Here is a 55,934-nt window from a genome sequence, read left to right on the forward strand (position 1 = left end):
CCCTTCACGGAGTGCACGGTCGACAGCACGAGCCAGTCGTCGTCGAGCAGCGGCGGCCCGGCCAGGTCCTGCGCCGACGACGGCGGGTCGAGCATCAACCCGGACACGAACGTCGTCCGGTCCGCCGCCCCGCCGGCCGCGCCCGTGGCACCCGCGCCGGCGCTGCTGACCGCGCCGCCCGCCGCACCGACCGCGCCGCTCACGACCGCCCCTGCCGTGCTCGTCGCCCCGCTCACGACCTGACCCGCGGCCGCGCCCGTGTTCGTCACGGCCTGGCCGGTCTGCGGTGCGCCGGCGCCGGAGACGGCCGTGCCCGCCGCGCCCGTGACGCCGGAGACCACGCCGCCCACCGTCTGCCCGGCGCCCGAGACGATGCCGCCGGCGGCCGCGCCCGTGTTCGAGACGACGCCGCCGACGGCCTGCCCGGCCCCTGTCACCGCGCCGCCAACGATGCCCCCTCCGGACGGCGCGGGCAGGAGCGAGCCCCCTCGTGGAGGTTGTTCCGCGGGCGCGGAGGATGGCGCGGCCCAAGCGATGAGCCCTGCGCCAGCCGCGATGCACGCCCCCGCTGCTGCGGCTGCCCGACGCATGGTGCGCAGTTCCTCCCCGCGATGCACGTGGCGTATGCAACGAATTTCGCGGGTGCGAGGAATCCGGCGATCACGGGTAAGTGCGCTCCCGAGTCGAAGGCGTGGGAGGCCTGAAGATGGATGCTGCGGGTAGGGGTGAGCCGGCCGTGGACTGGTCGGCGGTCGAACGCATGCCGGAGTTCCGGGAGCTGGTGGCCAGCCGTCGCCGGTTCACCTGGACGGCGGGAGCGATCGGGATCGGCATCGGCGTGCTCTACGTGGTGCTCGCCGGGGTCGCGCCGGACCTGATGGGCACGAAGCTGATCGGCTCGATGTCGTTCGGGTTCCTCGGCGGCGTCGGGCTGGTCGTCATGACGTGGCTGATCACGTGGATGTACATGCGCCGCTCGGACGCGGTGTGGGGGCCGCTCGAGGAGGAGGTGCGGCACAAGGCCACCGCGCCCGCGCCGGCCGCCGCCGAGCCCGCGCGGTTCACGCGCGAGGGCGCGTCGGCGCCCGCGCCCACGAAGGAAGCGCGGCGATGAGCACGATCCCCGCCATCGGCACCGGCCTCAACGAGCTGGCCCTCGCGGTCTTCGCGGTCGTCCTCGCCGTCACGCTCGCCATCACGTTCTGGGCGTCCAAGCGCACGAAGACCGCGACGGAGTTCTGGGCCGCCGGCCGCGGCATCTCCGGGCTGCAGAACGGGTTCGCGATGGCCGGCGACTACCTGTCGGCCTCGACGTTCCTCGGCTTCGCCGGCCTCATCTTCCTCTTCGGCGTCGACGGCTGGGTCGGCCTGGCGGCGGCAGGCGCGTCGTTCCTGCCCGTCGTCCTGCTCCTCGCCGAGCGGATGCGCAACGCCGGTCGCTTCACGATGGCCGACGTCCTCGCGTTCCGCCTCAAGGAGCGCCCGGCCCGCAGCGCGGCGGCGCTCGGCACGCTCGCGGTCTCGTTCGTCTACCTCGTCGCGCAGATGGTCGGCGCGGGCGTGCTGCTCCAGGCGCTCGCCGGCATCGACTTCACGCTCAGCGTCCTGCTGACCGGCACGTTCATGCTCGTCTACGTGATCTTCGGCGGCATGCTCGCCACGACGTGGGTGCAGATCATCAAGGCCGGGCTGCTGATGGTCGCCGGCGCCGTGCTGACCGTGCTCGTGCTCGCCAAGACGAGCTTCAACCCGGTCGAGCTGTTCGACCGCGCGACGGCCGAGCACCCGGACGGCCAGGCGTTCCTCAGCTCCGGCCTGCAGCACCCCGACTCGATCAACGCGATCTCGTTCGGCCTCGCGCTGCTGCTCGGCACCGCCGGCCTGCCGCACGTGCTGATGCGCTTCTTCACGGTCCCGGACGCGCGCGCGGCGCGCTCCTCGATCGGCTGGGCCGTCGCCCTGATCGGCGCGTTCTTCGTGATGACGATGATCGTCGGCGTCGGCGCGCGCGCGATCCTCGGCGAGGGGGCGGCGGAGGCCAGCGCGGGCGGCAACCTCGCCACGCCGCTGCTGGCGGAGGAGCTCGGCGGCGGCGCCGGCACGGTCGGCGGCGATCTCTTCCTGGCGATCATCAGCGCGGTCGCGTTCGCGACGATCCTCGCGGTGGTCGCGGGGCTCGTGATCGCGTCGTCCGGCGCGGTCGCGCACGACCTGTGGACGAGCGTCGTCAAGCGCGGCCAGGCGAGCGAGGAGGACGAGGTCCGCGTCGCGCGCATCACCGCGCTCGGACTCGGCCTCGTCGCGATCGTCGTGTCGATGCTCGCGGGGGAGGGGTTCAACGTCTCGATCCTCGTCGGCCTCGCGTTCGCGGTGGCGGCGAGCGCGAACCTCCCGGCGCTCCTGTGCGCGCTGTTCTGGCCGCGCTTCAACACGAGCGGCGCGGTCGCGGGCGTCCTCGGCGGCCTGCTCGTCTCGCTGACGATCATCGTCCTGAGCCCGCCGGTGTGGCCCGGCCCCGACAGCGAGGGCGCACCGATCGCGCTCACCAACCCGGCGATCATCTCGATCCCGGCGGGCCTGCTGTGCTGCATCCTCGGCACGCTGCTCAGCCGCGAGAAGGTCGACGAGCGCGCGTACCACGAGCTCCACGTGCGGGCGGAGACGGGGCTGGGCGCCGTGCGGTAGGGCGGCGGGGTTGCCGTCCGGACACACGGACGGCTAGGATCGGCGGCGATGCAGCGCAACATATGGGTGGGCGCGCTCGCCGCCGCCGCCCTCTGGCCCGCCCCGGCCAACGCCAACACGACGTGCGTCGGGCCGCCCGGGTCTGGCTGCGCGTTCACCACCGTCGCGGACGCCGTCGCGGACGCGAACCTGCCGACCGGTGACGCCGATCGCATCGAGCTGCGCGCGGGCACCCACGGCCTGTCGGCGACCGTGCGGCAGCACGTCGCCGGCGGCCCGCTGGAGATCGTCGGCGCGGGCCAGGAGGAGACCGTCGTCACCGGCGGCTGGTCGGTCAACGACCCCGCGTTCGACCTCGCGGAGGGCGCGCTGCTCTCCGACCTCACGCTCGAGCTGCCCGCGGGCGTCGACCGGGCGGGGATCCGGCTCAGCGAGGGCCGGATCGCGCGGGTGGAGATCGACGGCCGCGCGGCGGGCGCCGGCAGCGCCGGGATCGACCTTCAGGAGGGGGCGGACGCCGAGGAGCTCGCCGTGGCGTTCACGCGCGGAGCCGGCAACACCGTCGGGGTCGTCGTGCGGGACGACGGCGGCTCGCGGCTGCGCGACGTGGACGTGACCGCGGACTACGGCTTCGTCGCCGCGGGGACGGGTGGGGATGCCGGCGTCGTCCACGGCCTGCGCATCGCCGCACGTGAGGTCGGGTTGTGGGCCCACGGCGGCTCGGTCGACGTGGACGGGCTGCTCGCCGACGTCGAGGGGAGCCCGGCCGGTGTCGCCGTTCGCTCCGGGACCGCGGGCTCGAACGTCACGACGCTGCGTCACGCGACGCTGCGCGCGCCGGCGACCGGCGTGGGGATCGAGCTGGTGCCGCAGAGCCTCTTCGCGACCACCGTGATCGCGCGTGAGACCGTGGTCGTCGGCCCGGCGCGGCACGCGCGGCTGGCCAGCCCGTCCGACGGCGCCGCGACGCTCGATCTCGCGTGGTCGGCGGTCGACCTGGCGCGGATCGAGAAGGCCGGCGGCGGGGCGGAGGACGTGGTCGTCGGCGCCGGGCTGATCGCGCGTGTCGACCCGGGCGTCGCGCTCGCCGGGGACCCCGCGCCGGCGCGGACGTCGCCCCTGGTGGACGCGGGGCAGCCGGGCGGCGCGCTCGCGCCAGGGAACCCGTTCGACGTGCTCGGCGCGCCGCGGGTGCAGGACGGTGACGGCGACGGGACCGCGCGGCGGGACATCGGGGCGGTCGAGCTCCCACCGCCGCCGCCGGACGTGCCCGGCCCGCCGGGCCCGCCGGGGCCGCCGAGCGGGCCGACGCCGCCGGGGCCTTCCGGCACGCCGACGCCCCGGACGGACCAGCCGTTCGAGCCGCCCAGGCGCACCGGCGCCCTGCGCACGCGGCTCGCGGTGCCCAAGGGCGGCGTGCGGGCCGACCGCCGCGGACGCGTCGCGCTCCGCTTCACCTGCGGGAGCCGCGGTCCCTGCGCGGGCAAGCTCACGCTGCGCTCGCAGCGCAGGATCCGTCTCGGCGGGCGCGCTCCCGCGATCGCGACGCTCGCCACGGCGCGCTTCGCGTTGGACGAGGAAGAGACCCGCACGGTCACGCTCACGCTCTCGCGCGCGGCCCGCGCGTATCTCGCCCGGGCGCGCTCCATCGCGGCCACCGCGCGCCTGACCCCGCGCGGCGGAGACCCGCAGACCGCCCGGCTCACCCTGCACGCGCCAAGGAGCTGATCCGCCGCTTGCCTTCCCGACGCAGCTGCGGATAGCGTCGCGCCATGAGGCGCCGAACCTGGGTCGGTGCGCTTCTCGCCACCGCCCTCTGCCCCGCTGCGGCCGAAGGCGCGACGTACTGCGTCGCGCCGACCGGCTGCACGCACACGACCCTCGCCGCCGCCGTGGCGACGGCCAACGGCACGGCAGGCGTGGCGGACCGGATCGAGGTCCGCGCCGGCACGCACGAGATCTCGACGGCCATCACCCATACTTCGGCCGGCGGCGCGCTCGAGATCGTCGGCGCCGGCAAGGGCGCGACGGTGATGCGCGCCACCCCCTCGATCGGCGCGAGCTACGCGCTCACGATGGGCATCGGCGGGTCGATCACCGACCTGACGCTCGAGCTGCCAGCAGGCAACGATCGACTTGGGCTGCGGCTGACCCACGGATGGGCGCGGCGCGTCGACGTGCTCGGCCCCACGGCGACCGCCGGCAGCAGCGCGGTGACCCTCTCGTCCGGCGCGGACGCCGAGGACGTGCGCGCCGAGGTTGCCCGTGACAGCGGCACGCCCACCTACGGGGTCCAGGTGGACGATGACGACGACACCCGGCTCGTCCGCGTCACGGCCGCAGCGGATTACCCGCTCACGATCTCCGGCGTCGGCGGCGGCGCGACGACCGTGCTGCACGGCGTCCGGGTCACCGGCAAGTACGCGGGCGTGCGAGTCCGCAACGGTGCGAGCGTGGTCGCCGACGGCCTGCTCGCCGACATCGTCGACTACGCGGGCGAGGCCGTGGTCCTCAGCGGCACGGTGGACGGGCGGATCACGCAGGTGACCCTGCGCCACGCGACGCTGCGCGGCCCCGCGTCGTCGATCGGGATCTTGCTCGCGCCTGATATGAGCCTTGGTAGCGCGGCGTGGCTCACGGCGCGTGAGGTCGCGGTGATCGGCCCGGAGAAGCACGTCGAGCGCTGGGCGAACACGCCGGCCTCGACCCGTATGGACGTCGCCTGGTCGAGCATCGATCCCGCCCGGACGGTGCCCGTGCTCGGGTCGGGCACGCACGAGACGACCTTCGGGCCTGGCATGGTCACATCGTCCGAGCTCGGCATCGCCGCGACCGGCGACGCGACGCCGGCTGCCGGCTCGCCGCTGATCGACGCCGGGCAGCCGGGCGAGGCAGTGTTCTCCGCGAACGTCTTCGACGTGCTCGGCGCGCCGCGCGTGCAGGACGGCAACGGCGACGGGACCGCGCGGCGGGACATCGGCGCGGTCGAGGTCGCGGCCCCGGTGCTGCCGCCTCCGCCACCCGCACCGCCAGCCGGTGGGAGCGGCGCCGGCGGAGGACCGGGCATCACCCCGCCACCGCCGACCCTCGTCCAGCTGCCGACGCTGACCATCCCGAAGCGCGGCCTGCGCCTCGACGCCCGCCGCCGCGTCGCGCTCGCGCTCACCTGCCCGGCCGGCGGCCCGGTGTGCGCGGGGATCGTCACGCTCAAGTCGGCCAAGGCGATCGCCGCCATGCAGCGCGTGCGCAAGCGCGTCGTGACGCTCGGGGCGATCGACTACACGATCCCGGCCGGCACGAAGAAGACCGTCCGGGTGCGGGTGTCGCGCAAGATGGGCGCCTACCTGCGGCGCAAGGGGAAGCTCGCGGTCGCCGCGCACCTCGTCGCGTCGCGGACCACGAAGCGCGTGGTGCCGTTCACCCTGCGCTAGGCCGCGCGCTGATGGACACGTAGGCGTTTCGTAACTGCGCGCGCCTAGCGTCGCGCCATGAGACGACGACTCCTGCTCGCGACCGCCGCCGCCACCGCCGTGACGGCCGCCGCGTTGCCCGCTGCCGCCGCCCACGCCAACACGACCTGCGTCGGCGGGCCGGGGTGCTTCCCGACCCTCGCCGCCGCCGTCAACGACGCCAACGCGGTGAACGACGCGGACCGCATCGAGATCCACGCCGGCACCCACCAGGTCCCCGCCACGGTCCAGCAGACGGCTGCGGGCGGGCCGCTCGAGATCGACGGCGCCGGGCGCACCACCACGTTCCTCGAGTCGACGACGCCGCTGGCCAACCACGTGCTGAAGCTGCGGGCCGACGGGATCGTCTCCGACCTGACGGTGAACCTCGGCGCCGGCGACAGCCGGTTCGGCCTCGACGTCACCGGCGGGAAGGTCGCCCGCGTCAACGTCGCCGGGCCGAACGCGGGGCAGAGCAGCACGGGCGTGCACCTGCGTGCGGGGGCCGACGCGGACCAGCTCGAGGTCGGGCTCGCGCCGTCGCCGAACATCGCCAGCAGCGGCGTCAGCACCGACGACGACGGCGACACGAAGCTGAGCCGGATCAAGGTGACCGCCGACTACGGCCTCGTCGCGATCGGCCAGGGCGACGGCGGCACGACGACCCTCCACAGCGCGACGTTCCGCTCCAAGTACTGCGCCGTCAGCGTCCGCGGCATGAAGCTGGACGCCGACGGCGTCGCGGCCGACCTCGAGTACCCCGGCACGGTGGTCGGCGTCGGGATGCTCTGGCCGTACGCGAGCGAGGTCGCGCTCAAGCACGCGACGCTCCGCGGCCCGCGCGAGGCGATCGGGATCGACCTCAACCCCGGCGTCGCCAAGGCCACCTCGCTCGTCACCGCGCGCGAGGTCGCGATCTCCGGTCCCTCCACGCACGCGCGGCTGTACCCGGCCGCGGGCGCGTCCGCCACGCTCGACATGGCGTGGTCGGCGATCGAGCCCGCGACGATCACGCAGCCCGGCCAGGGCGCGAAGCAGATCGTCCAGGGGCAGGGGATGGTCACGGGCGTCGACCTGAAGCTCCCTGGCGTCGGCTTCGCCCCGATCCCGTCCTACGCGTCCCCGCTCGTCGACGCGGGCGAGCCCGGCCCGGCGCTGGCGCCCGCCAACCTGACCGACGTCCGCGGCTTCGCCCGAGTGCAGGACGGCAACGGCGACGGGACGAAGGTTCGCGACATCGGCGCGGTGGAGCTGGTGGCGCCGATCAAGATCCCGACCGACCCGCCGCCGACGCTCCCGTAGCACCGCAACCGCACCTCTCTGGACCGACGTTCGAACCCGGGCGCCGGACGTCCAGACCGTCGAGCTTCCGGGTCACGACCGACCCGGAAGCTCCCGACAGCGGACGGCATGAAGCTGAAGCCGTTCCTCCTGACTCCCGCCCTGGTCCTCGTCCCCGCCGCCCCCGCCGCCGCCGCGCCCCCGACGGTCACCGCCGAGACCAAGTACACGAGCAACCAGTACGTCATCCGCGACACCATCGAGTTCATCGCCAAGGCGACGGATCCGGACGGGACGCCGCTGACGTACGCGTGGACCATCACCGACGGCACGACCGCCGACACCGCGACGTTCACCCGGACGTACGACACGGTCGGCGACCGCACCGCGACCGTCACGGTGACCGACGCGGACGGCGAGACGGCGACGGCCTCCGTCACCGTCAAGCTGATCAGCTTCGACGACTACCGCATGCCGGTGGTGGTCGACAACGTCACCACGACGCAGAACATCGCCCCGCACCCGTACCCGACGATCCCGACCCGGCCGTCGGCGCCGGTGATCCCCCGGCTCTCAGCGGTGTTCGGCAAGGTCGCGGGCAAGCTGGCCAAGGACGGCGGCCTCCGCGTCCCGTTCACCTACGCGTCCGGTGAGGGCGACGCGAACGTCGAGGCCGTGGTTCGCACCGCCAAGCCGGTCAAGGCGAGCCCGAAGGCCAAGGCGAAGGTCCTCAAGCTCGGCTACCAGAAGACCCGCTTCCCGGTCGGCACCGGCAGCGCGCTGGTGCTCAAGCTCAAGCCGGCCGACCTCAAGCTCGTCAAGCGCCTCAAGCGCGTCCCGGTCGTCGTCGAGGCGCGTCTGACCGACGCCGCCGGCCAGACGACGTCGGTCACGCGCAAGGTCACGCTGACCGCCGCCAAGTAACCACCGGGACACCGCGCCGGGACACGCAAGCGTGTCTCGGTGCCCGATGGGTAGGGTCCGCCCCGATGAGCGACGGGTTGACTGCCAGCATCGAGAAGATGCGGCGCGAGGGCCTCGGCGATGCGGCCGTGGCGAGCTTCGAGCACTACTACGGACGGCTGCGCGACGGCGACGCGGGGACGCTGCCCGAAGCCGAGCTCGACCCGATCGCCGAGCTGCCCGACGCGGACGACCTCCCGGCGCCCGGCGACGACCTCGCGACGCTGCTGGACCAGGCCGTCGTCCTGAAGCTCAACGGCGGCCTGGGGACGAGCATGGGCATGACCCAGGCCAAGTCGCTGCTGCCGGTCAAGGGCGACAACAGCTTCCTCGACGTGATCGTCCAGCAGGTGCTGCGGCTGCGCGAGCGCCACGGGGCGCGGCTGCCGCTCGTCCTCATGAACTCGTTCGCGACCCGTGACGACTCGCTGGCCGCCCTGCGGGCCCACGACGGGGTCGAGGCCGACGTGCCGCTCGACTTCGTGCAGAACAAAGTCCCGAAGCTGCTGGCCGACGACCTGACGCCGGTCAGCTGGCCCGACGACCCAGGCAAGGAGTGGGCGCCGCCCGGCCACGGCGACCTCTACACCGCGCTCGTCACCTCCGGGATGCTCGACGAGCTGCGGGCGAAGGGCTATCGCTACGCGTTCGTCTCCAACGCCGACAACCTCGGCGCCGTGCTGGAGCCGCGCATCCTCGCCTGGTTCGCGCGGGAGGAGCTGCCGTTCGTGCTCGAGGTCGCCGACCGCACCGAGGCGGACAAGAAGGGCGGCCACCTCGCGCGGCGCAAGGACGGCGGCGGGCTCGTGCTGCGCGAGATCGCCCAGACGCCCGACGACGACGTCGCCGCCTTCCAGGACACCGCGCGCCACCGCTTCTTCAACACGAACACGCTGTGGCTCGACCTCGACGCGCTGAAGGCCTGCCTCGACGCGCGGGGGGGCGTGCTCGGCCTGCCGATGATCGTCAACCGCAAGACGGTCGACCCGGCCGACGGGTCGTCGCCGAAGGTGATCCAGCTCGAGTCGGCGATGGGCGCCGCGATCGACGTGTTCGACGGCGCGCAGGCGATCCGCGTGCCCCGCGAGCGGTTCCTGCCGGTGAAGACGACGAACGACCTGCTCGTCGTGCGCTCCGACGCCTACACGCTCGACGAGGACTTCCGCCTGCGGCTGGCCGAGGAGCGCGACGGCGCGCCGCTCGTCGACCTGGACGCCGACCACTTCAAGCTCCTGCGCGACTTCGACGCGCACCTGCCGGCAGGCCCGCCGTCGCTCGTCGCCTGCGACCGGCTGCAGGTCCTCGGCGACGTCACGTTCGGCGCCGACGTCGTGTGCAAGGGGAGCGTCGTGGTCGAGTCGCCGGACCCGACCACCATCCCCGACGGCACCGTCCTCGAGGGCTAGGCGCCGCCCGGCTGCGGCGCGGCCGGGGCGGGTGCGGGGCGGTACTCGGCCACCCAGCCGCCCCACTCGCTGTCCCATGTCGCGACCGCGTCGACCTCGCGCCCCTCGGGGTCGCAGAGGCGCAGCCGCAGGCCCTCCTCGCAGCCGCCCTGCTTCTCCAGCTCCTCGCGCTGGGCCTTGGGCGTCAGGGGGACCTGGCCGGCGACGGTGGGGTCGAACTCCGCGTGCACGCGCGGGCGCGGGCGCGGGCGCGCGGCGGCGGGCCGCGCACGGCCGGCCTGCGGGTCCTCGTCGCCGTCGAGGCCGACGACGCGCATCGCCCGCCCGGCGGCGCGCTGACCGAAGCGCGCGATCCGCTGCTCCTCCTGCTCGGACTCGGTCAGCATCCGCACGAAGAGCCACCCGAACGCGGCGCCCATGACGATCATCTGCTCGAGCGCCATGATCGCGCCGCCGACGGCCTGGTCCTCGCTCGGGCTGAGGTCCCAGAAGCGCGGCTGCTCCTCGTAGAACGCGTAGAACGAGTCGGGCGCGAACGTCAGGAAGACGCCGAGCATGCCTACGAGGATCTTCGTGGAGATCATGTACGCCGCCGGGCCGAGGCCCATCAGCCGGTGGCGGGAGCGGATCGGCGAGAAGATGTGCCACCAGTACAGCCCGCCCGCGAACGCGAACGTCATGTGCTCGAGGACGTGGACGCCGGAGTGCTCCAGCGCGGCGTCGTACATCGCCGGGATGTGCCAGAACCACATCACCACGACGTAGAGCGTGATCGCGAAGACCGGCGTCGCGAAGAACCCGGCCTTGCGCTCGACGTCGAGCATCCGCCGCGTGATCGGCCGCAGGATCTTCCGCGTGAGGCCGAGGATGATCAGGATCGCGGCGATGTCCAGCAGCAGCAGGTGCTGGACCATGTGCATGAAGAACAGCTGCTCGCCGAGGATGTCGACCGGGCTCAGGAGCGCGATCGCGGTCACGAGGATGCCGCCGAGGAAGAGCAGGAGCCGCTTGGGGTCCTCGTCGACCGCGCGCCAGCGGTGCACGTACCAGCCGGTGACGATCAGCAGCAGCGCGATCGCGCCGGGCGAGAAGGACCACGAGGCCTCGGGAGACACGGTGCAAGTGTGACGCAGAGCTGGTGCAGTCCGTGCGTCCTTCGTCACGAGTCAGGGGGGAGAGTTCTCCGCGATGCCCCTCACCCTGCTCGACGTCCTCGCCCCACCGGCCTGCTCGGTGTGCCGCACGCCCTGCGACACGGGCGTGCTCTGCGGCGGCTGCCGCGCCGCGCTGCCCTGGCTGCACGACCCCTGTCCGCGCTGCGCCCTGCCGCGCCGCGCCGGCCGCTGCGCGCGATGTCCCGCCGCGGACGCGCCCTTCGTCCACGCGTACGCGCCGCTCGCGCACGCGGGCGTTGCGCGCGATCTCGTCCTCGCCTTGAAGCTCCGCGGCGTGCTCGCGGCGGCGGACCTGATGGCGGCGCAGATCATCGCGGGCGCTCCACCGGGGTACTTCGACGAGGATGGGGAGGGCACGCTGCTCGTCCCGATCCCGGGCGGCGGCCGGCGCCGGCGGCAGCGCGGGTTCGACCCCGCGGACGCCATCGCCGCTGCGCTCTCGCGCCGCACCGGCCACCCGGTCGCGCGCCTCCTGCGCCGCGGTGCGGAGGAGCGTCAGGTCGGGCGCGGCCGCCGAGAGCGGCTCCGCGCCACGGCGCGGGCGCCGATCGAGGCCGCGCCGTGTCCGCCGGAGGTCGCCTCCTGCGCGGTGGTCGTCGTCGATGACGTCCACACCACGGGCGCGACGTTGCGGTCCGGGGCGGCCGCCCTTCGTTCTGCAGGTTTTCCGCAGATTCGCGTGGTCAGCTACGTCAGGTCGTTGACACGGTCTTGACAACGCGTCGAGCGCAGCGGACCCTTGTGTCAACACCAGTCGTCGAGAGGGAGGTCCCTCCATGCAGATCGAGGTCAAGGCCCGCAACTGCCAGGTCACCGACGAGATCCGCGAGCGCATCGCGCGGCGGTTCGACAAGGTGAGCCGGCAGGTGTCCGACCTCGCCAGGCTGGAGGTGGAGCTGTCCGAGGAGCGCAACCCCGCGAACCCGGACCGCCACATCGCCGAGGTGACCCTGTACCTGAAGGGCGTCACGCTGCGCGCCAAGGAGGCGACCCGCGAGATGGACCACTCGATCAACCTCGTCTCCGAGGAGTTGGCCCGCCAGGTCAAGCGACACAGGGTGAAGCGGAGAAAGCGACGCGAGTCACGCGCCGCGAGCGCGTCGCAGGCCGGCATCCAGCCCGCCCTGTAAGCCGTCGGCACCGGGCCCGCGACACCCTCGCGGGCCCGTGTGCAACCGCCCTGCCGAGGGTGCCCGCCCACCGCTAACCTGCAAGGCATGTCCATCCTGCAGCGGGCGCTCCACCTCGGTGAGGGGAAGAAGTTCAAGACCTACGAGAAGCGCATCGCGCGGATCGCGGCCTTCGAGCCCGAGCTGGAGCTCGAGTCGGACGAGGAGCTCCGTGCCCGGATGGACGCGCTGCGCGAGCGCGGGCGCAACGGCGAGCCGCTCGACGACCTGCTCTACGAGTCCTTCGCGGTCACGCGCGAGGCCGGCAAGCGCACGATGGGCATGCGGCACTTCGACGTGCAGCTCATCGGCGGCATGGTCCTCCACGACGGCGCCATCGCCGAGATGCGCACCGGCGAGGGCAAGACGCTCACCGGCACGCTGGCGATCGTCCTCAACTCGCTCGCCGGCAAGGGCGTCCACGTCGTCACCGTCAACGACTACCTCGCCCGCCGCGACGCCGAGTGGATGAGCCCGATCTACGACCTGCTCGGGGTCACCTACGGCATCCTCCAGAACCAGCAGGCGTCCGACGAGAAGCACGCCGCCTACGCGGCCGACGTCACCTACGGCACGAACTCCGAGTTCGGGTTCGACTACCTGCGCGACAACATGGCGACGTCGCTGCAGGAGAAGTACCAGCGCGGCCACCCGTTCGCGATCGTGGACGAGGTCGACAACATCCTCATCGACGAGGCGCGCACGCCGCTCATCATCTCCGGCCAGCCCGAGCAGGCGGCCGACCTGTACCAGACGTTCGCGCGCCTGGCGAAGACGATGGAGCCGGGCAAGCGCCCCGAAGGGATGGATCCGCGGCTCAAGAAGGAGTTCGTCGCGGACTTCGACTACGAGTTCGACGAGAAGCACAAGAACGTCTCGGTCACCGAGCGCGGCGTGGCGAAGGCGGAGCGCTTCCTCGGCATCGACCACCTGTACCGCGCCGAGAACGGCCACCTCGTCAACCACCTCCAGCAGGCGCTGAAGGCCGAGTCGCTCTACAAGCGCGACAAGGACTACGCGGTGATCGACGGCGAGGTCAAGATCATCGACGAGTTCACCGGCCGCATCCTCGACGGCCGCCGCTGGTCGGAGGGCCTGCACCAGGCGGTCGAGGCGAAGGAGGGGGTGCGCGTCCAGGAGGAGAACCAGACGCTCGCCCAGATCACCCTCCAGAACTACTTCCGCATGTACGACAAGCTTGCGGGCATGACCGGCACCGCCCTCACCGAGGCGACCGAGTTCATGAAGATCTACAAGCTCGAGGTCGTCCAGGTCCCGACCAACCGGCCGATGGTCCGCAAGGACCAGAACGACCAGGTCTACAAGACCCGCGAGGGCAAGTGGCACGCGGTCACCGAGGAGATCGTCCGCCGCCACGCCGAGGGGCAGCCGGTGCTCGTCGGCACGATCTCGGTCGAGGTCTCCGAGCTGCTGTCCGACCGCCTGAAGAAGCGCGGGGTCCCGCACACCGTCCTGAACGCGAAGCCGGAGTACGCGCAGCGCGAGGGCGAGATCGTTGCGGAGGCCGGCCAGCCGGGTGCCGTCACGATCGCGACGAACATGGCGGGCCGCGGCGTCGACATCAAGCTCGGCGGCAACGCGGAGCACCTGACGGAGATGGAGCTCGCGAAGCTCGGCCTCAAGCCCGGCGACCCGGACTACGACGAGCGCTTCGCCGAGATCCTGCCTGCGATCGAGAAGCGCGTCGAGGAGAACCGCGAGAAGGTCATGGAGGCCGGCGGGCTCTTCATCGTCGGCACCGAGCGCCACGAGTCGCGCCGCATCGACAACCAGCTGCGCGGCCGCGCCGGCCGCCAGGGCGACCCGGGCGAGTCGCGCTTCTTCCTCTCCGCCGAGGACGACCTCGTGCGGCTCTTCGCCGGCGACCGGATCTACAAGATCCTCGACCGCCTCGGCACGACCGACGACGAGGGCCACGAGGAGCCGATCGAGGCCGGCATGCTCTCGAAGCAGATCGAGAAGGCCCAGAAGAAGGTCGAGGAGCAGAACTTCCTCATCCGCAAGCGCGTGCTCGAGTACGACGACGTCATGAACGAGCAGCGGCGGATCATCTACGCGTACCGCGACGAGGTGCTCGAGGGCAAGAACATGGGCGAGGTCGCCCGTGAGGAGCTCGAGTCCGTCGTCCGCCGCCTCGTCGACGAGTACACGCCCGGCGAGTTCCTCGAGGACTGGGACCTCGAGGGCCTGGCCGTCGCGGTCGAGGACATCTGGCCGACGAACATCCGCATCGACGAGCTGACGCCCGACCAGGTCGAGCGCGAGGAGCTCGTCAACCTCCTCCACGAGGACGCGGTCAAGCAGTACGACAAGCGCGAGGAGGAGCTCGGCGAGGAGCTCATGCGCGCGCTGGAGCGGTTCCTGCTCCTGCAGATCATCGACTCCAAGTGGCGCGAGCACCTGTACGACATGGATTACCTGCGCGAGGGCATCCACCTCCGCGGGTTCGCCCAGGTCGAGCCGATCGTCGCCTACAAGAACGAGGCGTTCGAGCTCTTCACCGACCTCATGGGGTCGATCTGGCAGGAGTTCTCGCGCATGGTCTTCAACGTCGAGATCCAGGTCGAGCAGCAGCAGGACCCGGGCGCCGGCCCGGACGCCCCGGCCGCACCGCAGCAGCCCCCGGCGTCGTGGACCGGCGGCGGCTCGTCCACCACGGGCGGTCGCGTGTCCTACTCGGGCGGCGCGGGCTCCGCGCAGCCGAGCGCGCTGGCGATGGCCGCCGGCGGCGCGGCGGTGGGCCCCGACGGCCAGGTCGAGGGCAACGGCGCCGGCGACGGCGGCGTCCCGCCGGTCGTCGAGACGCGCCATCTCTCCGAGGAGGAGCAGATCGGCCGCAACGACCCGTGCTGGTGCGGGTCGGGCAAGAAGTTCAAGAAGTGCCACGGCGCGTAGCCGGCGCGCCGAGGAACTGACCGAGCCGCTCGGCCTCTGCGTCGAGCTGCTCCGCCGCCCAGCGCGGCAGCTTCCCGAAGGGCTCGATGGTGACGACCGTCGAGCCCTTCGTCGTCTCGTGCTTCCACGTCCCGGCGATCGCGCCGTCGACGAGGATCACCGGCGAGATCCACCCGGCCTGGCGGTAGACGAGCGGGCGGTGCTCGGGCGCGAGGACCGCGTCGACGTTGCGGTTGAGCGAGACCGTCCACTGGTCGAAGAGCGGGAGCAGGCGCGCGGCCTGCGGAGGCTCGCCGCCCGCGCCGAGCGCGTCCTCCAGGTCGGCAGCCAGCATCCAGCACCGCTCGCCCTCGACGTCCACGGCCGCGACCTCCTCGCCGAGCGCCTCGATGCGCTTCTGCGCGGCCGCCGCGGTGAGCATCGAGCCGCCGCCCCACCAGCGTGCGAGGTCCTCCCGGCGGGCCGGGCCGTAGGCGGCGAGGTAGCGGCGGGTGAGGTCGGCGAACGCCTCGTCGGCGGTGGGGCGCGCGGCGCCGTCGGCCGGCGCGGGCGCACGGCGGAACCGCACCTTCTGCCCGTCCGACGGCCCGAACGCGAGCAGCCCCCGGAACGCCGCCGGCTTGAGCGCGCTGCCCCAGCTCTCCGACAGGTGCTCGGCGAGATCGGCGTCGCCGGTCCGCTCCGCGATCGCCGCCGCGAGGTCCGCACGGGTCAGCGCGGCGTCGGGCGTCAGCACCGCGTCGAGCGCCGCCAGCGTCGCCTCCAGGCGCTCGGGCGTCCCGTACCCGAACTCCCGCAGCCACGAGGGCCGCAGGTAGTGCCTGAACGTCGAGAACGCCGCGTGGAACGTCGGCAGGTCGGCGGTCGGGAGCAGGTGGAGCGTTCCGCGCATCGCCCACTGCTTCACGAGCGCGCCGTCCTCCCACAGCAGCCGCTCGACCGCGCCGCGCTCCAGCCCGTCGAGCCGCGCCCACGCGGTCAGCTCCGCGCTCGACATGACCTGGGCGTGCAGGCCGCAGAGGCGGGAGGCGAGGGAGAGCAGCTCCGTCGCGGGCGCCCGGTCGACGAGCCCGTGGCGGCGCATGCGCGCCGCGAGCGCGCGGCCCCACGTGAGCCTCTCGGCGGCGGACTCAGCCACGGGCGCCGCGGCTGCGGGCACCGCCCGGGAGCCGGTCGACCATCCGTCCCAGCCGCTCGACCGCGCCCTCCAGCGGCTCGGCCATCGTGATCGCCCGTTCGACGGCGGGCAGGGCGTCGGTGAGCTTGCGGCCGGTCTCGGCGACCTCGCGGCCCGCGGCCTCCACCAGGCGCCCCTGCTCGAGGATCGCGTCGGCCAGCCGATCGAAGTTCTCCACCCGCGAGTTGACGCGCTCGCCCAGCGCGGCCAGTCGCTCGCCGGTCGCGAGGACGTCCTCGGCCCGCGCGTCGATGCGGTCCCCGAGCGCGATCAGGGACGCGAAACGCGCGTCGAGGCGCTCCTCCACCTCGCTCAGCCGCGCGGCGGCGACCGCGATGGCGTGGAGGTCGTCGAGGGCCCGCAGTAGCAGGCGCGGAGGCAGCAGCAGCGGGTTCGTCACCGTGGCGGAGGCTACAGCCCCGCGCACCGTGGTCCGCGGCTGCGAGCGCACCGGCGGCCGCTCCTATCCTTGTCACCCATGGCCGCGACCGCAGGCGTCCCCGAATCGCTCCCCCAGCGCATCGCCGCGATCCGCGAGCAGGTCGCCGGCCTGCGCGACTTCATCGACCCCGACGGCCTCGAGCGCCGCGTCTCCGAGCTGGAGAACGAGATGCAGGCGCCCGGCTTCTGGGACGACCAGGCCACCGCCTCCGCCGCCAACGCGGAGTACGCGCGGCTCAAGAAGCGCCTGGACACGTACACCGGCATCGCGGCGGAGGTCGACGAGTTCGAGGGGCTCGCCGAGCTGGTCGCGGAGGATCCCGAGCTGGCCGCGGAGTTCGTCGACCGCATCGCGACGGTCGAGCAGCAGCTGGGCGAGCTGGAGGAGCAGCGGCTCTTCGCCGGCCAGTACGACGCGGGCGACGCGCTCGTGACGATCAACGCCGGCGCGGGCGGCACCGACGCCCAGGACTGGGCCGAGATGGTGCTGCGGATGGAGATGCGCTGGGCCGAGAAGCGCGGGTTCGACGTCGAGCTGCTCGAGGTGAGCGCGGGGGAGGAGGCCGGCATCAAGTCCGCGACCTTCCGCGCGTCCGGCGAGAACGCCTACGGCCTCTACAGCGCCGAGAAGGGCGTGCACCGGCTCGTCCGCCTCAGCCCGTTTGACGCTCAGCACCGCCGTCAGACGTCCTTCGCCGGCGTCGAGGTCGCGCCGGTCGTCGAGGACGCGGCCGAGGTCGAGATCGACGACGACGACCTGCAGGTCGACACCTACCGCGCGTCCGGCGCGGGCGGCCAGCACGTCAACAAGACGGACTCCGCCGTGCGCATCACGCACCGCCCGACCGGCATCGTCGTGCAGTGCCAGAACGAGCGCTCCCAGTCGTCCAACAAGGCGACCGCGATGGCGATGCTCCGCGCGAAGCTGCTCGAGCTGGAGGAGCGCAAGCGCGCCGAGGAGCTGGCCAAGGAGAAGGGCGAGGCGATGGACGTGGGCTGGGGCTCCCAGATCCGCTCGTACGTCCTGCACCCGTACTCGATGGTCAAGGACCACCGGACCGAGCACGAGGTCGGCGACACGAGCAAGGTGCTCGACGGCGACCTCGACGGCTTCGTGCGCGCCGAGCTGCACCGGCGGGCGGCGGCGTAGGCAGTCGCCCACGCCGCGGTACCCGCCGGCTCGCCGCGTCGCTACTTGCTGCGCCCCGGGGCGAACGAGCTCACGCACTGCCCCTGGTTGCGGAACGGCGGGACGAACGTCGCGTAGCCGCCCTTCTTGCACTGCTCAGGGTCGGTCGGCTGGTACGTCGTCTCGAAGTCGTACGTCGTGGCGCCGATCGTCAGCGCGTCGCTCGAGGCGAGCAGCCCCGGGTTGCCGCTGCCCTGGTTGATGCCGAAGCCGCCGCCGACGATCGCGTCGGGGTTGTTGGCGACGATCTCGCTCCACGTCTTGTCGCACGCGGCCGTCGCGCCGGCGCACTGGCCGTTGATCGGCTGGGTCGACCACCACACGCCCGCGTCGGCGTCCCACGTCTGCCACGCGCCGCTGACCACGGCGCCCTGCGCCGGCGTGTAGACCGGCTCGAACACGAGCGTCGAGAAGCCGCCCGCGACGTCCGGGCCGTTGTAGTCGATCTGCATGTTGAGCGCGGGCGCCTGCTGGGCGCTGCCGGCGGTGCGGTACGTGCTGTAGCCGAGCTGCCCGAGGTCGCCGAGCTTCGTGCCGACGTGGTCGTAGTTGAACAGGAAGACCTTCTCCGCGCCGGTCGCGGTCGTCGACTGGAAGCTGCCGGTGCCGAGCGGCGGCGTGGCCGGGCCCTCGACGAACTGGCCGGCGGTGGCGGGTGTCCCGGGGCGCGTGTACAGCACCCAGTCGTTCGTCGGCGGCGTGTTCTCGGCCTGGCGGACGACGTGGGACTCGGTGACCACCTCGGTGGCGGCGAGGGCGGAGCCGGCGGGCGCCAGCGCGGCGGCGCAGGCCAGCAGGCCCACCACTGGGGACTTCCTCATGTGCGTTCCTCCTCCGGAACGGGGCCGCGCGCGCGGTGACCCTGGCCCGCGCGGCAGTGACGAGACAGCGCTCGCCAGTACACCGGCCCGCGGGCTTGTGCGATACCGAACATGCGTCCATCCCTGTCGCCCATGCGCCAAACCGGCCGCGTGCAAGGGTGTGGGGGTGTCCGAGCAGCCCATCGCTCCCTACCTCGACGCGGTCACCGCGTACGGCTTCCGCGGCTCCGGCCGCTTCCACGTCCCCGGCCACAAGGGCGGGCCGGGCGCCGACCCGGGGCTGCGGTTCGCCCTCGGCGATCGCGCGCTGGCGGTCGACATCCCGCAGGACATCCACGGGGTCGACGTGGGGGAGAACAACCCGTTCGACCGCGCGGAGCGGCTCGCGGCGGAGGCGTACGGCGCGGCGCGCACGTGGTTCCTGACGAACGGCGCCACGCAGGGCAACCACGCGCTGATGCTCGCGCTGGCGCCGCTCGGCGCGCGGATCGTCGCGCAGCGCAACTCGCACGCGTCGATCGTCGACGGGCTCGTGCTGAGCGGCGGGGTCCCGTCGTTCGTCGCGCCGCAGTACGACGGCGAGATGGGCATGGCGCACGGGGTGGAGCCGGCCGACCTCGAGCGCGCGATCGCCGCCGCGCAGGCCACGGGCGACACCGTGACCTCGGCGTTCATCGTCTCCCCGACCTACTACGGCATGGTCGCCGACGTCCCGGGCTGCGCGGCGGTCGCGCACGCGGCGGGCATCCCGCTCGTGGTCGACCAGTCGTGGGGGCCGCACTTCGGGTTCCACCCGGACGTGCCCGAGAGCGCGCTGCGGCTCGGCGCCGACGCGGTGCTGACGAGCACGCACAAGATCGTCGGCTCTCTGACGCAGAGCGCGATGCTCCACGTCGCGGACACCGGCCGGATCGACCCGGCCGCGGTCGCACGCGCGATCCGCCTCGTGCGCTCCACCTCGCCGTCGTCGCTGCTCTTCGCGTCGCTCGACGCCGCCCGCCGCCAGCTCGCGGTTCACGGGGAGGCCCTGCTCCACGAGACGCTGCGCGCGATCCGCGCCGCGCGGGACAAGATGGACTCCGTGCCGGGCGTCAACGTGCTCGGCCCCGACCTCGTCGGGCGGCCGGGCGTCGTGGACTGGGACCCGCTGCGGATCGTCCTCGACGTGCGTGGCACGGGCCGGACCGGCTACGAGGTGAGCGACGCGCTGCGCCAGTCGTACGACGTGCACGTCGAGCTGGCGACGGTGGCGACCGTCGTCTTCCTCATCGGGATGGCCGAGCAGCCGATCGCGCTGGAGCGGGTCGGCGGCGACGTGGAGGAGGTCGTCAAGCGGATCGAGCAGCCGGGGCGGACGAACGCGATCATCGCGCCGCCCGCCTCGCTCGAGCAGCAGATGGCGGTGCCGCCGCGCGAGGCGTTCCTGGGCCGGACCGAGGTCGTTGGCGTCGACGACGCGGTCGGCCGCATCTCGTGCGAGTCGATCGCCGGCTACCCGCCCGGCATCCCGGCGCTGCTGCCCGGCGAGCGGATCACCGCCGAGACGGTCGCCTACCTGCGCGAGATCGTCCGCGAGGGCGCCCGCCTGCACGGCGCGAGCGACCCCGCGTTCACGACGATCAACGCGCTCGCTACTTCAGCGTGAAGCGCACGCGGTAGGCCGTCCGCTGCAGGTTGCCGGCGCCATCGATCGCCTGGAGGGTGATCGTGTGGCGGCCCTTCGGCAGCTTGCTCAGTGCGAGCGAGAACCTCCCGTCCGACCGCTTGCGAGGGTGGACGGTACGCGTCGTCGTGCGCGCGCACCGCACGCGCTTGCCCTTGCGCTTGCACGTCCGCGTGGTGATCGACGTCAGTGTCGCCTGCACCGCGGTCACACCCGCGACGACCGGCCCCGTCCCGTCCTTCGCGCTGATCGTGAAGGTGCACGACCGCTTCCGCGTGCACTTGCGCGACACCTTCGTCACGGTCGGTCGCGACGTGTCGCGGGGGACGGGCGTCGGCACCGGCACGGGCACCGGGACCGGCACCTGGGTCACCGGCGGCTGCTGCACCGGCGGCTGGCCCGGTGGGACGTACGCGACCACGGCGGTGCGCGACGAGCGCGCCATCGCGTACCCGCCGCCGCCCGTGACGCGCCCGCGCGCCTCGCAGAGGAACTGGTGGCCGTGGTCGGCCGCGGTGAGCCGGTGGGCCCCGATGTCGACCGTCACGAGGTCGGGCCCGTCGACCCGGCGCACGAGCAGCTCGGTCGTGGTCGGCGGCTGGCGTGGGTCGTCGCTGGCGAACTCGAAGTTGCCAGTGGTGCACGAGACGGTCTGGTCGACCTTCGTGTTGTCGACGACCGACGGCGCGCCGCCGACGTAGCGCGGCTTGACGACCGGGTCGTTCGTCGTGTCGCCGTCGATCGCGCTCGTCACCCAGGCGTGGACGACTGGCGCGGTGAGGCGCGTGTAGACGCCGGGGAGGGTCTCGTCCTCGCAGTCGGCGCTGCCGAACGACACCGCGCCGTAGAGCAGGACGCCGGCGGGCAGGAGCGGGTCGGCGGGCGTGTTGACCAGCGGACCGCCCGAGTCGCCGCCGCACGCGTCGGTCACGGTCGGGCCGTTGACGCGCAGCGCGCAGACCATGTCGGCGGCGTCGAAGACGTCCTCCCACGCGGCCTCGCAGGTCGCGTCGGACACGGGGTCGATCTCGCCCGCCTGCAGCCGGTCGGGGAAGTCGGAGCCCGTGGCGAACGGGTCATCCCACATGCCCCAGCCGCTGACCGTGTACTCGACGGGCGGCGCCGCGTCCGCCGGCGCGAGGGCGATCGGCGGCGCAACCGACGGATCGACGGGCGTGGCGAGCTTGAGGATCGCCGCGTCGTAGCGGGTCTCGCTCTCCTCGACGTCCTCCTGGGGGTGCAGCGCGATGCTTGCCACGCCGTGGGTCGACGATGTCGAGAGATCGGAGAGCCGCGTGACGCCCGCGACGACGTCGAGCTCGTTCGCCGCTCGGTCGTACACGCAGTGCGCCGCCGTGACCACGGTGTCGTCCCGGATCAGCGTTCCGCCGCAGAACTGGCCGTCGAACGGGTCCTGTCCGGCGGTCACGAGCGCGACCGTCCACGGGTACTCGCCGTCGGCGGCGTCGAAGCCGTTCTTGACGCGGGTCGACTGGGCGCCGGCGAGCGCCGGGAGCATGAGGGCGAGCGCCAGCGCGAGCGCGGCGAGGGAACCGAGACGGGCCACGAGCACCCGAACACCGTACGGATCGCAACGATGCGGTGCCAGCGGCTGCGTATGGTGACCGACCGTGAGCGACCTCCACGCCGTCTTCGCCGACCTCGTCGACCGCGCCCTGGCCGAGGACGTCGGCGACGGCGACGCGACGACGCTCGCCACCGTTCCTGCGGACGCCCGTGCCCGCGCGGTCATCACCCAGAAGGCGCCCGGCGTCATCTTCGGGCTGGAGGGCGCCGAGCTGGCGTTCCGCCGGCTCGATCCCGACGTCGTGCTGACCCGCCACGTCGGCGAGGGGCACTGGCGCGAGAGCGGCACCGTCCTGCAGATCGAGGGGAGCGCGCGCGGCATCCTCACCGCGGAGCGGACCGCGCTCAACGTCCTCGGGCGGCTGTCCGGCGTCGCGACGGCCACCGCGATCGCCGTCCGCGAGACGGAGGGCACGAGCACCAGGGTCCTCGACACGCGCAAGACGACGCCGGGGCTGCGGGCGCTGGAGAAGGCGGCGGTCGCCGCGGGCGGAGGCACCAACCACCGCTTCGGCCTCTTCGACGCGATCCTCATCAAGGAGAACCACATCGCGGCGGCGGGCGGCATCACGAACGCTGTTCGTGCGGCTCAGGCGCAGCGGCCCGACCTCCTCATCGAGGTCGAGTGCGAGACGCGCGCGGAGATCGACGAGGCGCTCGCCGCGGGCGCGACGCGGCTCCTGCTCGACAACATGACCCCGGAGGAGCTGCGCACCGAGGTCGAGCACGTCGCCGGCCGGGCCGAGCTCGAGGCCAGCGGCGGCATCACGCTCGGCACCCTCCGCGACTACGCGCAGACCGGCGTGGACTTCATCTCCCTCGGTGCCCTCACGCACTCGGCGCCGACGCTCGACCTCTCGCTCCTCGTGGAGCCCTGAACGCGGCCAGCGGTCGCGACACGACCAGCTCCCGCTCGCAGAACTCGAACTCCTCCGCCGGCCGCCCGCCGGTCGAGCGCCGCTCGCCCGTGGGAGCGATGAGCTGGTCGCGCTCCAGCACGCGGCGCAGGTTCGTCGCGTCGACCGGGTAGCCGAGCACCGCCTCGTAGACGCCGGCCAGCTCGCGGACCGTGAAGCGGCGGGGCGTCAGCGCGAACGCCGCGTTGGAGTACGAGAGCTTGCCGCGCAGGCGGTCGTGCGCGCGGTGGACCGCGTCGGCGTGGCCGAACGCGATCGGCGGCAGATCCGCCACCGGATGCCAGGACGTGTCGGGCGGCAGCTCGGGCTCGGCGCCGCTCGGGATGAGCACGAGGTGCGCGATGTCGAGCAGCCACAGCTCCGGGTGCGTGTCCGCCGAGGAGGTCGTGTCGAGCTGCTCGACGTGGCCGGCCTCCGACACGCCGACCTTCTCGAGCAGGTGCCGGCGCATCGCGCCGTCGAGCGTCTCGCCGTCGCGCACGAACCCGCCGGGGAGCGACCAGCAGTCGCGCTGCGGCTCCTTCCCGCGGCGCCACAAGAGCGTCTCCAGCCGCGGGCCGTCGAGCGTCGCGGCAGCGCGCAGCACGACGGCGTTCACGACAGGGGCGGCCAGTTTGCGATTCATGGTCGAAAACTCATGCTAGCCTGTGGCGCATGGCTGGCACGACTGTCCCGCTGGAGCTCGTCGACATCCCTGCGCTGCAGGCGGAGGTCCGCGCCCTCGCCGAGGAGCGCGACGCGGTGATCCTGGCGCACAACTACCAGGTGCCCGAGGTGCAGGACGTCGCGCACTACGTCGGCGACTCGCTCGGGCTCAGCCAGCAGGCGGCCAAGGCGGAGGCGAGCACGATCGTCTTCTGCGGCGTCCACTTCATGGCGGAGTCGGCGTCGATCCTCTCGCCGGACAAGACCGTCCTGATCCCGGACCTCGACGCCGGCTGCTCGCTCGCCGACTCGATCACGCCGGAGCAGCTGCGCGCCTGGCAGGCGAAGTTCCCCGAGAACGCCGTCACGGTCATGTACGTCAACACGACGGCCGAGGTCAAGGCGCTCACCGACTACTGCGTCACCTCGTCGAACGCCGTCAACGTCGTCAAGCACATCCTCGCCACGCACGGCCCGGACACGCCGATCCTCTTCGGCCCGGACATGTTCCTCGGCGCCTACGTCGAGAAGGAGATCGGCCGCAAGCTCCACGTGTGGGACGGCGAGTGCCACGTCCACGCGGGCATCCGCCCGTCGGACATCGCCGCCACACGCGACGCGCATCCGGGCGCCGACTTCCTGATCCACCCCGAGTGCGGCTGCTCGACCTCGGTCATGGAGTACGTGGCCGCGGGCGACGTGCAGTCCGAGGGCGTGCACATGCTCTCCACGGGCGGGATGCTCGACTACGCCAAGCAGGCCGAGCCGGGCTCGACCGTGATCATGGCGACCGAGATCGGCATGCTCCACCCGCTCCAGATGGCGGCGCCGCAGGTCGACTTCGTGGCCGCCAACGAGCGCGCCTCGTGCAAGTACATGAAGATGATCTCGCTGCCCAAGCTGCGCGACGCGCTGCTGAACATGGAGCACGAGGTCAAGGTGCCGGAGGCCATCGCCGAGCGGGCGCGCGTCCCGATCGAGCGGATGGTCAGCATCAGCGCCTAGGCGGGCGCGGCGACGAGGTCGAAGCCGCGCTCGGCGGCCTCGCGCACGCGGGGGAGCGAGGTGACCTTGCGGTCGAACTCCGCGCAGGTGTAGCAGTGGACGTCGGCGGGTGCGCCCATCTCGGACGCGTCCCACAGCGAGCCGGCCTGGTAGACGCGCTCGAGCCACGGGATGCCGTCGAAGCCCTCGGACACGAGCACCATCACGTACTCGGGCCCGCGCTCACGCTGCGGCCCGGCGCCCCGGAGGTCCGCGACCTTCGCGCCGCCCAGGAGCGCGCGCTCGATCGGCCACCGGTCCCCGACCCGCTGCAGGTAGCGGTGCAGCTCGACCTCGTTCAACCCGTCCACCACGACGCATGATGGCGGGTCGTGCGGTCGTCGCACAAGGTCTCGGGGTGTGAGGTCGCTCCACGCCTGGGCTGGACATGGAATGGAGTGGGCACTAACATGTGCTCATGCATGGCTGCGGGAACCGTCACCACCACGCACACCACCGCCGCGAGGCGCATCGGGCGGCGGTCGACGAGCCGCTCGTCCCTGCGGACGACCTGCGCGCGTCTGACGCCGAGCGCGAGCGCGTCGTCGTCCACCTGCGTGACCAGGCCGGCGAAGGCCGGCTGACCGTCGAGGAGCTCGACGAGCGGCTGGAGCGCACGTACGCCGCGCGCACGCGCAAGGAGCTCGCGGCGCTGACGCACGACCTGCCGCGCCCTCGGCGCATCCACACCGCGGCCGTGGCCGCGCGCGACGCGTTCGCCGAGCACCTGCGCTCGTACCTGCTCGTGATGGCGCTGCTGGTCGGCATCTGGGCGGTCACGGGCATGGGGTACTTCTGGCCGGTGTGGCCCGCGATGGGCTGGGGCATCGGCCTCGTCTCGCACTGGTCCGCCGCCCGCCGCGTTCCCCGCGCCCGCCTCACCGCGCCGCCCCGCACCGGCTGACCGCCGACTCGCCGGCCCGCGGCGCGCCGTCGGGCGGGGAGGGCGAAGGCGCGCGCGGGTAGGGTCGCCGCGTGGCCGTCACCGCGGTGCATCCGCTCCTGCTCGGGTGGGAGCACTCGCCCGAGTCCGTGTCGCTGGAGGGCGGGTCGGACGACCGGGTGCTGCGGGTGCCGATCACCGGCGTGCTCGTGGAGACCGACGGCGGCCCGTTCCTGCTGGAGACCGGCTGCGACCCGCGCCCGTACCGCCGTGACCCGCCCGACACCAGCGTCTACACGGTCGGGCTGCCCGAGTTCCCCACCGACGGCGACCCGCTCCTCGACGCGCTCGCGGCCCACGGGACGGCGCCGCGCGATCTCGTCGGCGCCGCCGTCTCGCATCTGCACCTCGACCACGCGGGCGGCCTGCGCCACCTCGCCGCCGCGGGCGTGCCGGTCGCGATCCAGGTGGAGGAGCTGGCGTTCGCGACGACGCGGGCCGGGCGGGAGCAGGGCTACCTGCGCGAGGACCACGCGCACCCGGACCTCCGGTGGCGCCTGGTGGACGGCGACGCGGAGCTCGTCCCCGGCATCGACGCGCTCGCCACCCCCGGCCACACGCCCGGGCACATGTCCTACCGCGTCCGCGCGCCCGACACGACCTGGCTCTTCGCGGTCGACGCGATCGACCTCCAGCGCGGCATCGACACCGACACGCCCATCGGCTCCTCCGCGGATCCGGCCGACGCGCCGCTGCGCCGCCGCTCCCACGACCGGCTCGTGCGGCTCGCGGAGCAGGAGGGCGCCCGGCTCGTCCCCGGCCACTGCCCGGATACGTGGCCGCGGTTGACGGGCGGCGCCGCGGCCGCGTAGGGTCCGTTGCATGATCGCGGCGCTCGTCGCCTCCTTCGCGGTCGCGGCCCCCGGCGCGGCGGAGGCCGACACGCGCGTGACCTGCCGCATGCACGCCGAGCCCTCGCCGTCCGGGCCGTTCGAGAGCCGTGACGGCGCGCGAGCGTGGACGGCGCAGCTCAACGGCGCGCGGCTCGAGCTCATCACGACCCCGTCGGCGTCGTCGCGCATCCGCCTGGCCGACCGCCGCGTGTACGGGTGGAAGACGCCGTTCGCGCTCACCGCGGGCGGTGACGTCGTGGTGAGGATCGTCGGCGGCGGCGGGCGCTTCCAGTACGGGCGGTCCAAGACCTGGCGTGGGGCGGCCCGCAGCGCCCGCTTCACCGCGTGCCCGGCCGACGAGCCGGCGTTCGCAAGCGACGGCGTCGTCGGGCCGATCACCGGCTGGGGCGGCGGCCTCTACACCACGAGTCGCCGCGCGTGCCTGCGCCTGCGCGTCACCTCGGCACAGGCGCCGGGCGAGCGGGCGGCCACGCTGACCGTCCCGCTCGGCCGCAGGCGCTGCTAGCTAGCTGACGTCGAAGTCCGACTCGGCGTGCGGCCCGACGACCGCGACCGCGAGGTGGTCGGCGACGTCGGCGGCGACCTCGCGGACCTGCTCGAACGTCACCTTGTCGAGCCGCTCGATCGCGGCGTCCGGGTCGATGCCCTCGCCGAACACGATCGTCTGGTTGGCCGCGTAGCGCGCGACCGCGTTGGTGTTCTCGAACGCCAGGACGCGGCGGCCGGCGCCGTACGCGCGCGCCCGCTCGACCTCCTCCGGCGTCGGGCCGGCGTCGCGCAGCTCGGTGACGATCTCGCGCATCCGCGTGTACGCCTCGACGCACTTGGACGACTCCAGGCCCGCGCCGAGCGCCAGCACCGGCAGGTCCGCGAACGCGTGGTCGGCCGACCAGACCGAGTAGCAGAGGCCGCGCTGCTCGCGGATCTCGTCGAACAGGCGCGAGCCCATCGAGCCGCCGAGCAGCGTCGAGTAGATCGTCAGCGCCGCGCGCTGCGCCGGGTCGCGAGGATCGATCGACGGGCGGTAGAGCATCCGCAGGTGCGACTGGTTCGTGTCGCGCTCCTCGACCAGCACGCGCGACTCGATCTCCGACGGGGCGGCCTCGTAGGCGCCGGGCGCGGGCAGGTCCGGGAAGCGCTCGAAGAGCGACCCGACGGCGCCGTTCTCCGGCACGTGGTCGAGGTTGCCGACGACGAACGCGCCGCCCCGCGCGCCCGCCCAGCGGCGCTCGCGGAACGCCACGATCGCCTCGCGCGAGAACGTGCGCAGGTGCTCCTCCGGCCCGAGCACGGTGCGCCCGAGCGGGTGGTCGCCGAACGCGGCCTTGTCGATCAGCTCCTCCGCGACGGCGGACGGCTGGTCCTTGTACCGCTGGATCTCCTGGATGACGACGCCGCGCTCGCGGTCGAGCTCCTCGGCGTCGATCTTCGGCCGGCCGACGAAGTCCGTGAGGAGGTCGATCGCCTCCATCGCCGCCTCGGCGCGCACCGTGATGTGGAACGCCACGAGGTCGTGCGACGTGTACGCGTTGAGCGAGCCGCCCATCCGCTCCGCGGTCTCGTTGACCTTGCGGTAGTCGTCGAACTTCTCGCCGCCCTTGAAGACCAGGTGCTCGAGGAAGTGGGCCATGCCGTTCTCCTCGGGCCGCTCCGTCCGCGCGCCGGCGTCGAAGGCGACGAGCACGGTGACCGCGCGCGTCCCGGGCAGCGCCACACGGTGCAGCGGCAGCCCGTTGGCGAGGGTGGAGCTGGTGATCTGCGGCATGACCTGAAGATATCCCTCGGCGTTCAGCGCCCTGAGCCGCGCGCCGCCTCGCGGTATGCCTGCGGCGACACGCCCTCCCGCCGCTTGAACGCGCGCGAGAAGTAGAACGGGTCCTCGTAGCCGACGCGGTGGGCGACCTGGCCCACCGTCAGGTCGGTGTAGCGCAGCAGCCGCGCGGCCTCGAGCTGCACGCGATCGGACACGAGCTCCTTGGTCGTGCGGCCGGTGACCTCGGCGAGCGCCTTCGCCAGCGCCGCGGCCGGCACGGCGAGCGCCTCGGCGTAGTGCGCGGCGTCGTGGTGGCGGGCGAAGTCGCGCTCCAGCACGCGCAGGAACCGCTCGTGCAAGGAGCCCTCGGGCCCGCCGCCGCGCGTGCCGCCCGCCCACCGGTCGAGCCACAGCAAGAGGACGGAGAGCAGGTGGCGCTCGAGGTCGGCGGTGCGCGTGTCGGGCGGCAGGCGGGTCTCGTCGTCGATCGCTCGCAGCAGCGCGGCGAGCGCGTCCTCGCGGGAGGCCGGGACGGGGATGGTGAGCCCGCCCTGGCCGGCGAGCATCCACCCGGGCGACGCGCGCGTGGCCGGGTCGCCGGCGCCCAGGAGCAGCTCGTCGGTGAACCGGACGACCGCCAGGTCGACGCCGCGCGCCTCGTCGAACACGTGCACCTGGCCGCGGCCGATGACGGTGATCGTGCCGGCGCGCGCCTCGATCGGCCGGCCGTCGAGCCGGTGCCGACCGGTGCCGCGCCGGAGCCAGATCAGCTCGTGGTAGTCGTGCCGGTGCGGGTCGACCGCGTCTTCGGGACGCATGTCCGCGCCGTCCCACCAGACGACGCTCAGCGGCTGCTCGGCACGGCGGAGGGGGCCGGTCGTCACGGAAGTCCAGGGGTCCGCGCGAAGATGCCATGGGACCGCGGGCGTCGCCGGGCGATGGTGGGAGCATGAGCTTCCCCGCCGCCCTCCGCCTCGGCCCGGCGCACCTGATCGTCACCGACCTCGATCGGTCCGTCGCGTTCTACCAGGACGCTCTCGGCCTGCACGTCCACGATCGTGACACGGGCGCCCGGACCGCGGACGTCGGCACGGAGGGGGCGGCCGAGCCGCTGCTCGTCCTCCACGAGCTGCCCGGCGCCCGCCCCGCCGGCAAGCACGCCGGGCTCTACCACGTCGCGCTGAACTACGAGACGCGCGAGGAGCTGGCCCGCGCCGCCCTGCGCCTCGCCGCGACGCGCACGCCGATCCAGGGCGCGTCCGACCACGGCACGCACGAGGCGATCTACCTCCCGGACCCCGACGGCAACGGCCTCGAGCTCGCCGCCGACCGCCCGCGCGAGCAGTGGGAGTCGTACGACCACCTGCTGACGCAGGGCCCGAACCCGCTCGACACGCACGCGCTGCTGTCGCTCGTCGCGGGCGAGGCGCCGAACCCCGTCGCCGCGCCGGGCATGCGCGTGGGGCACCTGCACCTGCACGTCGGCGACCTGCCGGCCGCGCTGGCGTTCTACGAGGACGTGCTCGGGTTCGAGCGCCAGATGGTCCTCGGCGGCGTCGCGGGCTTCGTCTCCGCCGGCGGCTACCACCACCACCTCGGCATGAACACCTGGCGGGGGACGGGCATCCCGGGCGCGCCGGACGACGCGGTGGGCCTGCGCCACTGGACGATCGTGCTGCCGACCGTCGCCGACGTCGCCGCCGCGCACGCGCGGGTGGCGGACGCGCGGGTCGCGGTGGAGGACCACGACGGCGGGTTCCTCACGCGCGACCCGTGGGGCACCGCGGTCGCGGTCGTCGCGGCCTAGGCTCAGCCCGCGAGGATCTGCTCGCGCAGGCGGTCGGCGAGCACCGTGACCTGCCGGGGCGGCGGCGGGCGCGTGGTCACGGCGGCGCCGAAGTCGTAGAAGCTCATCGTCGTCACCGCGCCACCCGCCGCGTCGGTGAGCTGCAGGCGCCGGACGAGATGGTCGTCGCCGATCCACGCGGTGGCGACGACCCGCGCGCCGCCGCCGCTCGCGGGCGCCAGCGTGCCGCGGTACTTGTGGACGTCGAGGCCGAGCTCGCGCACTGCGCCGAGGTCCTCGACGTCGCCCGCGCGGTCCATCGCCGCGAGCACCGCGGTCGGGTCGTGGACGCGGACGGCGGGGACGGCGGCGATCGCGGGCGCCGCGCGGCCGTCGCGCTCGGCCAGCCGGTCGATCAGCGCCGGGTCGTCCTCGAGGTCGACCAGCAGCCAGGGCCGCGCCGGGTCGAGCGGGGCGGGGAGGCGCAGGAACGCGACGTTCTGGAAGAACCGCGCCTCGACCGCCGCGGCCGCCGCCAGGCCCGGCATCTTCGTGAGGTTGTAGGAGAACGTGCCGCGCTCCTCGCGGAAGTCGAACGTCCCCGTCGCGATGTACCGGACGGGCGCGTCGCCGGTGGTGCGCACGTCGATCCGCATCTTCGAGGAGCCGGCCTCCAGCGTCTTCGTCGCGCTCGCGGCGAGCGCGTCCTCGGTCGTGCTGAACGGCTGCAGGACGCCGAGCGCGAGGAGCGTGGAGACGACGGGGATCGCCGCGGCGAGCAGGGCGCCGAACGTCCGCGCGACCGGGTGCTTACCGCCGCACCAGACGACGAAGGCGCGCCAGCGCGCGCGGGGCGAGAAGCGGGCGCTAGCCGGCGTCGGACGCCTCCAGCGTCACGCGGAACGTCTCGCGCGCGCCGTCGACGGTGAGCCGGACGACCGCGCGCAGAACGCCGCCGTCGGCCCGCTCGAGCGCCGCGCGGCCGCGGTCGTTCAGCTCCACCTCGACGTCCGCGACCTGGCCGCTGCACGTGAAGTCCGCGGTGCCGAGGCGGCGGCCGCGGCGGTCGGTGAGCGTCAGGGTGCCGCGCCGGTCGGTCTCGCAGAGGAGCGTGAGCGTGGCGGTGCCGTCGTCCACTGGCGCGCGCCGCGCGACCTGGACGGGGAACGCCGCCGCGGCGCCGTCGCCGGTGCTGACCGCGAGGAGGAGCGCGCCGACGCTCGCGGGCACCGCGCCGCCGCCACCGCCACCGCCTGCGTCGGCGTTCTCCTCCGTCGACGGCAGCACGCCGCCCTCCAGCACCAGGCACTCGCCGGTCACCCCGACGATGACGTCGGCGTCCGCCCCCGCGGGCTCCTCCGTGTCGACCCGCTCGCCGTCCTCGGGGTCGGTCGCCCAGTCGTCGCCCTCGCCGCCGATCAGGCAGTCCTCGCCCTCGCCGCCGGTCAGCGCGTCGTCGCCGTCGCCGCCGTGCACGACGTCGTCGCCGCCCGCGCCGTCGAGCCGGTCGTCGCCGCCGAGCCCGCAGATCACGTCCTTGGCCGCCGTCCCGATGAGCCAGTCCGGGCCGTCGGTGCCGAGGATCGTGCAGGTCGGCGTCCGCAGCCCCTGGCACGAGCCGTCGGGGTTGACCGCGACGCAGCGGTCCCCGCGGCTGCCGGGGGCGGCGGGTGCCGCGGGCTCGGTCGGGGCGCGCGGGGGTTCCGAGGCCGGGGTGGTCGCCGGTGCGGGCGCGGGCTCAGCGGGCGGAGGCGGTGGCGTCGGCGGCGCGGGAGAGGGCGCCGCGGGCGGTGGCTCCTGCGCGGCCGGCGCCGTTGCGGGCCGGGGCGCGGCTGGCGCGGCCTCGACCACCGGCGCGGCCGCCACCGCCACCGCGGGCGCCGCGTCCGCCGTCACCGCCTCCCCGTCCTCCGGCGCGGCAGCCTCCGCAGGCTCCGGCGCCCCGCCTTCCGCCGGCGCGGCAGCCTCCGCCGCCACCGTCACCGCCGGCGCGTCCTCCGGCTCCACCGGCACCGTCTCCTGCGCCCCCGCAGGCGCGCACGTCAGCAGCACCGCCGCGCACGCGACCACCCCCGACCACGCCCGCGCTCCCTCGCCCCGCCGTTCGGCCTCGTGCCTCACCGCACGATCTTACGCAGGGCATCGTGCACATTCGCAACCGTCTGGGACCCTTGTGGGAGGTCGCGCCGCGCCGCGTGCAAATTCACGTGCATGCAGCGGCTTTCCGCACACCGCGTCCTACGCTTCTCAGTCCCATGGCCCTCACGGCTGATCGCCCACGCACGCACACGCCCGGCGCCCTGGCGCCGCCGGTCATCGAGCTCCGCAACGTCGTCAAGAAGTACGAAGGCGGGGACACCGCCCTCGACGGGGTCTCGCTGAACATCCGGCGCGGGGAGTTCGTCTTCCTCGTCGGCCACAGCGGTTCGGGCAAGTCGACGCTGATGAAGCTCCTGCTCAAGGAGATCGAGCCGTCGTCCGGCTCCATCCGCGTCGCCGGCCGCGACCTCAGCGAGATCACGGCCAAGAAGGTGCCGTACTACCGCCGCAACATCGGCGCGGTCTTCCAGGACTTCAAGCTGCTCCCGTCCCGCACCGTGCACGACAACGTCGCGTACGCGCTGCAGGTGACCGGCGGCTCCCGCAAGGAGGTCCGCGAGAAGGTCCCGGACATCCTGCGCCTCACCGGCCTCTCGACGAAGCTCCACAACTACCCGGACCAGCTGTCCGGCGGCGAGCAGCAGCGCGTGTCGGTCGCGCGCGCGTTCGTCAACCACCCGCCGCTCGTGCTCGCCGACGAGCCGACCGGCAACCTCGATCCCGAGACGTCCGTCGGGATCATGCAGCTGCTGTACCGGATCAACCGCACCGGCACGACCGTCGTCGTCTGCACGCACGACCACCATCTGGTCGACCGCATGCGCCGCCGCGTGATCGAGCTGTCGAAGGGCAAGCTCGTCCGCGACGTCGCCGCCGGCGGCTACCGCGAGGAGTCGACGCAGGAGTTCGGCGCGCTGATGCGCGGCCACTCGATCGACATCCCCGAGGACGACGAGATCGGCGGGCTCTGGCGATGAGGCCCGGCTTCTTCCTCCGGGAGGCGCTCCGCTCCGTCTCCCGCAACGCGGTGCCGTCGTTCGCCGCGATCGCGTCCGTGCTCGTCACGGTGCTCGTCCTCGGCGTCTTCATCCCGATCGTCCAGGCGACGACCGGCGCGGCGAACGAGGTGCGCGAGCGCGTCATCGTCGACGTCTACCTCGCCGCCAAGTCGAGCGACGCGGACGTCGAGCGCGTCCGCCGCACGATCGCGGAGGACACGCCGTACGTCGGCAAGGTCGAGTACGTCTCCAAGGAGGAGGCGTACGCCGCCGAGAAGAAGCGCAACCCGGAGGCGTACGAGCTGCTCGGCTCGAACCCGCTCCCGGACACGTTCCGCGTCACGCCGGACAAGCCCGACAACATCGAGGGCCTGCGCGACGCGCTCGTCGGCGCGCACGACCCGGCCATCGACGAGGTCAAGAACCGGCGCGAGGACACGAACAAGATCCTGTCCGCCACGCGCGTCGTGAAGATGACCGCGGCGGCGCTCTCGGTGCTGCTGATCATCGCGTCCGTCCTGCTCGTGGCGAACACGATCCGCCTGTCGCTCTTCTCGCGCCGGCGCGAGGTCGAGGTCATGCGGCTCGTCGGCGCGACGAACAACTTCATCCGCTGGCCGTTCGTGATCGAGGGCGTGATCCTCGGCTTCATGGGCGGCGTGCTGGCGCTCCTGCTCCTGCTCGTCGCCAAGGTCGCGCTGGTCGATCCGCTGGCCGAGGACTTCGCGCTGGTCGCCGCGCCGGACACGATCGACTTCCGCCTGCTCGCCGGCATGCTGCTCGTCGCGGCCGTCGGCGTCGCGGCAGCGGGCTCCGGCCTGTCGCTGCGCCGCTTCCTGCGGGTCTAGGTCTCCACGCCGCGCCGCCGCCCTTCTGGAGGAGGAGGGCGGCGGCGCGCGCGTGGCTAGGAGAGCCGGGCGGAGAGCCGGCGTGCGAGGTGCACGTCGGCGCGCCCACCGTGCTCGCCGTTGAGCTGGCGGACACGCTCGACGAGCAGCTCGGCGACCGCCGCCGACGGCTGGAACGGGTCGGCGATCACGCGTGTCCCGTCGATCTCCGCGGCCGCCCACAGCGCGCCGTCGACCTCCGCCAGCAGCACCCGCCCCTGCGGGACCGGCGCGCTGTCCAGCGCGGCGAGGCGGACGAGGGCGGAGAGGTCGAGCGGGCGGGCGGGGCGGATGGTGAGGTCGGCGGTCATGTCTCAGCGCTCCTTGCGCTCGTGGTCGGTGATTGGCATATTCCTCCTATGGGCCAATCGTGGGCAAGAGCCATTTCGTGAGCCAATTCCTCGCCACGGAGGCGCTGGTGGAGGCCATCGGCGCGTGGACGATGCGCAATGGCCCGCTCTACGTGCGCCTCGCGGATGCCATCCAGGAGGCGGCGGACCAGGCCGCGCTCGAGGGCGGCGCCAAGCTGCCGGCCGAGCGGACGCTGGCCGAGGCGCTCGACGTCAGCCGCGGGACGGTCGTCGCGGCCTACGCGGCGCTGGCCGAGCGGGGCGTCGTCACCCGCCGCCGCGGCAGCGGCACGACGCTCGCCGAGACCGTCCGCCGCACCCAGCCCTCCACGCACCACCGCGCGCCCGAGCTCAACCGCTTCGTCAGCGCGCCCGACGTGTCGATCAGCCTCTCGATCGGCGCGCCGCCGCCGTCGCCGCTGATGCGCGAGCTGCTGGGGAGCGCCGCCGGCGCCATCGCCGCCGGCGCGCCGGACCACGGCTACGCGCCGATGGGCCTGCCCGGCCTGCGCGAGGGCCTCGCCGCCCGGCTCACCCGCGACGGCCTGCCGACGGTCGCCGACGAGCTGCTCATCACCTCCGGCGCGCAGGGCGCGCTCAGCATCCTCGCCACCGCGCTCGTGCGCGCGGGCGACCGCGTGCTCGTCGAGTCGCCCACGTACCCGGGCGCGATCGAGGTCTTCTCTCGCGCCGGCGCGGTCGTGCTCGGCATCCGCCGCGACGCGATCGGGCCGCGGCCGGAGGACCTCGAGCGCCTGATCGCGGTGCAGCCGCCGGCGCTCGTCTTCCTCGTCCCGACCTGCCACAACCCGACCGGCTCGGTGATGCACGAGCAGCGCCGGCGCGAGGTGCTGGCGATCTGCCGCAAGCACGACGTGCTCGTGGTGGAGGACACGACGCTGGCCGACCTCGTCTACACCGGCGACCCGCCGCCGCACATCGCGTCGATGGCCGAGATCGAGGACGTGGTGGTCGTCGGCTCGTTCAGCAAGACGCTGTGGGGCGGGCTGCGGACCGGCTTCCTGCGCGGCGACCGCTCGCTCGTCCTGCGCCTCGGCCGGCTCAAGGCCGCGCTCGACCTCGGCAGCGGGCTGCTCGACCAGGTCGCGGTGTGCGAGGCGCTGCCGCAGCTCGACGACATCGTCGCAGCTGCCCGCACGCGTGCGGCCGAGCACGCGCGCGTCGTCGGCGGCCTGCTCCGCGAGCGGCTGCCCGAATGGGAGCAGACCACGCCGCGCGGCGGCTACTCGATCTGGTGCCGCCTGCCGACCGGCCACGGCGACCGCTTCGCGGCGACCGCGCTGAGCTACGGCGTCGGCATCACCAGCGGGGCAGCGGCCGCGCCGCAGGAGATGCTGCTCGACCACGTGCGCGTCACGTGCGCGGCGGACCTGCCGACGCTGCACGAGGCGGTCGACCGGCTCGCCGCGGCGTGGGAGACGCACACGCGCGGGAGCGCCGCGTACGCCGCCGCCTAGATCTGCGGGCGGCGGCGCACACGGCTCCCGAGGGACGCGGGCGGCTAGCGCACCCGCACGGTCGCGGTGCGGCGCACGGTCCTGCCGTCCACCGTCAGCGCGACCTCGACGCGGTAGCGGCCCGCGCGCACGCCCTTCGGGACGCGGATCGTCACCGTGCCGGCGCGCTTGGCCGCCACCGTGAACGTCCGGGTCGCCTTCTTCGCGAACCGCTTGGCCGACGTCGCGCGGCGCAGCGTCACGCGGACGCGCCCCGCGCCGGTCACCCGCACGCGCAGGCGGCGGTCGCCGTACGTCAGGCCGCTGATGCGCAGCGGCGCGGCGGTCGTCGCGTTCGGCTTGGCCGGGGCCGTCGTGGGCGCGGGGGCGGCGACCGGGGCCGGCGCGGGGCTCTGCGGCTGGGCCGGCGGCTGCGGCTGCTGCGGGTTCTGGGGCTGCTCGGGGTTCTGCGGCTGCCCGGGCTCCTGCGGCTCCTCCGGCGCGACGTACGTGCGCGCGGTCAGCCACTCGTCACGCTCGAGCGGGTGGTTGACGATGCGCGTCTCGCCGATGCAGCCGAGCCAGCCGTCCGCGGTCTTGCCCTCCCACGTCGAGGAGCCGATGCGCCACGGCTTGTTGCCGGTCGCCAGGCCGATGCCGCCGTCGGTCGGGTTGCGCAGCACGGGCGCGCCGTCGACGTAGAGCGTCGTGTAGCCGACCTTCGGGTCGTTCACGGCGGCGATGTGGAGCCACCGGTCGTTCATGACCTCGCCCGACCAGTTGGAGCGCTCGCGCATCGGCGACACCGACGCGGCGTTCCACTGCACCTCGCGCAGGCTGGAGATGGCGAGCGTGAAGAGCGGCTCGTCCGGGTCGCCCGGCGTCAGGCCGGCGATGTCGGCGCGGCGGCCGTCACGGGTCAGCGCGCCCATCCAGGCGCCCAGGCCCGACGTCCACGACTGGTCGATCTTGATGAACGACTCGATCGTGTAGCCGTTCGGGAACGTCGCGGCGTTCACGGGCGCGTCCGGGGCGGTCTGCAGGTAGCTGATCCGCATCGGGCTCTTGGCGTTCGTGAAGCACGCGCTGCCGGCGTCGGCCGACAGGTAGGCGTGGTCGGTGGAGCGCTTGACGTCGTCGAGCTGCGGCGCGTTGCCGGCCTCGGCGTCGAGCGCCACGCGCTTCATGTCGTTGTCGCCGGCGATGTCCTCGACCGTGGCGCCCGGCGCGATCGTGCCGGCCGTGCCGCCGAACCGCCAGTGCGCGAGCGTGCCCTCGACCTTCGGGTAGTCGCTGGCGTCGTGCGGCGCGGCCGGGGCCTCGACCTCGGGCTCCGTGTAGCCCTCGAGCACCGACGCCTTGGCCTTGTCGAGCAGCGAGCCGTGCGACGGCGCCGGCACGGTCACCGGGCCCTCGAACCCGCCGAACCGCGCGTCCCAGTCGATGTCGAGCCGCAGGTTCTCGTTCTCCCCCGGCAGCACGGCCCGGTCGTACTGGGGGATCAGCGTGTCCGCCGGCTTGAGGCGGATCCACGGCGACACGACGGTCGTGTCGATGCGGTCGTTCGTGAAGTCGAACTCGAGCAGGCCCAGGTACGCGTTCCCGCCCTGGTAGGCCATCTGGTAGTCGAGCAGGATCTGGTCGACGCTGTGGCCGGCGCTGTTGGTCTTGCGCAGGTGCGCGGCGCCGTGGTTGTGGCCGCTCAGCGTCAGGAAGATCTGGTCGTTGTCCTTGATCAGCTCGTCCCAGAGCTTCAGGCCGTACGGCGTCTCGGTCGCCGTCTTGCCGTCACCGGCGATGCCGAGGATCTCGTGGGTGGTGAGGATCACCGGCAGCGTCGGGTGCGCGTCGATGACGTCGTTGGCCCACTGGATCGCGTCGTCCGAGGCCTGCCACGACATGGCCAGGACGAGGAACTCGCGGCCCTCGGCCTCGAACGTGTGCCACTCGTGGAAGCCGGACGTGTGGCTGCCGCCGTACCCGGCCTGGTCGTCCCGCTCGGTGACCGGGAACCGCTTGGGGTAGTTCTCGGCCGACATCGTGCGCTGCGCGTCGGTCTCCCACGGGCGCGCGACGTCGTGGTTGCCCGCGAGGATCGAGTACGGGACCTTGGCGTCGGTGAGCGTCTGCATCGCGGCCTCGGCGACGTCCCACTCCTGCGACTTGCCGTGCTGGTCGACGATGTCGCCCAGGTGCATGACGAACGGCATGTCGAGCGCGCTGTGGTTGTCGGCGATCCACTTCGTCTGCGTGGCGTACGGCTCGCTGCCGTAGCGCGCGTGGAAGAGGTTGCCGGTCTCCGGCGTCGCGTACCGCGAGTAGAACTGCGTGTCGGGAAGGACCGGGAGCAGGAAGCTCGAGCGCTGCCCGGCGTCCGCGGCCTCCGCGGCGGACGGCTCGCTGAGCGCGGCGTGGAGCGGGACGAGTGCGGCGCAGGCGGCGGTCAACGCGGACCAGCGCGCCGCCCTGCGCAGGGTGGGGGATCTCATCGGCGGCGACCGTAGGAACGGCCCCCACAGCGCCGGGTGATGGACACGTGAGCGTCCGGTGATCGTCCGGTGAACACGCGTCAGTCGTTGCTTGACCCGCCGTTGAGGCCGGACGCCTATCGTGCCCTGCGTCTATGAGAGCACCCTTCGCCGCCCTGCTGGGCCTGCTCGGCGCCCTGTTCCTCGGGATGTGGCTGGGCGGGCACAGCGCCTGGCTGCCCGATCCCCTCCGCGACGTCGTCCGCAGCGACGAGCAGCAGGTCGTCGACGACGCGATGGCGCGGATCGAGCGCGACTACTACCGCGAGATCCCCAAGAGCGAGCTGGCCGACGAGTCGATCCGCGGCATGGTCTCCGGCCTGGACGACCGCTTCTCCGCGTACTTCGACCCCAAGGAGTACCGCGAGTTCCGCGAGCAGAGCGACGCCCGGTTCAGCGGCGTCGGCATGAACGTGCAGGCGGTCAAGAAGGGCCTGCTCGTCACGCACGTCTACGACGGCTCGCCGGCGAAGAAGGGCGGCCTGAAGGTCGACGACGTCATCGTTCAGGCCGACGACGTCAAGCTCGCCGGCAAGACCGCGGAGTTCGGCTCGGCGAAGATCAAGGGCGAGCCGGGCACGAAGGTGCGGCTGACCTACGAGCGCGACGGGAAGCAACGCACCGTGGAGCTGACGCGCGCCGAGGTCTCGATCCCCGTCGTCGCCACCGAGACGGAGCGGCGGGGCGGCAAGGAGTACGCGGTCATCCGGCTGGCGACGTTCAGCTCGGGCGCCCACGCGGAGGTGTACGCCGCGGTCCGCAAGGCGCTGAAGGACGGCGCCGACGGCATCGTGTTCGACCTGCGCGGCAACGGCGGCGGCCTCGTGGACGAGGCGCGCCTGATCGCGTCGGCGTTCATCAAGGACGGCGAGATCGTCACGACCGAGGGCCGCTCGGTGCCCGAGCGCGTCTACCGCGCGACCGGCAAGCCGGTGGCGCCCGACACGCCCATGGTCGTGCTGGTCGACCAGGGCACGGCGTCGGCCTCGGAGATCGTCGCGGGCGCGCTGCAGGACACCGGGCGCGCGCGGCTCGTCGGCACGCGGACGTACGGCAAGGGCGTCTTCCAGGAGGTCGTCGAGCTCGACAACGGCGGCGCGCTCGACATCACCGTCGGCCAGTACTTCCTCCCGTCCGGGCGCAACCTGGGCGGGCGCGGGACCGACCCCGGCTCGGGGCTGACGCCGAACGTGCGGGCGCAGGACAAGGAGTCGACGCCGAAGGTCGACGAGGGCGTGGACGCCGCGGTCAAGGCGCTCGCCGCGTCTCCGTGAGCCCGCGCGAACACGGACGGCAGTCGCGGGGCCCGCGCCACAACGTGGGGGCGCCGCTCGTCGTGCAGCTCTCCCGGCGCGGGAAGGCGTGGATGGGCGAGCCGTTCCTGGAGCCGGGCGGGCGGGTGCTGCTGGAGCGCGACAAGCGCCTGCGCGAGGGCGCGATCGCGTACGTGCGCACGACCGGCGCAGGCCGCGGGGCGCACGCGAAGCTCCTCAAGCTCATCGGGACGGCCGACAACGCGAGCGACGTGCTCGAGGCGCTGATGCTCCACCGCGGGCTGCGGCGGCGGTTCGACCCGGCGGTCGAGCGTGAGGCGCGGGCGGCGGCCGAGGGCGGCGGCCGGACGGGCAAGGGGCGGCGCGACCTCACGGCGCTCCCCACCTTCACCATCGACCCGGTCAGCGCGAAGGACTTCGACGACGCGATCTCGGCGGAGACGCTCGGTGAGGACGCCTGGCGCGTGTGGGTCCACATCGCGGACGTGACCGCGTTCGTCCCGGCCGACTCGCTGGTGGACCGCGAGGCGTACCGGCGCGCCACCAGCGTCTACGTCCCCGGCCGGGTCGAGCCGATGCTCCCCGAGGCGCTGTCGAACGGCGCGTGCTCGCTGCGGCCGGGCGTCGAGCGGCTCGCGGTCACCGTCGAGATGGAGGTGCGCGGGACGCGGGTGGTGCGGTCGAGCTTCTACCGCTCGCGCATCCGCTCCGACGAGCGGCTCGACTACGACCAGGTCGACCGGATCTTCGCGGGCGTGGGGACGGTGTCGGAGCCGTCGATCGAGGCGCCGTTGGCGGCGGCGCGGGCCGCGGCGGCGGCGCTGGGGTCGGCGCGTGCGCCCCAGGCGATCGCGGTCGACAGCGCCGAGCCCGAGTTCGTCTTCGACCGGCGCGGCCACGTCGAGCAGGTGCGGCCGGTCGTGCAGACCGAGTCGCACCGGCTGATCGAGCACCTGATGATCGCGGCCAACGAGCAGGTCGCGGGCGTGCTGGAGGACGGCAAGGTGCCGGCGCTCTTCCGCGTGCACGAGAAGCCGCGGCCCGAGGCGGTCGTGCACTTGGCGCGGCAGCTCGACGCGCTGGGGATCCCCGGCCCGGCGGTCTCGGACGTGCTGTCGCCGGACGCCGCGGCCGAGGCGGCGGTGGAGCTCTCGCGGGCGGTCGAGGCGGAGGTCGCGCGCCGCGACGGCGTCGGCCGCGCGGGGCTGTCGACGCTCGTGCTGCGGACGCTCAAGCAGGCCTGGTACTCGCCGAAGAACCTCGGCCACGCCGGGCTCGGCTCGCCGCGGTACTGCCACTTCACGTCCCCGATCCGCCGCTACCCGGACATCGTCTGCCACCGCGGGCTGCTCAGCGCGGTCGGCGCGGGGGAGGAGCCGTACCCGCGTTCGCGGCTGCTGGAGGCGGGCGAGTGGACGTCGGGCCGCGAGCGCGACGCGGCGGTGATCGAGCGCGACGCCGACGACGTCGCGCGGGCGTTCCTGCTGGAGCGGATGCTCTTCGAGGACGGGCGCGGAGCCGCGGGCGACCGCGAGTTCGCGGGCGAGATCGTGTCGCTGATCTCGTCGGGCGCGTTCGTGTCGTTCGGCGACGGGTTCACCGGGATGCTGCCGGTGCGGCGCCTGCGTGGCGACTGGTGGCAGCTCGACGAGCTCGGCGTGCAGCTGATCGGGACCGAGTCGGGCAAGCGCATCCGCCTCGGCGACCCGGTCCGCGTGACGGTGGGGCGGATCGACGCGCCGCGCGGGCGGGTCGACCTCTACCCGGCCGCGGTCTGAGCTTCGAGGAAGGCGGCGAGCACCTCGACCACGAGCGCGTGGTCCTCGCGCTGGGGCAGGCCTGAGACGGTCACGACGCCGACGACGCCGACGTCCTTGATGCGGATCGGGAACGCGCCGCCGTGCGCGGCGTACAGGTCCGGGTCGAGGCGGCTCGAGTCCTCGAACGTCGTCCCCTTCTGCCGGGCCTCCTCGCCGACGCGCAGGCTCGACTTGCCGTAGCGGGTCACGACGCGGACCTTCCGCTCGATCCACGCGTCGTTGTCGGGCGCGCTCCCCGGCAGCGCGGCGTGGAAGAGCTGGTGCCCGTTGCGGCGGATGTTGATCGCGACCGGGAGCTCCCGCTCGGCCGCCACCTTGCGCAGCCGCTTGCCCAGCGCCCAGGCGTCGTGCTCGTCGAAGCGGGTGAACACGAGCTCCTGCTCCTGCTGCTGCAGGTCGGCGAGGGTGGGGTGCGGGGTGGTCATGCCAATAGATTGAAGGGTTCGATGGCGAAGAGGGGCAAGAAGAAGGCGGCGCCCGGCGACGTCGCGAGCAACCGCCAGGCGGCGTACCGGTTCGAGCTGCTCGACAAGTACGAGGCCGGGATGGTGCTGCGCGGCACCGAGGTGAAGGCCCTGCGCGAGAGCGGCGCCCAGATGAAGGACTCGTACGCGACCATCCGCGACGGCGAGCTCTGGCTGCTCAACCTCCACATCCCGCCGTACAAGCCGGCCGCCCGCGACAACCACCCGCCCGAGCGCGACCGCAAGCTTCTCCTCAACCGCCGCGAGATCGACAAGATCGTCGCGTCGATGAACGAGAAGGGCCTCACGATCGTCCCCACCCGGATCTACTTCTCCAAGGAGGGGCGGGCGAAGGTCGAGGTCGCGATGGCGCGCGGCAAGGACCGCTTCGACAAGCGCCAGTCGATCAAGGAGCGCGAGATGAAGCGCGACCTCCAGCGGGCGGTCTCCGAGCGCTACTGAGCGCCGCGCCGCGCCGCTGACCCTCCCAACGTCCCTGCTCGTCGGCGCGCTGGGAGCCTTAGGTGCATGGAGCACGGCTGTTCCTCCCACCGTCGGCGTCGGCCGGACGATGGGAGCCTTGGCGGGGTCGCACAAACACGTGTTCGCGAGCTAGAATGGCTCGCGTAGTCACATCCCCGGGGACGACAGGCTTCGACGTGGTTGTTCGTGGGGATGGTCGCGAGTCGAGGTTCCGGCATGGCCTCGTAAAACCGCCGGAAAACCATACGTGCGGACTCTCACGAGTACGCCCTCGCCGCGTAGTCATTAACCACTACGTAGGTTGAGGTGCCGCCCCCGGCCCGCCCGCCGCCGGGATGTGCGGTATCAGAATGCGGGCTCACCCCGGAAGGTCCGCCTCCGCTGACCGGGGAACACCTCAGGAGGCTGGCTCCCCCGGACCTCGCCAGTGAAGCGATGGGGGAGCGAGACACAGAGCACTGGCTACGCTCGTAGAAGCCATCCTTTACGCGACTGCGGACGCGGGTTCAATTCCCGCCGTCTCCACCTCATGAAGGCCCCGCCCACCGCGGGGCCTTCGTCGTTCTTGCGCCGCGGCTCGGGCTTGCCGGCCGTGAGGCCGCGGGTCGAGCCTGCGATGATCCGGCGATGTCGGAGGCCGGTCAGCGGCTCGCGTCGCGCTTCGCAGCGGTCGGCGTCCAGCGGGCCGGCATCCTGCTGCTTCGGCCCGGCGACGCGGTCCGCCTGGTGCACGAGGCGCAGGCGGCAGGCGTGGAGGTCTACGGGCTCGACGCGTTCCTGCTCCATCCCGACGATGGGTCGAGCCGGTGATGGAGCTGGACGTCACCGGCTCCTACGAACCGTGCCTGGCAGTTCTGGGGGAGCACCTCGAGGGCCCGTGCTGGTTCGAGGTGACGTTCGACGACGAGTGACGCGGTCCGCACGCCACGCGGCGCGCCAGGCCGGAGCCTGGGGTGTTCCCTGGTCCTATGCTTCGCGGGATGCCACCCGTGCCCGCCGTCAAGCGCGCGCTCCAGGTGCTCGAGCTCCTGGTGCACGAGCGGGACGGGCTGACGCTCAGCGACCTCGCCGCACGCACGGGGATCCCCACCGCGAGCGCCCACGCGATCGTGCACACGCTCGCGGACGCCGGGTACGTGACGCGGCGGACCGAGGGGCGGAGCCAGTACTGGGAGCCGACGCTCGCGATCTACCACCTCGGCTCGAAGCTGATCGAGCGGTTCGGCATCCGCGACGTCGCGCGGCCGCACCTGCAGCGGCTGTCGGACGCGCTCGGCATCCCCGCGCACCTCGGCGTGATGGTCGGCGACGACGTGATGTACCTGGAGAAGGCGGCCGCCGAGTCGTTCATCCAGTTCGCGACGTACCCGGGCAAGCTGAGCCCGTACGAGCTGACGGCGCTCGGCCGCGCGATCGTCGCGTGGCTGCCGGAGGAGGAGCGGGCGGCGCTCAGCGCCGGCGCCGGCACGCCGCTCGCCGCGACGCTCGAGACGGTGCGCGCCCGCGGGTTCGCGGTCGAGGACGGCGACGAGACCGACGGCGTCGGCTGCATCGCCGCGCCGGTCTTCGGCCAGGACGGCCACGTGATCGGCAGCGTCGGCATCACCGGGTTCTCGCGCGACCTCTTCCCGGGCGACGCCATCCCCGCCGCGCCGCTCGTCGTCGACGCCGCCGCGTCGATCTCGGCCGAGCTGGGGCACGCCGCCCCGGTCGCCGCCGCCGGCGACTAGCACTCGTCGCGGGGCCCACCCGGGCTCACGGTCCCTCCGTCGCTCGCCCGCCTACCCGCGGGCCGTTTCGTCGTGCACCCTTGACAGGGACACGCAGTCCCATATTCTACATCTCGAATGACGATTCGAGATATCGAATTGAGCGCGGTTGAGGAGCTGCGTGGGTCGGACCGGCCGGTGGCGGACGTCGTCACTGTCGGCGAGGCGCTCCTGCGGCTGGCCACGCCGGCGGGCGCGCGGCTGGCCGACGCCCCCGCGCTCGACGTCCACGTCGCCGGGGCGGAGGCGAACGTCGCCGCCGCGCTGTCGCAGCTCGGCGTGCGGGCGCGCTGGATCAGCCGCCTCCCCGACCACGCGCTCGGCCGCCGCGTCGCCGCCCGCCTGGCCGCCGCCGGCGTCCTGGTCGACGCGATCGAGTGGGCGCCCGAGACCGAGCGCCTCGGCCTCTTCTTCTCCGACACCGGCGTCGCGCCGCGCCCCGCGCAGGTCACCTACGACCGCGCCGCCTCCGCGTTCACCCGTCTCACCAAGCTGCCGCAGGGCGCCCTCGCCGGCGCCCGCCGCCTGCACCTCACCGGGATCACCGCCGCGGTCGCGGCGCCCGGGCTCGTGGAGGACGTCCTGGCGCAGGCCGCCGAGCGCGACATCGCGGTCTCCGTCGACGTCAACCACCGTGCGCTCCTGTGGGACGCACCGACGGCTCGTCTCGGCCTGCACCCCCTCCTGTCGCAGGCCGAGACCGTCGTCTGCTCCGAGGCCGACGCCCGCACCGTGCTCGAGCTGGAGGGCGACCCGCACCAGGTGCTCCACGGCCTCCGCGCGACGTGGGCGCCGCAGGCCCGCCACGTCGTCCTCACGCGCGGCGCCGACGGGGGCATCGCGCTCGACGCGCACGGCGCGGCGTACGAGCAGGAGGCGGTCCCGGCGACCGTCGTCGACCGCTTCGGCATGGGCGACGCCTTCACCGCCGGCCTCCTGTGGGGCCTGGGCGAGGGGGCCGGGCTGGAGGAGGCGCTGCGCGCCGCGGCGACGCTCGCCGCGCTCAAGGCGACCGTGGCGGGCGACCTCGCGCAGACCACCGCCGAGGAGCTGCGCGCCGCGCTGCGCCCCACCACGCGGACGGTGCTGCGATGACCGCCCGGGACGCCGTCGGCCTGCTCGAGCGCGAGCGCCTGCTGGCGATCGTCCGGACGGCCGATCCGCGCGTCGCCCACGAGACGTTCACGGGGCTCGTCACCGCCGGCGTGAAGATGGCCGAGCTGAGCCTCTCGCCGCCGAACGGGATGGAGACCTTCACGCGCTGCGTCGCGGAGTTCGGCGACGAGCTGACCCTCGGCGCCGGCACGGTCCGCACCGTCGCCGAGGCCGAGCGCGCCCTCGCCGCCGGCGCGAAGTTCCTCGTCGCGCCGGACCTCGCCCTCGACGTGGTCGCGTTCGCGCAGGAGCGGGACGTGCTCCATCTCCCCGGCGTCCTGACGCCGACCGAGGTCGGCCAGGCGCTCGACGCCGGCGCGCCGCTGCTCAAGCTCTTCCCCGCCGCCCGCATGGGTCCCGAGTACGTGGACGACCTGCTCGGCCCGTACCCCGGCGCCCGCCTGATCCCGACCGGCGGCATCGATGCCGCCAACGCCCCCGACTACCTCGCCGCCGGCGCCGTCGCCGTCGCGTTCGCCGGCTCGCTCGCGGCCCCCGACGCCGAGGGCGTCGCCGCGAAGGCCGCCGAGGCCCTCCTGATGCTCACCCGGACCCCGAAGGACATCCATGCCCGTTAGCGGAGTGCTGCCCGTCATCCCGACCCCCTTCCGGGACGGGACGTTCGACCGCGAGAGCTTCGCCAGGCTGCTCGACCACTTCCTCGCCGACGTCGACGGCTTCACCCTGTCGGGCAGCACCGGGGAGGCGCCGTCGCTCACCGACGACGAGCGGCGCGCGGTGGTCGAGCAGGCGATGGCCCTGACGCCGCCGGGCAAGACCGTCGTCGTCGGCTGCTCCCACACGAGCGCGCAGGTGAGCGCCGACCTCGCGCGCCACGCCCAGGCCCACGGCGCCCACGGCGTGCTGGTCTGCGCGCCGTTCTACTTCCACAACGACCCGCGGGGCATCGAGGCGCACCTCGCCGCCATCGACGCCGCGATCGACATCGACCTCGTCTTCTACGACAACCCGGTCACGACGAAGACGAAGGTGCAGGCCCACTGGGTGATCGAGTGGGCGAGCCGGCTGGAGCGCCTGACCGCCGCCAAGCTCACCGACCACGACCTGGCCAAGATCCCGCTCTGGAAGGCGGCGGGGCTCAACGTCTTCGCCGGCGACGACGCGATCCTCTCGCAGTTCCTCGCCGCGGACATCGACGGCGCGATGGTGATCGCCCCGGCGGTGCTGCCCGCGTCGTTCGCCGCCGTGTGGGAGCTGCGCCAGCGCGGCGACCTCCCGGGCGCCCTGGAGATCCTCAGCCGCGAGGTCGTGCCCTTCCTGCACGCGTTCGGCATCGGCGACGAGATCGCGACCACGAAGACGCTGCTCGCCGACCTCGGCATCTTCGCCAGCGACGAGCTCCACAGCCCGCTGCAGCCCGTCGATCCCGCCCGTCGCGCGCAGCTGCGCCAGGCGTTCGAGCTGGGTCGCGCCGCCGCCGAGGCGCGCGTGGCCACCGGGGCGGTCGCCTGATGATCGACTGCCACACCCACGTCGGCGACGAGCGCCACTTCAGCGCGGAGTTCGTGTCCGACATGGTGCGGGCGTGGGGCCCGGCGGCCAACCCGATCCGCTCCCTGGAGGAGCACTGGGAGGCCGTCGCCCCGGTCGACAAGGCGATCGTGCTGGCGTTCGCCGCGCCGCGCATCGGCTTCGACGTGCCGAACGAGTACGTGGCCGAGGACGTCGGCGGGCACCCGGAGAAGCTCGTCGGGTTCGCGAGCGTCGACCCGTCGGTGCCGGGCGCGGTGGAGAAGCTCGAGCGCGGCGTCGCGCTCGGCCTGAAGGGGCTCAAGCTCGCCCCGACGTACCAGGGCTTCGACCCGCTGAGCGACGCGTCGATGGCGGTCTACGAGGCGGCGCAGGACCTGCGGCTGCCGATCATGTGGCACCAGGGCACGACGTTCGTGCGCACGGCGGAGCTGCGCTACGCGCTGCCGCTGCAGATCGACCAGGTCGCGATCCGCTTCCCCGAGCTGAAGATCGTGATCGCCCACCTCGGGCATCCGTGGATCGACGACACGCTCGTCGTGATCCGCAAGCACCCGAACGTCTTCTCCGACGTCAGCGCGCTGCACCCGCGGCCCTGGAAGCTCTACAACGCGCTCATCGGGGCGCTGGAGTACGGCGTCGCGCACAAGCTGCTGTTCGGGACCGACTGGCCGTTCGTGGAGCTCGACGGCTCCATCGCCGGGCTGCGCGACGTCAACCGCTTCACCGAGGGCACCGCGCTCCCGCGCGTGCCGGACGACGTGATCGAGGACCTGCTCGAGCGCGACACCTTCGACCTGCTGGGGCTCGCGTGAGCGCGCTCACCGTCACCGACGTCGAGGTCCTGATCCTCGACAGCGGCGTCGAGTACGGCCAGCCCGCGCCCGGCGGGGAGCTGGCCGGCCCGCGCCACCAGACGGTCATCCGCGTGTCGACCGATGCCGGCATCACCGGCCACGCCGACGTCGACTCGCACCCGTGGGTCGTCAAGGCGATCGTCGAGGCGCACCCGCACATCCCCGACTTCTGCGCTGGCCTGAAGGACGCCGTCGTCGGGCTCGACGCGTGGGACCGGCAGACCGCGTGGGAGCGCATGTACGCCGCCGCCTACTACCACGGGCGCCGCGGTCCGGTGATCCACGCGATGAGCGGCATCGACATCGCGCTCTGGGACATCGCTGCCCGCGCGGCCGGGCAGCCGATCGCCGCGCTCCTCGGCGGGCGCCGGCGCGACAGCGTCCGCGCCTACGCGTCGACGCTCTTCCGCGACACGCCCGAGGCGATGCGCGAGGCGGTCCGCACGTACACCGCGCAAGGCTTCACCGCGATCAAGTTCGGCTGGGGCCCGTGGGGCGCGGACCCCAAGCGCGACCGCGCGCTGCTCGCCGCCGCGCGCGACGAAGCCGGCGACGACGTCGCGATCATGGTCGACGGCCACCTCCACGGCGATCGCGCCGCGGTCACGGAGACGGTCCGCGCGCTGGAGCCGCTGAGCCCATTCTGGGTGGAGGAGCCGCTCCCCGCCGACCGGCCCGGCGCCCTGCAGGCGCTCGGCCGCGCGACGTCGCTGCGCATCGCCACCGGCGAGCAGCTCGGCGGCATCAGCGAGTTCGAGGAGCTGCTGGCCGAGCCCGGCGTCTCCGTCGTCCAGCCCGACCTGTCGCGCTGCGGCGGCTTCACCGCGCTCCAGCAGATCGTCGAGCTGGCCCGGCGCCGCGACGTGCTCGTCGTCCCGCACGCGTGGTCGTCGCACCTGCTGACCGCGGCGACGCTGCAGGCCGCGGCGTGGCTGCCCGACGAGCCGTTCGTCGAGGTCAACGCGTCCAGCGTCCCGCTCGTCGAGGAGCTGGCGCCGCTCGACCTCGACCTCGCCGGCGGGCGCGTCACGGTCCCCACCGGGCCGGGCCTGGGCGTCGAGGTCGACCCCGCCGTCATCGACCGGTACCGCGTGGCATGAGCGTCGCGGTCGTCACCGGCGGAGCGGGCGGCATCGGGAGCGCGATCGTCCGCACGCTCGCCACGGCCGGGCACGACGTCGCCGCGATCGACCTCGCCCCGGGCCCCGTCGAGGGCGCGCGCCTGACCCTGCAGGCCGACGCGAGCGACGCGGCCGCGATGGAGGCGGCGGTGGAGCGCGTGCGCGGCACGCTCGGCCCGGTCGGCATCGCGGTCGGCACGGTCTCCCACGAGCACCACGGCGGCGCCCTCGACGTCAGCGGCGACGACCTCGCGCGCAGCGTCGCGGGCACGGCCGGGGCGGCGCTCGCCCTCGCCCAGCCGGCCGCACGGCAGATGATCGACCACGGCGAAGGCGGCCGGATCGTGCTCGTCGGCTCGCTCCACGGCACGCTCGCCTTCCCCGGCGTCGCCGCGTACAACACCGCCGAGGCGGCGCTGCTCGGGCTCGCCCGCTCGCTCGCCCGCGATCTGCTCCCGCACCGGATCGCCGTCAACCTGGTGGAGCCGGGCTGGATCGACACGCCCGGCGAGCGCGCGTTCTACACCGAGGAGCAGCTGCGCGCGGCCGGCACGCGGATGCCGTGGGGCCGGCTCGGGCGCCCCGACGACGTCGCCGGCGCGGTCGCCTACCTCGTCTCGGACGCCGCCGAGTACGTCACCGGCACCGCGCTCCGGGTCGACGGCGGGATGTCGCTGGCCATGACCGAGCTGCGCAGCGGAGGCCAGGCGTGAACGTCGCGGTCGTCATCGCCCACCAGGACGACGAGCAGGGCTGCCTCGGCACGCTGCTGCGCCTGCGCGAGGAGCGCGGCGCGCACGTCACGTTCATCGCCCTGACCAACGGCGACAAGGGCGCGTCGTGGGACTCGGACAAGCCGCTCGCCGCGGTCGCTGCGACCCGCGACCGGGAGATGCGCGCCGTCGCCGCCGAGCTGGACGCGGACTACGTCTGCCTCGGCCGCCCCGACGGCTTCCTGCTCGACGACGAGGCGCTGCGGCGCGACCTCATCGAGGCGCTGCGCAAGAGCGGGGCCGAGCTCGTGTTCACCCACTTCACCGACGACTACAACGAGGACCACGTCGTCACCGCGCGCGTGACGCTCCACGCCGCGCTGCTGAGCGAGATCGCGTCCGTCCACACCGCGAGCCCCGCGCTCCCGCACGCGCCCGCGATCTTCCACATGTCGCCCGGCCCCGGCTACGCGTTCGACGGCACGCACTTCGTCGTGCTGAGCGAGGAGCAGGCGGCGGAGAAGGCGCGCATCCTGCGCCTGCACGCCAGCCAGATGGACGTCATGCGCGAGCTGCGGGGCGTCGACTACGCCGACCTCGTCGGCGACGCCGACCGCGCCACCGGCGCCCGGCTCGTCGCCCCGTACGCGGAGGTCTTCCGCCCGTGCCTGCGCGAGCGCCGCATCCCGACCGCCTCGGTGCTGCCGTGAGCCTGCCTGACCGCCATGGCCTCGCGCTCGAGATCGCGGCGTCCGCCGGCGCCGACGCGCTGCTCGCCGCCGACCCCGCCACGGTCCACTGGCTCACCGGCGTCGCCGCCGACGTCGAGCCCGGCCCCAGCCCGTTCGCGCCGTCGCCCGCCGTCGTGCTCGCCCCGAGCGCGCCCGCGCTGCTGATCATCAGCGCCGACGACGCGCCCGCGCAGGCCCCCGACGGCATGGAGCTGCGCGTGTACGAGGGCTTCACCACCGGCCCGCTGCTCGGCCCGCGCCACGCGGTGGAGTGGGCGGAGGTCGCGCTCGTCGGCCGCCGCCGTGTCGCGGTCGACGGCCTGGCCGCGCGCGGCCTCGTCGCGGCGGCGTCCGGCGCGGCGGCGGTCGACGTCGCGGGGGCGCTCCGTGACACGCAGGCGGTCAAGGACGCCCAGGCGCTCGCGGCGATCCGCGCCGCGCTCGCGGTCGCCGACGCCGGCCAGGCCGCGGCCCGCGCCGCGCTCGGGCCCGGCACCACCGAGATCGAGCTGTTCGGCGCCGTGCGTGCCGCGATGGAGGCCGCCGCCGGCGCCCGCGTCCCCGTCCTGGCGGACCTGGTCAGCGGCCCGCGCACGGCCGGGATGGGCGGCGCGCCGTCGGCCCGGGCCCTCGCGCCCGGCGAGCTGGTCCTCTGCGACCTGGCCCCGCGCGTCGCGGGCACGTGGGGCGACTCCTGCGCCACCCTCGCGGTCGGCGAGCCGCCGGCCGCGGCACGCAGCGCGTACCGGCAGGTGCGGGACGCGCTGGAGCGTGCGATGGAGCGCGTGCGGCCGGGCGCGGTCGCGGGCGACGTCGACGCCGCCGTCCGGGCGGGCCTCGACTACCCCCATCACACGGGTCATGGGATCGGCAGCTCCTACCACGAGGCCCCGCGCCTCGTGCCGGGAGACCCGACGGTGCTGCGCGAGGGGATGGTCATCGCCCTCGAGCCCGCGCTGTACGCCGACGACTTCGGCATCCGCCTCGAGCACGTGGTCCACGTGACCGCCGGCGGCTGCGAGGACCTCTCCACCCACGGGCTGGAGCTGCAGTGACCCCAGACACCCAAGGAGCCCGCGCATGAAGCGCCTCTTGGCCGTTCCCCTTCCCCTCATCGCGGCGGCCACGCTGGTCGCCTGCGGGGGCGACTCGTCCAACACCGACAGCGCCGCCGGGACCCCCGCCGCGGGCGGCACCGGCACCGAGCAGGCCGCCGCGCCGGCGCAGGGCGGGACGCTGACCATCGGGGCCGCCTCGGGCATCCCGCAGCTCAACCCGGTCATCAAGGGCACCGCCTGGGAGGAGGCGCTGTACCCGCTGCTCTGGGACGGGCTGACGAAGATCGACAAGGCCGGCAAGGTCGCCCCCGACCTGGCCACCGAATGGGAGGCGTCGGAGGACAACAAGACCTGGACGTTCACGCTGCGCGACGGCGTGAAGTTCAGCAACGGCACCGCGGTCACGCCGCAGGTCATCGTCGACAACTTCGAGTACTACCAGGACCCGGACACCGCAACGCAGCAGAAGACGGCGCTCGAGCCGGTCAAGAAGGTCGCGGCGAAGGGATCCAACCAGGTCGAGATCACGCTGTCGGAGCCGAACGCGCTCCTCCCCGAGGTGCTCGTCCCGGTGAAGATCGTCGACACCAAGTCGCTGAAGACGATCGACAAGGCCCCGGCCGTCACCGGCCCGTACAAGGTCAAGGAGTTCGTCCCGGACGACCACGTCACGCTCGTCCGCAACGACGAGCACTTCGGCGACAAGCCGGCGCTCGACGAGATCCGGATGGTCAAGGCCTCCGACTCCACGTCCGCGGTCACCTCGCTGCGCTCCGGCGACCTCGACGCGCTGTGGTCGGTCCCGTCGTCCGACATCCCGCAGCTCGAGCAGCAGGGCGACCTGACCGTCGTGAAGCCCGAGGTGACCGGCCAGTACGTCTCGTGGGAGGTCGACATGAAGTCGCCGCCGTTCGACGACGTCCGCGCCCGCCAGGGGCTGGCCTACGCGATCGACCGCGAGGCGATCCTGAAGGCCGCGTACTACGGCCAGGGCACGGTCTCCAAGACCAACACGCCGCTGGCGGAGAACTCGCCGTGGTTCGGCGGCCAGCTCACCGACTACAGCTACGACCTCGACAAGGCCAAGGAGCTGTTCGAGGCCGCCGGCGTCAAGAAGTTCACCTGGTGGGGCGTCGCCGGCCAGTACCCGGAGTGGAACACCAGCGCGCAGATCCTCCAGGCGAGCCTGAAGAAGATCGGCGTGACGATGGAGATCAAGAACAACGAGCTGTCCAGCTGGCCGGCCAAGTTCTACCCGGCGGGCAAGAAGTTCCCGGGGCTCGTCGTCCCGAACTTCCAGTCCTTCAGCGCTGACCCGTCCTTCCAGCTCGGCTTCCTGCGCGATGGCCGCTGCGAGTGCAACTGGGAGAGCGCGGAGTTCGAGAAGACGTTCGAGGAGGCGCTCGCGACCAGCGACGAGGCGGCGCGCAAGGCGCTCTGGCACAAGGCCCAGGAGCAGATCAACAAGGAGGTGCCGATCTACGTCCCGGTCCAGAATGCCGTCGCCACCGCGACGAAGAAGTCGGTCGTCGGCCTGTGGGTCGAGGCCTCCGGCACCCCGCACCTCGAGAGCGCCGGGCTCGCCGCGGAGTGACGTGACCCGGTACCTGGTCACCCGTGTGGCGACGAGCGTCCTGATGCTCGTCGCCACGTCGGTCATCGTGTTCGCCGTGCTGCGCGCGCTGCCCGGCGACCCGGTGCTGACGCGGCTGGGCGCGACGCAGGGCGTCTCGGAGGAGACGATCGCGCGCGCCCGCGCCGAGCTGGGGCTCGACAAGTCGATCCCGGCGCAGTACTTCAGCTGGCTCGGCGGCGTCCTGCGGGGCGACCTCGGGACGTCCTACTTCAGCCAGTTCGAGGTGCGCACGCTCGTCGGCCGGCGGATCGTCCCGACGCTCGAGCTGACGTTCCTCGCCGTCCTGGTGGCGACGCTCGTGTCGCTGCCGCTCGCGATCGCCGGGGCGCTGCGCCCGCGCGGTCGGCTCGACAACGCGATCTCCGCGCTCTCGTCGCTCGGGATGGCGTTCCCGCCGTTCGTGGCGGCGATCTTCCTGCTCATCCTCTTCAGCGTCGAGCTCGGCTGGCTGCCCGCGCGCGGGTACGTCCCGTTCGTCGACGACCCCGTCGAGAACCTGCGCCACATGGTGCTGCCGACGGTGACCGTGGCGACGGTCGCCGCGCCGCTCATCCTGCGGTACCTGCGGGCGGAGCTGGTGCTTGCGCTCGCCGCGCCGTACGTCCGCACGGCGGAGGGCAAGGGCGTGCCGCGCGAGAAGGTCGTGCTCCGGCACGCGCTGCGCAACGCGCTGCTGCCGGCGCTGACCGCGGTCGGGCTGATCTTCGGCTACACGCTGGGCGGCGCGGTGCTCGTCGAGTACGTGTTCGGCCTGCCCGGGCTCGGCTCGCTCTCGGTCGAGTCGGCCCTCAAGCGCGACTACGCGGTGCTGCAGAGCGTCGTCCTGCTCCTGTGCGCCGGCGTCGTGCTGACGACGCTCGTGGTCGACCTGCTGTCCCGGTTCCTCGACCCGCGGCTGCGGATGCCGCGTGCGGAGAGCTGAGATGGCGGCGACGTCCACCGAGGCGCACGTCGCGCTCGCGCCGTCCGCCGGCCTGCGCGCCCGCGTGCGCCGGGCCCGCCACCCGGGGGCGCTGGCCCTCGCCGGCGGCGTGCTCGTCCTGCTCGTCGCGCTGTGCGTGATCGGCCCGCTCATCGTGGCCGACCCGAACGAGCAGGACCCCGCGAACGCGTTCGCCGGCGTCAGCGCGTCCCACCTGCTCGGCACCGACGACCTCGGCCGCGACCTCTTCAGCCGCGTACTGCACGGCGGCCGGCTGACGCTGCTGGTGAGCGGCGGCGCGGTGCTCGTCGCGTTCCTGCTCGGCACGACGTGGGGCTTCGTCGCCGCGATGCGCCGGGGGATCGTCGACGAGGCGCTGATGCGCACCGCGGACGCGTTCATGGCGATCCCGCAGCTGCTCTTCGCGCTCGTCTGCATCTCGGCGTTCGGCGCGTCGCTCCTGAGCCTCGCGCTGGTGATCGGCGTGCTGCTCGCGCCGTCGACCGCCCGGCAGGCCCGGAGCGCGGCCCTGGGGGAGATGAGCCGCGACTACTACGCCGCCGCGATCGCCTACGGGGCGACGAAGCGGCGCCTGCTCGTGCGCGAGCTGCTGCCCAATACGACCGGCTCGCTCGCGGTGCAGGCGGCGATCAACGCGGCCGGGGCGATGATCCTGGAGGCGTCCTTGAGCTTCATCGGCCTCGGCGTGCAGCCGCCCGACGCCTCGTGGGGGACGCTGCTCCAGCAGGGCTACGCCTTCCTCTACCAGCGGCCCGGCTACGCGATCTTCCCGGGGCTGGCGATCCTGCTGACGATCTGGATGCTCAACGTCATCGCCGACCAGCTCGGCCAGGGCGCGCATCGGGGGCGGGCATGAGCGACAACGCCCTGAGCGTCCGCGACCTGACGGTCTGCGCGGGTGACGTCCCGATCGTCCGCGACGTCGCGTTCGACCTCGCCCCGGGCCGCCGGCTCGGGCTCGTGGGGGAGTCGGGGAGCGGCAAGACGATGACCGCGCTCGCGGTCATGGGCCTGCTGCGGCGGCCGCTGGCGATCACCGCCGGCGCGGTGCTGCTCGGCGACACCGACCTGCGCGGGCTCAAGCGGCGCGAGCTCGACCGCGTGCGCGGCGGGCGGATCGCGATGATCTACCAGGACCCGATGGCGTCGCTCAACCCGCTCCACCGGGTCGGGGACCAGATCGTCGAGGCGATCCGGCTCCACACGCCGCAGCCCAAGGCGCAGGCCCGCGCCCGGGCGATCGAGCTGCTCGCCGACGTGGGCATCCGCGACCCGCAGGTGAAGGTCGACGCGTACCCGCACGAGCTGTCGGGCGGCATGCGCCAGCGCGTCATGATCGCCATGGCGCTGAGCGCCGAGCCGGAGGTGCTGCTCTGCGACGAGCCGACCACCGCGCTCGACGTCACGACGCAGCGGCGGATCGTCGAGCTGCTCGTGCGGATCTCCGAGGAGCGCAAGGTGGCGATGGTGCTCATCACCCACGACCTCGGCGTCGCCGCGGGCTTCTGCGACGACGTCGCGGTGATGTACGGCGGACGGCTCGTGGAGCGCACGAGCGTCTCCGAGCTGTACGTGCGCCCGCGCCACCCGTACTCGGAGGCGCTGCTCGGCGCGGCGGTCGACCTGACCGCGCCGCTCGACCGGCCGATCCCGACGATCCCCGGCCAGCCGCCGATCGCCGGCCAGCTGCCGCCGGGCTGCTCGTTCCACCCGCGCTGCCCGCGTGCGCAGGACGTCTGCCGCGTGGAGCGGCCGGCGCTGCTACCTGCGGGGCCGGCTCTTGCCGCCTGCCACTTCGCCCCCGACCGCGCCGCCGCTCCGCAGGAGGTCCCGCACGGTGTCTGATCCCCTCGTCGAGGTCACCGGCCTCGTCAAGACCTACGGCGCCGCGCGCGTCGTCGACGACGTCTCCTTCGCCATCCCCGCGGGCGAGACGTTCGGGCTCGTCGGTGAGTCGGGCTCGGGCAAGTCGACGAGCGCCCGCTGCCTGCTGCGGATGATCGACGCCGACGGCGGCGACATCCGGTTCGCCGGCACGGACGTGCGGGCGCTGCGCGGCGAGGCGCTGCGCAAGCTGCGGCGGCGGATGCAGGTCGTCTTCCAGGACCCGCACGGCTCGCTCAACCGCAGCCAGACCGTCACGCAGATCCTCCAGGCGCCGCTGGCCGCGCACGGCATCGGCGACCGGGCCTCGCGGCGCGCCCGCGCGGCGGAGCTGCTCGAGCTCGTCGGGCT

Annotated in this window: 53 protein-coding genes, 1 other RNA gene and 1 pseudogene (1 of these 55 running past the window's edge); 40 read left to right on the forward strand and 15 right to left on the reverse strand. The window is 73.5% G+C overall.

The genetic code is table 11. From position 1 onward, the window contains the following. Positions 1-437 (reverse strand): annotated as a pseudogene (locus AC1UE5_RS00005) (hypothetical protein); the annotation flags it as partial. A 299-nt stretch (positions 438-736) separates the two neighbouring features. On the opposite strand from AC1UE5_RS00005, the gene AC1UE5_RS00010 reads away from it, so the two are divergent. From AC1UE5_RS00010 to AC1UE5_RS00040, 7 genes are all read left to right on the forward strand, one after another. Beyond that, entirely contained in the window at positions 737-1,114 is a 378-nt protein-coding gene (locus AC1UE5_RS00010) for a DUF485 domain-containing protein (RefSeq protein ID WP_482920004.1), read from the forward strand. After that, positions 1,111-2,685, forward strand: coding sequence for a solute symporter family protein (locus tag AC1UE5_RS00015; RefSeq protein ID WP_482920005.1), 1,575 nt, complete (start codon positions 1,111-1,113; stop codon positions 2,683-2,685). The genes AC1UE5_RS00010 and AC1UE5_RS00015 overlap by 4 nt, the downstream gene beginning before the upstream one ends. A gap of 48 nt (positions 2,686-2,733) precedes the next feature. Beyond that, positions 2,734-4,413, forward strand: coding sequence for a hypothetical protein (locus tag AC1UE5_RS00020; RefSeq protein WP_482920006.1), 1,680 nt, complete (start codon positions 2,734-2,736; stop codon positions 4,411-4,413). 44 nt (positions 4,414-4,457) lie between these two features. Then, complete coding sequence (locus tag AC1UE5_RS00025) at positions 4,458-6,116, forward strand: hypothetical protein (RefSeq protein ID WP_482920007.1); 1,659 nt, start codon at positions 4,458-4,460, stop codon at positions 6,114-6,116. Positions 6,117-6,173: 57 nt separating this feature from the next. Further along, complete coding sequence (locus AC1UE5_RS00030) at positions 6,174-7,436, forward strand: hypothetical protein (protein ID WP_482920008.1); 1,263 nt, start codon at positions 6,174-6,176, stop codon at positions 7,434-7,436. Positions 7,437-7,544: 108 nt separating this feature from the next. Further along, a complete protein-coding gene (locus AC1UE5_RS00035) occupies positions 7,545-8,339 on the forward strand; it encodes a PKD domain-containing protein (RefSeq protein WP_482920009.1) in 795 nt (264 codons plus the stop codon). A 65-nt stretch (positions 8,340-8,404) separates the two neighbouring features. Then, complete coding sequence (locus AC1UE5_RS00040) at positions 8,405-9,784, forward strand: UTP--glucose-1-phosphate uridylyltransferase (protein WP_482920010.1); 1,380 nt, start codon at positions 8,405-8,407, stop codon at positions 9,782-9,784. Here the strand turns inward: AC1UE5_RS00040 and AC1UE5_RS00045 are convergent. Then, the gene (locus tag AC1UE5_RS00045) at positions 9,781-10,899 is read right to left on the reverse strand and encodes a cytochrome c oxidase assembly protein (protein WP_482920011.1); all 1,119 of its coding nucleotides are present in this window, start codon (positions 10,897-10,899) and stop codon (positions 9,781-9,783) included. The two genes, AC1UE5_RS00040 and AC1UE5_RS00045, sit on opposite strands and share 4 nt — an antisense overlap. A 73-nt stretch (positions 10,900-10,972) precedes the next feature. On the opposite strand from AC1UE5_RS00045, the gene AC1UE5_RS00050 reads away from it, so the two are divergent. The 3 genes from AC1UE5_RS00050 (at position 10,973) to secA (ending at position 15,044) form a co-directional block, all read left to right on the forward strand. Further along, positions 10,973-11,674 (forward strand): ComF family protein, encoded by a 702-nt coding sequence (locus AC1UE5_RS00050; RefSeq protein ID WP_482920012.1) that lies wholly within the window; start codon positions 10,973-10,975, stop codon positions 11,672-11,674. A gap of 61 nt (positions 11,675-11,735) precedes the next feature. Next, on the forward strand, positions 11,736-12,089 hold the full coding sequence (gene hpf, locus AC1UE5_RS00055; RefSeq protein WP_482920013.1) for a ribosome hibernation-promoting factor, HPF/YfiA family: 354 nt from the start codon (positions 11,736-11,738) through the stop codon (positions 12,087-12,089). A gap of 87 nt (positions 12,090-12,176) precedes the next feature. Next, positions 12,177-15,044, forward strand: coding sequence for a preprotein translocase subunit SecA (secA, locus tag AC1UE5_RS00060; protein WP_482920014.1), 2,868 nt, complete (start codon positions 12,177-12,179; stop codon positions 15,042-15,044). On the opposite strand, the gene AC1UE5_RS00065 is transcribed toward secA, so the two are convergent. Both AC1UE5_RS00065 and AC1UE5_RS00070 read right to left on the reverse strand, forming a co-directional pair. After that, a complete protein-coding gene (locus tag AC1UE5_RS00065; protein WP_482920015.1) occupies positions 15,022-16,182 on the reverse strand; it encodes a winged helix DNA-binding domain-containing protein in 1,161 nt (386 codons plus the stop codon). The two genes, secA and AC1UE5_RS00065, sit on opposite strands and share 23 nt — an antisense overlap. Next, on the reverse strand, positions 16,175-16,621 hold the full coding sequence (locus AC1UE5_RS00070) for a hypothetical protein (RefSeq protein WP_482920016.1): 447 nt from the start codon (positions 16,619-16,621) through the stop codon (positions 16,175-16,177). Before AC1UE5_RS00070 ends, AC1UE5_RS00065 begins: the two co-directional genes overlap by 8 nt. Positions 16,622-16,699: 78 nt before the next feature. Between AC1UE5_RS00070 and prfB the strand changes: the two genes are divergently transcribed. Further along, entirely contained in the window at positions 16,700-17,812 is a 1,113-nt protein-coding gene (gene prfB, locus AC1UE5_RS00075; RefSeq protein WP_482920017.1) for a peptide chain release factor 2, read from the forward strand. 41 nt (positions 17,813-17,853) lie between these two features. On the opposite strand, the gene AC1UE5_RS00080 is transcribed toward prfB, so the two are convergent. Next, positions 17,854-18,672 (reverse strand): hypothetical protein, encoded by an 819-nt coding sequence (locus tag AC1UE5_RS00080; RefSeq protein ID WP_482920018.1) that lies wholly within the window; start codon positions 18,670-18,672, stop codon positions 17,854-17,856. Positions 18,673-18,838: 166 nt separating this feature from the next. Here AC1UE5_RS00080 and AC1UE5_RS00085 point away from each other — a divergent pair, with 166 nt between their 5' ends. Then, positions 18,839-20,317 (forward strand): aminotransferase class I/II-fold pyridoxal phosphate-dependent enzyme, encoded by a 1,479-nt coding sequence (locus AC1UE5_RS00085; RefSeq protein WP_482920019.1) that lies wholly within the window; start codon positions 18,839-18,841, stop codon positions 20,315-20,317. On the opposite strand, the gene AC1UE5_RS00090 is transcribed toward AC1UE5_RS00085, so the two are convergent. Beyond that, positions 20,304-21,902: a S1 family peptidase gene (locus tag AC1UE5_RS00090; RefSeq protein WP_482920020.1), complete on the reverse strand. Its 1,599-nt coding sequence runs from the start codon at positions 21,900-21,902 to the stop codon at positions 20,304-20,306. The two genes, AC1UE5_RS00085 and AC1UE5_RS00090, sit on opposite strands and share 14 nt — an antisense overlap. A gap of 64 nt (positions 21,903-21,966) precedes the next feature. On the opposite strand from AC1UE5_RS00090, the gene nadC reads away from it, so the two are divergent. Beyond that, the gene (nadC, locus tag AC1UE5_RS00095) at positions 21,967-22,800 is read left to right on the forward strand and encodes a carboxylating nicotinate-nucleotide diphosphorylase (RefSeq protein ID WP_482920021.1); all 834 of its coding nucleotides are present in this window, start codon (positions 21,967-21,969) and stop codon (positions 22,798-22,800) included. Here nadC and AC1UE5_RS00100 read toward each other — a convergent pair. Beyond that, positions 22,751-23,464, reverse strand: a complete 714-nt coding sequence (locus tag AC1UE5_RS00100; protein ID WP_482920022.1) for an NUDIX hydrolase — start codon at positions 23,462-23,464, stop codon at positions 22,751-22,753. The genes nadC and AC1UE5_RS00100 overlap by 50 nt on opposite strands. A 29-nt stretch (positions 23,465-23,493) precedes the next feature. Between AC1UE5_RS00100 and nadA the strand changes: the two genes are divergently transcribed. After that, entirely contained in the window at positions 23,494-24,489 is a 996-nt protein-coding gene (gene nadA / locus AC1UE5_RS00105) for a quinolinate synthase NadA (protein WP_482920023.1), read from the forward strand. Here nadA and AC1UE5_RS00110 read toward each other — a convergent pair. Then, on the reverse strand, positions 24,486-24,839 hold the full coding sequence (locus AC1UE5_RS00110) for a hypothetical protein (protein ID WP_482920024.1): 354 nt from the start codon (positions 24,837-24,839) through the stop codon (positions 24,486-24,488). The genes nadA and AC1UE5_RS00110 overlap by 4 nt on opposite strands. Positions 24,840-24,946: 107 nt before the next feature. Between AC1UE5_RS00110 and AC1UE5_RS00115 the strand changes: the two genes are divergently transcribed. The 3 genes from AC1UE5_RS00115 to AC1UE5_RS00125 all read left to right on the forward strand — a co-directional run bounded on the left by AC1UE5_RS00115 (position 24,947) and on the right by AC1UE5_RS00125 (position 26,830). Next, the gene (locus AC1UE5_RS00115; protein WP_482920025.1) at positions 24,947-25,432 is read left to right on the forward strand and encodes a DUF1707 domain-containing protein; all 486 of its coding nucleotides are present in this window, start codon (positions 24,947-24,949) and stop codon (positions 25,430-25,432) included. 71 nt (positions 25,433-25,503) lie between these two features. After that, positions 25,504-26,283 carry an N-acyl homoserine lactonase family protein gene (locus AC1UE5_RS00120; RefSeq protein ID WP_482920026.1) on the forward strand — a complete coding sequence of 260 codons (780 nt, stop codon included), beginning with the start codon at positions 25,504-25,506 and terminating at the stop codon, positions 26,281-26,283. A 10-nt stretch (positions 26,284-26,293) separates the two neighbouring features. Then, complete coding sequence (locus AC1UE5_RS00125) at positions 26,294-26,830, forward strand: hypothetical protein (protein WP_482920027.1); 537 nt, start codon at positions 26,294-26,296, stop codon at positions 26,828-26,830. Here the strand turns inward: AC1UE5_RS00125 and AC1UE5_RS00130 are convergent, their stop codons facing one another. Next, positions 26,831-28,090, reverse strand: coding sequence for a M16 family metallopeptidase (locus AC1UE5_RS00130; protein ID WP_482920028.1), 1,260 nt, complete (start codon positions 28,088-28,090; stop codon positions 26,831-26,833). It abuts the gene before it with no gap. A gap of 23 nt (positions 28,091-28,113) precedes the next feature. Continuing rightward, a complete protein-coding gene (locus tag AC1UE5_RS00135; RefSeq protein ID WP_482920029.1) occupies positions 28,114-28,962 on the reverse strand; it encodes an AraC family transcriptional regulator in 849 nt (282 codons plus the stop codon). Positions 28,963-29,027: 65 nt separating this feature from the next. Between AC1UE5_RS00135 and AC1UE5_RS00140 the strand changes: the two genes are divergently transcribed. Next, positions 29,028-29,885 (forward strand): VOC family protein, encoded by an 858-nt coding sequence (locus AC1UE5_RS00140; protein ID WP_482920030.1) that lies wholly within the window; start codon positions 29,028-29,030, stop codon positions 29,883-29,885. A 2-nt stretch (positions 29,886-29,887) separates the two neighbouring features. Here AC1UE5_RS00140 and AC1UE5_RS00145 read toward each other — a convergent pair whose 3' ends face one another. Together AC1UE5_RS00145 and AC1UE5_RS00150 are read right to left on the reverse strand one after the other, a co-directional pair. Beyond that, the gene (locus AC1UE5_RS00145; RefSeq protein ID WP_482920031.1) at positions 29,888-30,508 is read right to left on the reverse strand and encodes a hypothetical protein; all 621 of its coding nucleotides are present in this window, start codon (positions 30,506-30,508) and stop codon (positions 29,888-29,890) included. 223 nt (positions 30,509-30,731) lie between these two features. Beyond that, positions 30,732-31,985, reverse strand: coding sequence for a calcium-binding protein (locus tag AC1UE5_RS00150; RefSeq protein ID WP_482920032.1), 1,254 nt, complete (start codon positions 31,983-31,985; stop codon positions 30,732-30,734). 134 nt (positions 31,986-32,119) lie between these two features. Between AC1UE5_RS00150 and ftsE the strand changes: the two genes are divergently transcribed. Both ftsE and ftsX read left to right on the forward strand, forming a co-directional pair. Beyond that, on the forward strand, positions 32,120-32,941 hold the full coding sequence (gene ftsE / locus AC1UE5_RS00155) for a cell division ATP-binding protein FtsE (protein WP_482920033.1): 822 nt from the start codon (positions 32,120-32,122) through the stop codon (positions 32,939-32,941). Further along, entirely contained in the window at positions 32,938-33,810 is an 873-nt protein-coding gene (ftsX, locus tag AC1UE5_RS00160) for a permease-like cell division protein FtsX (RefSeq protein ID WP_482920034.1), read from the forward strand. Before ftsE ends, ftsX begins: the two co-directional genes overlap by 4 nt. 56 nt (positions 33,811-33,866) lie before the next feature. Here the strand turns inward: ftsX and AC1UE5_RS00165 are convergent, their stop codons facing one another. Continuing rightward, complete coding sequence (locus AC1UE5_RS00165; protein WP_482920035.1) at positions 33,867-34,160, reverse strand: hypothetical protein; 294 nt, start codon at positions 34,158-34,160, stop codon at positions 33,867-33,869. 77 nt (positions 34,161-34,237) lie between these two features. Between AC1UE5_RS00165 and AC1UE5_RS00170 the strand changes: the two genes are divergently transcribed. Next, positions 34,238-35,677, forward strand: a complete 1,440-nt coding sequence (locus AC1UE5_RS00170) for an aminotransferase-like domain-containing protein (protein WP_482920036.1) — start codon at positions 34,238-34,240, stop codon at positions 35,675-35,677. 44 nt (positions 35,678-35,721) lie between these two features. Here the strand turns inward: AC1UE5_RS00170 and AC1UE5_RS00175 are convergent, their stop codons facing one another. After that, positions 35,722-38,145: a LamG-like jellyroll fold domain-containing protein gene (locus AC1UE5_RS00175; RefSeq protein WP_482920037.1), complete on the reverse strand. Its 2,424-nt coding sequence runs from the start codon at positions 38,143-38,145 to the stop codon at positions 35,722-35,724. A gap of 134 nt (positions 38,146-38,279) precedes the next feature. Here AC1UE5_RS00175 and AC1UE5_RS00180 point away from each other — a divergent pair, with 134 nt between their 5' ends. Together AC1UE5_RS00180 and AC1UE5_RS00185 are read left to right on the forward strand one after the other, a co-directional pair. Continuing rightward, positions 38,280-39,458, forward strand: a complete 1,179-nt coding sequence (locus AC1UE5_RS00180; RefSeq protein WP_482920038.1) for a S41 family peptidase — start codon at positions 38,280-38,282, stop codon at positions 39,456-39,458. Further along, a complete protein-coding gene (locus tag AC1UE5_RS00185) occupies positions 39,455-41,236 on the forward strand; it encodes an RNB domain-containing ribonuclease (RefSeq protein WP_482920039.1) in 1,782 nt (593 codons plus the stop codon). Before AC1UE5_RS00180 ends, AC1UE5_RS00185 begins: the two co-directional genes overlap by 4 nt. Here the strand turns inward: AC1UE5_RS00185 and AC1UE5_RS00190 are convergent. Further along, positions 41,218-41,703, reverse strand: coding sequence for a heme-degrading domain-containing protein (locus tag AC1UE5_RS00190; RefSeq protein WP_482920040.1), 486 nt, complete (start codon positions 41,701-41,703; stop codon positions 41,218-41,220). The genes AC1UE5_RS00185 and AC1UE5_RS00190 overlap by 19 nt on opposite strands. A gap of 21 nt (positions 41,704-41,724) precedes the next feature. Between AC1UE5_RS00190 and smpB the strand changes: the two genes are divergently transcribed. The 17 genes from smpB to AC1UE5_RS00275 all read left to right on the forward strand — a co-directional run. After that, the gene (smpB, locus tag AC1UE5_RS00195) at positions 41,725-42,204 is read left to right on the forward strand and encodes an SsrA-binding protein SmpB (RefSeq protein ID WP_482920041.1); all 480 of its coding nucleotides are present in this window, start codon (positions 41,725-41,727) and stop codon (positions 42,202-42,204) included. A 178-nt stretch (positions 42,205-42,382) separates the two neighbouring features. After that, positions 42,383-42,753: a transfer-messenger RNA gene (gene ssrA / locus AC1UE5_RS00200) on the forward strand. A gap of 99 nt (positions 42,754-42,852) precedes the next feature. Further along, entirely contained in the window at positions 42,853-43,035 is a 183-nt protein-coding gene (locus tag AC1UE5_RS00205) for a hypothetical protein (protein WP_482920042.1), read from the forward strand. Between the two features lie 170 nt (positions 43,036-43,205). Continuing rightward, positions 43,206-43,955 carry an IclR family transcriptional regulator gene (locus AC1UE5_RS00210; protein WP_482920043.1) on the forward strand — a complete coding sequence of 250 codons (750 nt, stop codon included), beginning with the start codon at positions 43,206-43,208 and terminating at the stop codon, positions 43,953-43,955. Between the two features lie 138 nt (positions 43,956-44,093). Beyond that, positions 44,094-45,089, forward strand: coding sequence for a PfkB family carbohydrate kinase (locus AC1UE5_RS00215; protein ID WP_482920044.1), 996 nt, complete (start codon positions 44,094-44,096; stop codon positions 45,087-45,089). Continuing rightward, on the forward strand, positions 45,086-45,727 hold the full coding sequence (locus AC1UE5_RS00220; RefSeq protein WP_482920045.1) for a bifunctional 4-hydroxy-2-oxoglutarate aldolase/2-dehydro-3-deoxy-phosphogluconate aldolase: 642 nt from the start codon (positions 45,086-45,088) through the stop codon (positions 45,725-45,727). Before AC1UE5_RS00215 ends, AC1UE5_RS00220 begins: the two co-directional genes overlap by 4 nt. Next, a complete protein-coding gene (locus tag AC1UE5_RS00225; RefSeq protein WP_482920046.1) occupies positions 45,717-46,622 on the forward strand; it encodes a dihydrodipicolinate synthase family protein in 906 nt (301 codons plus the stop codon). Before AC1UE5_RS00220 ends, AC1UE5_RS00225 begins: the two co-directional genes overlap by 11 nt. After that, on the forward strand, positions 46,622-47,455 hold the full coding sequence (locus AC1UE5_RS00230) for an amidohydrolase family protein (protein WP_482920047.1): 834 nt from the start codon (positions 46,622-46,624) through the stop codon (positions 47,453-47,455). The genes AC1UE5_RS00225 and AC1UE5_RS00230 overlap by 1 nt, the downstream gene beginning before the upstream one ends. Continuing rightward, positions 47,452-48,597, forward strand: a complete 1,146-nt coding sequence (locus AC1UE5_RS00235; protein WP_482920048.1) for a mandelate racemase/muconate lactonizing enzyme family protein — start codon at positions 47,452-47,454, stop codon at positions 48,595-48,597. The genes AC1UE5_RS00230 and AC1UE5_RS00235 overlap by 4 nt, the downstream gene beginning before the upstream one ends. Continuing rightward, positions 48,594-49,331 carry an SDR family NAD(P)-dependent oxidoreductase gene (locus AC1UE5_RS00240; RefSeq protein WP_482920049.1) on the forward strand — a complete coding sequence of 246 codons (738 nt, stop codon included), beginning with the start codon at positions 48,594-48,596 and terminating at the stop codon, positions 49,329-49,331. Before AC1UE5_RS00235 ends, AC1UE5_RS00240 begins: the two co-directional genes overlap by 4 nt. After that, entirely contained in the window at positions 49,328-50,041 is a 714-nt protein-coding gene (locus tag AC1UE5_RS00245; RefSeq protein ID WP_482920050.1) for a PIG-L deacetylase family protein, read from the forward strand. The genes AC1UE5_RS00240 and AC1UE5_RS00245 overlap by 4 nt, the downstream gene beginning before the upstream one ends. Further along, a complete protein-coding gene (locus AC1UE5_RS00250; protein ID WP_482920051.1) occupies positions 50,038-51,117 on the forward strand; it encodes a M24 family metallopeptidase in 1,080 nt (359 codons plus the stop codon). Before AC1UE5_RS00245 ends, AC1UE5_RS00250 begins: the two co-directional genes overlap by 4 nt. A 25-nt stretch (positions 51,118-51,142) precedes the next feature. Next, positions 51,143-52,714 (forward strand): ABC transporter substrate-binding protein, encoded by a 1,572-nt coding sequence (locus AC1UE5_RS00255; protein WP_482920052.1) that lies wholly within the window; start codon positions 51,143-51,145, stop codon positions 52,712-52,714. A 1-nt stretch (position 52,715) separates the two neighbouring features. Further along, positions 52,716-53,678, forward strand: coding sequence for an ABC transporter permease (locus AC1UE5_RS00260; protein WP_482920053.1), 963 nt, complete (start codon positions 52,716-52,718; stop codon positions 53,676-53,678). 1 nt (position 53,679) lies between these two features. Further along, positions 53,680-54,555: an ABC transporter permease gene (locus AC1UE5_RS00265; protein WP_482920054.1), complete on the forward strand. Its 876-nt coding sequence runs from the start codon at positions 53,680-53,682 to the stop codon at positions 54,553-54,555. Further along, entirely contained in the window at positions 54,552-55,544 is a 993-nt protein-coding gene (locus AC1UE5_RS00270) for an ABC transporter ATP-binding protein (protein ID WP_482920055.1), read from the forward strand. Before AC1UE5_RS00265 ends, AC1UE5_RS00270 begins: the two co-directional genes overlap by 4 nt. Beyond that, positions 55,537-55,934 carry the 5' portion of an ATP-binding cassette domain-containing protein gene (locus AC1UE5_RS00275; protein WP_482920056.1) on the forward strand. The gene runs 394 nt beyond the window's last position, so only the first 398 of its 792 coding nucleotides appear in the window; its start codon is at positions 55,537-55,539; the stop codon falls past the right edge of the window. Before AC1UE5_RS00270 ends, AC1UE5_RS00275 begins: the two co-directional genes overlap by 8 nt.

Source organism: Parviterribacter multiflagellatus (assembly GCF_056863265.1).

Bases quoted from the DNA above. Each gene is read 5' to 3' on its own strand.
- AC1UE5_RS00270 (WP_482920055.1), top strand. From the start codon at position 54,552: ATGAGCGACAACGCCCTGAGCGTCCGCGACCTGACGGTCTGCGCGGGT.
- AC1UE5_RS00205 (WP_482920042.1), top strand. From the start codon at position 42,853: ATGTCGGAGGCCGGTCAGCGGCTCGCGTCGCGCTTCGCAGCGGTCGGC.
- AC1UE5_RS00180 (WP_482920038.1), top strand. From the start codon at position 38,280: ATGAGAGCACCCTTCGCCGCCCTGCTGGGCCTGCTCGGCGCCCTGTTC.
- AC1UE5_RS00100 (WP_482920022.1), bottom strand. From the start codon at position 23,464: ATGAATCGCAAACTGGCCGCCCCTGTCGTGAACGCCGTCGTGCTGCGC.
- nadA (WP_482920023.1), top strand. From the start codon at position 23,494: ATGGCTGGCACGACTGTCCCGCTGGAGCTCGTCGACATCCCTGCGCTG.
- AC1UE5_RS00115 (WP_482920025.1), top strand. From the start codon at position 24,947: ATGCATGGCTGCGGGAACCGTCACCACCACGCACACCACCGCCGCGAG.
- AC1UE5_RS00210 (WP_482920043.1), top strand. From the start codon at position 43,206: ATGCCACCCGTGCCCGCCGTCAAGCGCGCGCTCCAGGTGCTCGAGCTC.
- AC1UE5_RS00265 (WP_482920054.1), top strand. From the start codon at position 53,680: ATGGCGGCGACGTCCACCGAGGCGCACGTCGCGCTCGCGCCGTCCGCC.
- AC1UE5_RS00080 (WP_482920018.1), bottom strand. From the start codon at position 18,672: ATGAGGAAGTCCCCAGTGGTGGGCCTGCTGGCCTGCGCCGCCGCGCTG.
- AC1UE5_RS00220 (WP_482920045.1), top strand. From the start codon at position 45,086: ATGACCGCCCGGGACGCCGTCGGCCTGCTCGAGCGCGAGCGCCTGCTG.
- AC1UE5_RS00040 (WP_482920010.1), top strand. From the start codon at position 8,405: ATGAGCGACGGGTTGACTGCCAGCATCGAGAAGATGCGGCGCGAGGGC.
- hpf (WP_482920013.1), top strand. From the start codon at position 11,736: ATGCAGATCGAGGTCAAGGCCCGCAACTGCCAGGTCACCGACGAGATC.
- AC1UE5_RS00175 (WP_482920037.1), bottom strand. From the start codon at position 38,145: ATGAGATCCCCCACCCTGCGCAGGGCGGCGCGCTGGTCCGCGTTGACC.
- AC1UE5_RS00020 (WP_482920006.1), top strand. From the start codon at position 2,734: ATGCAGCGCAACATATGGGTGGGCGCGCTCGCCGCCGCCGCCCTCTGG.
- AC1UE5_RS00225 (WP_482920046.1), top strand. From the start codon at position 45,717: ATGCCCGTTAGCGGAGTGCTGCCCGTCATCCCGACCCCCTTCCGGGAC.
- ftsX (WP_482920034.1), top strand. From the start codon at position 32,938: ATGAGGCCCGGCTTCTTCCTCCGGGAGGCGCTCCGCTCCGTCTCCCGC.
- AC1UE5_RS00130 (WP_482920028.1), bottom strand. From the start codon at position 28,090: ATGCCGCAGATCACCAGCTCCACCCTCGCCAACGGGCTGCCGCTGCAC.
- AC1UE5_RS00125 (WP_482920027.1), top strand. From the start codon at position 26,294: ATGATCGCGGCGCTCGTCGCCTCCTTCGCGGTCGCGGCCCCCGGCGCG.
- AC1UE5_RS00035 (WP_482920009.1), top strand. From the start codon at position 7,545: ATGAAGCTGAAGCCGTTCCTCCTGACTCCCGCCCTGGTCCTCGTCCCC.
- AC1UE5_RS00140 (WP_482920030.1), top strand. From the start codon at position 29,028: ATGAGCTTCCCCGCCGCCCTCCGCCTCGGCCCGGCGCACCTGATCGTC.
- AC1UE5_RS00230 (WP_482920047.1), top strand. From the start codon at position 46,622: ATGATCGACTGCCACACCCACGTCGGCGACGAGCGCCACTTCAGCGCG.
- AC1UE5_RS00025 (WP_482920007.1), top strand. From the start codon at position 4,458: ATGAGGCGCCGAACCTGGGTCGGTGCGCTTCTCGCCACCGCCCTCTGC.
- AC1UE5_RS00030 (WP_482920008.1), top strand. From the start codon at position 6,174: ATGAGACGACGACTCCTGCTCGCGACCGCCGCCGCCACCGCCGTGACG.
- AC1UE5_RS00015 (WP_482920005.1), top strand. From the start codon at position 1,111: ATGAGCACGATCCCCGCCATCGGCACCGGCCTCAACGAGCTGGCCCTC.
- secA (WP_482920014.1), top strand. From the start codon at position 12,177: ATGTCCATCCTGCAGCGGGCGCTCCACCTCGGTGAGGGGAAGAAGTTC.
- prfB (WP_482920017.1), top strand. From the start codon at position 16,700: ATGGCCGCGACCGCAGGCGTCCCCGAATCGCTCCCCCAGCGCATCGCC.
- AC1UE5_RS00050 (WP_482920012.1), top strand. From the start codon at position 10,973: ATGCCCCTCACCCTGCTCGACGTCCTCGCCCCACCGGCCTGCTCGGTG.
- AC1UE5_RS00190 (WP_482920040.1), bottom strand. From the start codon at position 41,703: ATGACCACCCCGCACCCCACCCTCGCCGACCTGCAGCAGCAGGAGCAG.
- AC1UE5_RS00165 (WP_482920035.1), bottom strand. From the start codon at position 34,160: ATGACCGCCGACCTCACCATCCGCCCCGCCCGCCCGCTCGACCTCTCC.
- AC1UE5_RS00240 (WP_482920049.1), top strand. From the start codon at position 48,594: ATGAGCGTCGCGGTCGTCACCGGCGGAGCGGGCGGCATCGGGAGCGCG.
- smpB (WP_482920041.1), top strand. From the start codon at position 41,725: ATGGCGAAGAGGGGCAAGAAGAAGGCGGCGCCCGGCGACGTCGCGAGC.
- ftsE (WP_482920033.1), top strand. From the start codon at position 32,120: ATGGCCCTCACGGCTGATCGCCCACGCACGCACACGCCCGGCGCCCTG.
- AC1UE5_RS00255 (WP_482920052.1), top strand. From the start codon at position 51,143: ATGAAGCGCCTCTTGGCCGTTCCCCTTCCCCTCATCGCGGCGGCCACG.